32 protein-coding genes and 1 pseudogene (1 of these 33 running past the window's edge) are annotated in these 57,671 nt (G+C 34.2%); 11 read left to right on the top strand and 22 right to left on the bottom strand.

Annotated features, from left to right (window positions below; genetic code table 11):
• Window positions 1–501, top strand: partial view of a GntR family transcriptional regulator gene (locus tag BUE22_RS23305; RefSeq protein ID WP_073398352.1) — the final stretch only. The gene continues 540 nt to the left of window position 1, outside the view; only the last 501 of its 1,041 coding nucleotides appear in the window; its start codon lies beyond the left edge, outside the window; the stop codon is at window positions 499–501.
• 196 nt (window positions 502–697) lie between these two features.
• Here the strand turns inward: BUE22_RS23305 and BUE22_RS23300 are convergent, their stop codons facing one another.
• On the bottom strand, window positions 698–2,068 hold the full coding sequence (locus tag BUE22_RS23300; RefSeq protein ID WP_073398351.1) for a glycoside hydrolase family 28 protein: 1,371 nt from the start codon (window positions 2,066–2,068) through the stop codon (window positions 698–700).
• A 267-nt stretch (window positions 2,069–2,335) separates the two neighbouring features.
• On the opposite strand from BUE22_RS23300, the gene BUE22_RS23295 reads away from it, so the two are divergent.
• On the top strand, window positions 2,336–3,667 hold the full coding sequence (locus tag BUE22_RS23295; RefSeq protein WP_243396854.1) for a rhamnogalacturonan acetylesterase: 1,332 nt from the start codon (window positions 2,336–2,338) through the stop codon (window positions 3,665–3,667).
• A 21-nt stretch (window positions 3,668–3,688) separates the two neighbouring features.
• Window positions 3,689–6,547, top strand: coding sequence for a glycoside hydrolase family 2 protein (locus BUE22_RS23290; protein ID WP_073398350.1), 2,859 nt, complete (start codon window positions 3,689–3,691; stop codon window positions 6,545–6,547).
• Window positions 6,548–6,827: 280 nt separating this feature from the next.
• Here the strand turns inward: BUE22_RS23290 and BUE22_RS23285 are convergent, their stop codons facing one another.
• The 4 genes from BUE22_RS23285 to BUE22_RS23270 form a co-directional block, all read right to left on the bottom strand.
• A complete protein-coding gene (locus BUE22_RS23285; protein WP_073398349.1) occupies window positions 6,828–8,156 on the bottom strand; it encodes a glycoside hydrolase family 88/105 protein in 1,329 nt (442 codons plus the stop codon).
• A 141-nt stretch (window positions 8,157–8,297) separates the two neighbouring features.
• Window positions 8,298–8,627 carry an L-rhamnose mutarotase gene (gene rhaM, locus BUE22_RS23280; RefSeq protein WP_073398348.1) on the bottom strand — a complete coding sequence of 110 codons (330 nt, stop codon included), beginning with the start codon at window positions 8,625–8,627 and terminating at the stop codon, window positions 8,298–8,300.
• A 272-nt stretch (window positions 8,628–8,899) separates the two neighbouring features.
• Window positions 8,900–10,843 (bottom strand): RagB/SusD family nutrient uptake outer membrane protein, encoded by a 1,944-nt coding sequence (locus BUE22_RS23275; RefSeq protein WP_073398347.1) that lies wholly within the window; start codon window positions 10,841–10,843, stop codon window positions 8,900–8,902.
• 19 nt (window positions 10,844–10,862) lie between these two features.
• The gene (locus BUE22_RS23270) at window positions 10,863–14,000 is read right to left on the bottom strand and encodes a SusC/RagA family TonB-linked outer membrane protein (protein WP_073398346.1); all 3,138 of its coding nucleotides are present in this window, start codon (window positions 13,998–14,000) and stop codon (window positions 10,863–10,865) included.
• Window positions 14,001–14,420: 420 nt separating this feature from the next.
• On the opposite strand from BUE22_RS23270, the gene BUE22_RS23265 reads away from it, so the two are divergent.
• Window positions 14,421–15,377 (top strand): glycoside hydrolase family 43 protein, encoded by a 957-nt coding sequence (locus tag BUE22_RS23265; protein WP_084540322.1) that lies wholly within the window; start codon window positions 14,421–14,423, stop codon window positions 15,375–15,377.
• A 47-nt stretch (window positions 15,378–15,424) separates the two neighbouring features.
• Here the strand turns inward: BUE22_RS23265 and BUE22_RS23260 are convergent, their stop codons facing one another.
• From BUE22_RS23260 to BUE22_RS23250, 3 genes are all read right to left on the bottom strand, one after another.
• Window positions 15,425–17,275 (bottom strand): rhamnogalacturonan lyase, encoded by a 1,851-nt coding sequence (locus tag BUE22_RS23260; RefSeq protein ID WP_073398345.1) that lies wholly within the window; start codon window positions 17,273–17,275, stop codon window positions 15,425–15,427.
• 239 nt (window positions 17,276–17,514) lie between these two features.
• Window positions 17,515–19,638 carry a hypothetical protein gene (locus BUE22_RS23255; protein ID WP_073398344.1) on the bottom strand — a complete coding sequence of 708 codons (2,124 nt, stop codon included), beginning with the start codon at window positions 19,636–19,638 and terminating at the stop codon, window positions 17,515–17,517.
• Between the two features lie 260 nt (window positions 19,639–19,898).
• Complete coding sequence (locus tag BUE22_RS23250; protein ID WP_073398343.1) at window positions 19,899–23,318, bottom strand: DUF4450 domain-containing protein; 3,420 nt, start codon at window positions 23,316–23,318, stop codon at window positions 19,899–19,901.
• A 413-nt stretch (window positions 23,319–23,731) separates the two neighbouring features.
• On the opposite strand from BUE22_RS23250, the gene BUE22_RS23240 reads away from it, so the two are divergent.
• The gene (locus BUE22_RS23240; protein ID WP_073398342.1) at window positions 23,732–25,210 is read left to right on the top strand and encodes a rhamnogalacturonan acetylesterase; all 1,479 of its coding nucleotides are present in this window, start codon (window positions 23,732–23,734) and stop codon (window positions 25,208–25,210) included.
• Between the two features lie 114 nt (window positions 25,211–25,324).
• On the opposite strand, the gene BUE22_RS23235 is transcribed toward BUE22_RS23240, so the two are convergent.
• The 7 genes from BUE22_RS23235 to BUE22_RS23205 form a co-directional block, all read right to left on the bottom strand.
• The gene (locus tag BUE22_RS23235; protein ID WP_042566514.1) at window positions 25,325–25,501 is read right to left on the bottom strand and encodes a histone H1; all 177 of its coding nucleotides are present in this window, start codon (window positions 25,499–25,501) and stop codon (window positions 25,325–25,327) included.
• A gap of 287 nt (window positions 25,502–25,788) precedes the next feature.
• Complete coding sequence (locus tag BUE22_RS23230) at window positions 25,789–27,117, bottom strand: rhamnogalacturonidase (protein WP_073398341.1); 1,329 nt, start codon at window positions 27,115–27,117, stop codon at window positions 25,789–25,791.
• A 38-nt stretch (window positions 27,118–27,155) separates the two neighbouring features.
• Window positions 27,156–28,439 carry a DUF4861 domain-containing protein gene (locus BUE22_RS23225; protein WP_073398340.1) on the bottom strand — a complete coding sequence of 428 codons (1,284 nt, stop codon included), beginning with the start codon at window positions 28,437–28,439 and terminating at the stop codon, window positions 27,156–27,158.
• A gap of 46 nt (window positions 28,440–28,485) precedes the next feature.
• On the bottom strand, window positions 28,486–29,556 hold the full coding sequence (locus BUE22_RS23220; protein ID WP_073398339.1) for a glycoside hydrolase family protein: 1,071 nt from the start codon (window positions 29,554–29,556) through the stop codon (window positions 28,486–28,488).
• A gap of 285 nt (window positions 29,557–29,841) precedes the next feature.
• A complete protein-coding gene (locus tag BUE22_RS23215; RefSeq protein ID WP_073398353.1) occupies window positions 29,842–31,377 on the bottom strand; it encodes a sialate O-acetylesterase in 1,536 nt (511 codons plus the stop codon).
• Window positions 31,378–31,546: 169 nt separating this feature from the next.
• Window positions 31,547–33,082 (bottom strand): RagB/SusD family nutrient uptake outer membrane protein, encoded by a 1,536-nt coding sequence (locus tag BUE22_RS23210; protein WP_073398338.1) that lies wholly within the window; start codon window positions 33,080–33,082, stop codon window positions 31,547–31,549.
• Between the two features lie 6 nt (window positions 33,083–33,088).
• A complete protein-coding gene (locus BUE22_RS23205; RefSeq protein WP_073398337.1) occupies window positions 33,089–36,232 on the bottom strand; it encodes a SusC/RagA family TonB-linked outer membrane protein in 3,144 nt (1,047 codons plus the stop codon).
• 359 nt (window positions 36,233–36,591) lie between these two features.
• Between BUE22_RS23205 and BUE22_RS23200 the strand changes: the two genes are divergently transcribed.
• Together BUE22_RS23200 and BUE22_RS23195 are read left to right on the top strand one after the other, a co-directional pair.
• Window positions 36,592–39,396 carry a glycosyl hydrolase gene (locus tag BUE22_RS23200; RefSeq protein ID WP_073398336.1) on the top strand — a complete coding sequence of 935 codons (2,805 nt, stop codon included), beginning with the start codon at window positions 36,592–36,594 and terminating at the stop codon, window positions 39,394–39,396.
• 11 nt (window positions 39,397–39,407) lie between these two features.
• Window positions 39,408–40,532 (top strand): glycoside hydrolase family 88/105 protein, encoded by a 1,125-nt coding sequence (locus BUE22_RS23195; protein WP_073398335.1) that lies wholly within the window; start codon window positions 39,408–39,410, stop codon window positions 40,530–40,532.
• A gap of 103 nt (window positions 40,533–40,635) precedes the next feature.
• Here BUE22_RS23195 and BUE22_RS23190 read toward each other — a convergent pair whose 3' ends face one another.
• A complete protein-coding gene (locus tag BUE22_RS23190) occupies window positions 40,636–41,091 on the bottom strand; it encodes a hypothetical protein (RefSeq protein WP_073398334.1) in 456 nt (151 codons plus the stop codon).
• A 94-nt stretch (window positions 41,092–41,185) separates the two neighbouring features.
• Window positions 41,186–41,728 (bottom strand): hypothetical protein, encoded by a 543-nt coding sequence (locus BUE22_RS23185; RefSeq protein ID WP_073398333.1) that lies wholly within the window; start codon window positions 41,726–41,728, stop codon window positions 41,186–41,188.
• 423 nt (window positions 41,729–42,151) lie between these two features.
• On the opposite strand from BUE22_RS23185, the gene BUE22_RS23180 reads away from it, so the two are divergent.
• The 4 genes from BUE22_RS23180 (at window position 42,152) to BUE22_RS23165 (ending at window position 47,001) form a co-directional block, all read left to right on the top strand.
• Window positions 42,152–43,243 (top strand): sensor histidine kinase, encoded by a 1,092-nt coding sequence (locus tag BUE22_RS23180; RefSeq protein WP_073398332.1) that lies wholly within the window; start codon window positions 42,152–42,154, stop codon window positions 43,241–43,243.
• Between the two features lie 5 nt (window positions 43,244–43,248).
• The gene (locus BUE22_RS23175; RefSeq protein ID WP_073398331.1) at window positions 43,249–44,565 is read left to right on the top strand and encodes a sigma-54-dependent transcriptional regulator; all 1,317 of its coding nucleotides are present in this window, start codon (window positions 43,249–43,251) and stop codon (window positions 44,563–44,565) included.
• A gap of 403 nt (window positions 44,566–44,968) precedes the next feature.
• Window positions 44,969–45,949: a helix-turn-helix domain-containing protein gene (locus BUE22_RS23170; RefSeq protein ID WP_073398330.1), complete on the top strand. Its 981-nt coding sequence runs from the start codon at window positions 44,969–44,971 to the stop codon at window positions 45,947–45,949.
• A gap of 59 nt (window positions 45,950–46,008) precedes the next feature.
• Complete coding sequence (locus BUE22_RS23165; RefSeq protein ID WP_073398329.1) at window positions 46,009–47,001, top strand: helix-turn-helix domain-containing protein; 993 nt, start codon at window positions 46,009–46,011, stop codon at window positions 46,999–47,001.
• Window positions 47,002–47,171: 170 nt separating this feature from the next.
• Here the strand turns inward: BUE22_RS23165 and BUE22_RS23160 are convergent, their stop codons facing one another.
• From BUE22_RS23160 to BUE22_RS23785, 5 genes and pseudogenes are all read right to left on the bottom strand, one after another.
• Window positions 47,172–49,067, bottom strand: a complete 1,896-nt coding sequence (locus BUE22_RS23160; RefSeq protein WP_159438497.1) for an OmpA family protein — start codon at window positions 49,065–49,067, stop codon at window positions 47,172–47,174.
• A 107-nt stretch (window positions 49,068–49,174) separates the two neighbouring features.
• A complete protein-coding gene (locus tag BUE22_RS23155) occupies window positions 49,175–50,089 on the bottom strand; it encodes a PorP/SprF family type IX secretion system membrane protein (protein ID WP_073398327.1) in 915 nt (304 codons plus the stop codon).
• A 26-nt stretch (window positions 50,090–50,115) separates the two neighbouring features.
• Window positions 50,116–51,420, bottom strand: a complete 1,305-nt coding sequence (locus tag BUE22_RS23150; protein WP_073398326.1) for a T9SS type B sorting domain-containing protein — start codon at window positions 51,418–51,420, stop codon at window positions 50,116–50,118.
• A gap of 407 nt (window positions 51,421–51,827) precedes the next feature.
• A complete protein-coding gene (locus BUE22_RS23145) occupies window positions 51,828–55,898 on the bottom strand; it encodes a beta strand repeat-containing protein (RefSeq protein WP_073398325.1) in 4,071 nt (1,356 codons plus the stop codon).
• A 597-nt stretch (window positions 55,899–56,495) separates the two neighbouring features.
• A pseudogene (locus BUE22_RS23785) lies at window positions 56,496–57,671 on the bottom strand (hypothetical protein); the annotation flags it as partial.

Genomic DNA, 57,671 nt, shown 5'->3' with positions numbered 1-57,671 from the left:
ATAAAACTGACAACGGAAGGCGAAATTATCAAAATTTATCAGGATTTTGAAAATGATATTTACAATGCCTTAAAAGAAGGTCTTGCCAAAATAACTAAATATAAAAAATTAATCCTGGTCTATCCCGAAAAAGCCGTTTATCCTTATCCGCGCAGAATTTTGCACGGTTTCAAAAAGTTTTGTGTCGAACACGAAATCAATTTTGAAATCCTAAGCGAGGTTTATGACGATATGGTGCTTAAAAAAGGCGATCTTTTTATTACTATTGAAGAATCTGATCTTGTTAACCTTATGAAACAAATTCGCGATGAAGAATATGTTTTAGGAAAAGATATTGGCGTAATCTCTTATAATGATACTCCACTAAAAGAACTCTTGGGAATCACCGTAATGTCTACCGATTTTAATGTTATGGGCGAAACTGCAGCCCGAATGATTTTAAATAAAGAAAAAGGTTCGGTGAAGGTGCCGTTTAATTTTATTGACAGGAATTCGATTTAATGAATCAATAAAATTCAAAAATATTTCATCATAATATTGTAAACATAGCCAACGGTTTCAACCGTTGGCTCGCAATATATTCATACAATGTGTATTCCGATTACATGATTGAAATCGTTGAAAAACAATGCATTTTACAATACGTCTCCCACGGTTGAAACCGTGGGCTATGTGTATAAAATACGATATGATAGAATTAATCTTTCCTCACAAAATTCACCACATTTTCATGAATATCCTTTTCTCCTGAAACATTATCAGCTTTAATATTTTTAAGAAAAACATTCTCAACCGGAAGTTCTTTTTGCCCTAAAATTCTTGAAATAAACTTTACGTTTGTTGCTTTAATATTTTCCAGATAAACGTTTTTTATTGGCGTTAATTTTCGCTCGAGCGTTGGCACTAAATTTCTCCATTGATACATCACATCAGTTTCAATTCCCAGAATTCCTTCGTCGATTTTACCGCATGTAATGTTACTCATATAAATATTGTTGACATATCCGCCGCGGCGTTCATTGGTTTTAATGAAAAGAAGATGATTCAGTTTTGCGCCATCCACGACAGTACAATTATCGATGAAAACATTTTCTATTCCGCCCGAAAGTTCGCTTCCAATGGCCACCAATTGATGTCCGTTTTTAACGATACAATTTCGCATGACAACGTTTTTTGAAGGCGTATTCAATCGCCAGGCATCCTGATTGCTTCCAGATTTTATTGCAATTGCATCATCACCCTGATCAAAAACACAATTTTCAATTAATACATTCTGACTCATTTCAGGATCAACACCGTCATTGTTATGTCCGTGTGCGTAAACTTTTAGATTTCTCAGGACAACATCTTTAGATAAAAAAGGATGAATCGTCCAGAACGGACTATTGGTAATCGTAACACCATCCATTACAATATTCTCACAGCGATTGAACTGAATAAACTGAGGTCGAAAATGCGCCGAATCATTTACCATTTGGCGTTCTTTCAACGGTTTATTGTAAGAAGCCAAATAATACAATCGTTTTAAACTTTCCATGTGTCCTTTTGGTCGTTTAAACCATTCTTTCCAGATATCCATTTTTGCCTTTAATTCGCCTTCTCCCGTAATGGCAATATTTTTACATTGGTATGCATAAACCAACGGCGAATAATTATAGCATTCATAACCTTCCCAAGTCGAGGAAACGGCGGGTAAATAATCATTTGGATCTTCTGAGAAAAGTAAAACCGCTCCTTTCTTCAAATGAAGGTTAACATTGCTCTTAAAATGGATTTTTTTCGTAATCCATTCGCCTTCAGGAATCACAACAATTCCGCCTCCCGCTTTATTGGCTTTTGTGATCGCTTTATTTATGGCTTCCGATATTTTGTCCTTATTTCCTTTTATAGCTCCGAAATCTACAATCGAATATTCCTTGCAATTACTAAAATCGGGAATTTTGATTGACGGCATTTCAAAAGGTGCTTTTACAACGACTTCTTTTAACGTTACACCAGATTGATTTTTCTTAAATGATAAAAAAATAAGAGAAACTAAAAGAGCAAAAACAAACACTATTTTCTTCATGATAAGTAGTTTTAATGGATTCATTTAAAAATCTTCAACGAAATCAAAAACGTATTAATCTAGTAAAGTAAGAAAATACCAAAAATAAAACCATCCTGCACTATCCTTCTATAATCAATAAAAAATCTATTATTTTTTCAAACAAATGATTTTATTTTAACACATTTAATAATTACTATATTCCCAATTTAACATCATAGTACAGGATACTTTATCAAAAATGAACGATTAGATTTGAATAACAAACCCATTAAAATTTTACAAAAAGTGGCAAAAATCACAACCTTATTTCTTTGTTTTTTTTCCTGGACTTTTGTCTTTGCTGTGTCTTCGAATAGCTATTTGAATGATACTATTAAAAACAGAAAATCTGTATGGTTTGATTTTGGAACTTCTGTAAAAAACTCAAAAGGAACCATAATCAATACTGCTTTGGTTTACGATCCAAATGTGGGCTATGGCTTTGATTTTAATACGGCTTCAAACATCAAAATGGATCCCAATTCTTTTTCAACAAAAAAACCAACTTACTTTTCTGTGAAACTTCCCGAAGGAAATTATCAGGTGGAAGTTGTTATGGGAAATTCAGAAAAAGAGTCAAACATCACCATAAAAACAGAATCCCGAAGATTAATGCTCAATCAACTTGCTATTCAAAAAGGAAAGTCAGTCACAAAGATTTTTAATGTTAATATCAGAACTCCCAAAATAGATGAAAACCAAAACATTACATTAAAAGATCGCGAGAAAGACATTTTTGATTGGGATGATAAACTCACGCTTGAATTTTTGGGCGAAGTTTCGATTCAAAGCATCAAAATTACTTTAAAAGATAATTTGACAGTTGTTTATCTCGCCGGAGATTCTACGGTTACCGATCAGGATGTTGAGCCGTGGGCATCTTGGGGACAATTTGTTACTAATTATTTTGACACAAATATTGTTATCGCAAATTATGCATATTCAGGTTCTTCTTTAAGTTCTTTTAAAAATTCAAATCGTCTAAAAAAGATCCTTTTACAAATAAAAAAAGGCGATTATTTGTTTGTGGAATTTGGTCATAACGACGAAAAAATAAAAGGCGCAGGAAATGGTGCGTGGGAATCTTATTCTGATTTATTGACTGAATTTGTTCACGCTGCAAAAGAGAAAGATGCGATTCCGGTTTTGGTAACACCTACACAACGTCGGTTTTTTAATGAAAATGGAACTTTAAAAGAAACGCATGGTGATTTTCCTGCTGCGATGCGTGCTGTGGCCCAAAAAAATAATGTTGCGCTTATTGATATTACAAAATTAACGACTGAACTTTACGAAACCTGGGGCGATGAAGTTTCCAGAAAAGCTTTTGTGCAATACCCAGCCAATACTTTTCCCGGACAGGAAAAAGCGTTGGATGACAATACACATTTTAATAGTTTTGGAGCAAACGAAATTGCGCTTTGCATTATTAAAGGAATTCGCGAACTAGATATTCCTTTGAAAAAAAATATCAAAAAAGAAATTTCAAATTACAATCCTAAGAAACCAAATTACATTTCAAGCTGGACTTTACCAATGAGTAACCGCTTTGAAATCACTAAACCAGATGGTAATTAACTATCAAATAATAAAACTATTATGCTGCTAAAAAATACATTTCAAAATATTGTTCTTGCTGCGTTTTCGCTTGTTTTAAGTCAAACCTCAATCGCTCAGCAAACGGATAAAATTTACCTTTCGGGAAAAGATTTTGAACATCCTGTACAATGGGATTTTTATTGTACGGGCGGAAATAACAGCCAGAAATGGTCTAAAATAAATGTTCCGTCGCAATGGGAATTAGAAGGTTTTGGCGAATACACATATGGTCGCTGGTACAAAGAACTGAACCAAAAAGAACCAAGTAAAGAAGAAGGTTTGTACAAATATGAATTTGAAGTTCCTGCAGATTATAAAGATAAAGATGTTGTAATTGCCTTTGGTGGTGCGATGACGGATACAGAAGTAAAAATCAACGGAAAACTGGCCGGAGCAATTCATCAGGGCGGATTTTATGAATTTAAATATGATATTTCGTCTTTATTGAAATTTGGCTCTAAAAATATTTTAGAAGTTCATGTTTGGAAACATTCAGCAAATAAATCAGTTAACGCGGCAGAACGTCGTGCAGATTGGTGGCTTTTTGGTGGAATTTATCGTCCGGTTTGGCTGGAGGTTTCGCCTAAAACTCATATTGAACATATTGCGGTTAATCCAAAAATGGACGGTTCAATTACGGTTGATCTGAATTTGAAAAACATTCCGAAAAACACGGTTTTGAAAGCGACGCTAAAAGGTTTCAATGGAGAAAATTTCGAAACTTTTACTTTTCCGCTTAAAGCGAAAACTATAAGAGAATCTATATCTGCAAAATGGAAAAACATTAAACCGTGGAATCCGGAAAATCCTAATTTATATGATTTACAACTTGTTTTAAAACAAAACCAAACCGTGCTTCATCAATATAATAAACGCATTGGTTTTAGAACTTTAGAATTTAAAAAACAAGACGGGATTTATGTAAACGAAACAAAAATAATAATGAAAGGAATTAACCGTCATTCGTTTTGGCCGGAAGGCGGAAGAAGTACAAGCAAGCGAATCAGCGAATTAGACGGGAAATTATTAAAGGATATGAATATGAATGCGGTTCGTGGGCATTATCCTCCAGACGAGCATTTTCTGGAAGTTTGTGATTCTCTTGGTCTTTTTGTTTTGAATGAATTAGCGGGCTGGCAAAATTCTTATGATACAGAAACGGGAACCAAATTAGTGACGGAAATGGTGACACGAGATGTCAATCATCCGTCGGTAATTATTTGGGATAATGGTAATGAAGGCGGCTGGAATTATAATGTTGATAAAGTTTTTGCAGAAAATGATCCGCAGAAAAGAATTGTGATTCATCCGTGGGCTGATTTTAATGGTTGGGACACGCACCACTACCCGACTTATTTAACCGGAATGCATCGTTTTAATGCTGGCGAAAATGTATTTTTTCCAACGGAATTTATGCACGGAACTTACGACAACGGTCACGGAGCGGCTCTGGAAGATTTCTGGAATCGGTATAAAGAAAGTCCGCTTTTTGCCGGAGGATTTATGTGGGCGATGCTCGACGAAGCCGTAAAACGCTCTGACTGGACTGGAGATGTAAAATTTGATTCGAAAGGTTCGCTTGCTGCGGATGGAATTTTGGGACCTCATCGTGAAAGAGAAGGAAGTTATTATACCGTAAAAGAAGTCTGGGCTCCTATTCAGTTTCTGCCAAAACAGGTTACAGAAGATTTTGACGGTTCGTTTTTAATTTCTAATGATTATCTTTTTAGCAATTTGAATTCCTGTAAAATGGAATTTAAGGTTCTAAAATCAGAAACCAATGTTCTTTATACCAATGGAAATTCAACTGCAATTAGTTCAGGAAAAATTGAAATTCCAAGTATTGATCCGGGTGAAACGCGTAAAATTCAATTTGCTGTTCCCAAGAATTTTGCTGATGGTGATATTTTATCAATCTCAGCTTTTGATCAATTCAATAAAGAAATTTATACCTGGACATGGCCCATTCATAAAGCAAAATATTACGCTACTAAATTTTTAATTATTGAAAATACAAAAGCCAAAGCAACAGCCACTAAAACAGGAAATGAAATCATTTTAAAAGGGAATAATGTAACAATAACTTTGGATGCTTTGACGGGAGAAATCTCTTCTATAAAAAATAAAACTTCAATAATTCCGCTTACAAATGGCCCGCGACCAATTGGAATGAAAGCTAAACTAAAAGATATTCAGGTTTCGCAAGAAGGTGAAAAAGCTATTTGTACTGTAAATTATTCTGGCGGTTTATCTTCCATAAAATGGATTATGGAACCTGACGGAAGATTCAAAATGGAATTAATTGCTTTGAAAAATGCGTCTGGAGGTGAAGGTTTTGACGGTGCTTTTTTTGAAGATAAAATCAGCGCGTTTGGAATCACGTTTAGTTTTCCGGAAAAAGAAGTTACAGGCATTAAATGGTTTGGAAGAGGCCCTTATCACGTTTGGAAAAACCGAATTAAAGGAACAACGTACGGCATTTGGGAGAAAGCCTATAACAATACAATAACGGGCGAAAGTTTCGAGAATTTGGTTTATCCTGAATTTAAGGGGTATCATGCTAATGTTCTGGCCGCTAATTTAAAAGCAGGAACCTCATCGTTTAAAGTTTTTAGCGAATCTGATAATTTATTCCTGAGGTTATTTACACCTGATTTGCCTAAAAATGGTTTTCAGGGAAGTTATCCGCAGCCGCCATTTCCAGATGGTGATATTTCGTTTATGTATGAAATTCCTGCGATGCGGGATTTTAAACCTCTAGAACAACAAGGACCACAAAGTCAGCCAACTAATATTCGTATTAAAAGCGGCGATGATGGCATTAAAATGAATTTGTGGTTTGATTTTAGGGGAGAATAAAATTGTTTCAGGTTTTCTTTGTTTCAGGTTTCAGGTTGCTGTAGTTTGTCATTTCGAGGAACGAGAAATCACACTAGAAGCTCCGCAATTATAATCGCCAATCTTTGTAGAGTTACGCATGTGATTTCTCGTTCCTCGAAATGACAAATAATACGCTTAATCATTAACTTAAAAATAAAACTTTGCGCCTTTGCGTCTCTGCGAGAGAATTTATGTGTAAACTTTAGTTTATAGACAAAAGTTTAAACTTGAAACCTGAAACAAAGAAAACATGAAACTTCTATCCTTTCACCTGTATTGAACTATCATTAATCTCAAACTGGGTGTTTTTCAAAAGCAAAATCATTTCGGCTCCGGCCAATAAAACGGGACCGTAGCCATGCGCGGCATATAAATTTACGGGCCGATAGTAATAAAATGCTGGATCAAAACCCATTCCGGTTCCTACGCAGGTTCCTTCAACCTGACCTTTTGCATTTACTTTTGAGGCAACTGCATTCCACGCTAAAACAACGGCGGGTGTGTAAGCCAGTTTGTCGACATAACCACGGTTTATGGCTCTGGCAATAGCGTAAGTGTATATGGCTGTCGCCGAAGTTTCTAAGTAGGTATCATTTCTATCTAATAATTGATGCCAAAAACCGGTTCCGTCCTGATATTGCAATAAACCTGCAATGTGTTTTTGAAGCTGTGCTAAAACCTGCGGATATCCGGGATGATTTTTTGGTAAAACTTCTAATAATTCTACCATTGTCATCACCGCCCAGCCATTGGCTCTGGCCCAATGAAACTCAGGATGAACCTGCATAGATTCTACCCAGCCGTGCATATAAATTCCTTTTTGAGAATTGAACATTCTTTGAGAAAACTGATTGACCTGCTTTACGGCATCGTCATAATATTTTACATCGCCTGTATAACTGCCCATTTGCGCAAGCGCGGGCACACTCATAAACATATCATCTAACCAAAGTGTGTTGTCCTGCGGACGGTTTCTGGCGAGTGTTCCGTCTTTTAAGCGAAATTCTTTTTCGCTTATGTATTGAATAAAATTATTTATTACAGGATCTACATTGGCATTAATTCCTGCTTTTTTGGCTTTTATAAATGCAGCACACAAAGCGCCCGCATCGTCTAAAGCTCTTGGATTTAAAACGGTATGTACGGGAGAATCTTTTAGATTTTCGGTTTTATAATTTTCTGCGACATCTGCAATGAGTTTTATACGCTTATTTGTATAATCTGAATATTGTTTGTTTCCGGTTGCTTCGGCTGCTAAAAGCATTCCTGCATAGGTTACACCCCATTCGTAACTTGTTAACCGAAATGCTCCTGGGGCAAATTTGATTTTTCCCTTTACTTTTTTAAAATCTTTTATTTCTGAATTATCATTAGCATTTATAACTTTTGAAGCTGTATTTTCTTCGAGAAAAACATAAACTCTATTCAATACATTTTCGATATTGTTTTTTTCAGGAATTACATACGGCGTTACATAATCGGGCTGCATTAAATGCAATGGCGTAGTTACGTCGTTTGTTTGGGCATTTATAGAAAAACATATTCCGAAAGTGAAAAATGTTATTATTTTGGCTGGTTTATACTTCATAATTGTAGTTGGTTAAAAACCTGAGTTCGATTATTAATAAATTGACTTCTAGTTTCATTTTTTTTGATTATCCTGCACGGTTTTTTTTCAACCTTGTAGGAGTTGCAACATTATATATAAAAACCTTTTTTTAATGATCATTTAATCTAAATGAAAAACTTCTTTTAATGAAATGGCAACCGGCGAATTATCCGGGTTGGTTTCCATAATATCAGCCATATAGGCCCACCACGTTTTTACTATTGGATGATTGGGCAAATACTTCTGATCAAAGTCGGGACTAATTTTCTGGACTGCAAAAAGTATCAGGGTTTCTTCATCTAAAAAAATACTATAATCCTGAATTCCCGTTTCTGAAAGTAGTTTTACCAATTCCGGCCAAATTTCGTCATGCCTTTTTTTATATTCAGCTTCAAAACCAGGCTTTAATTTCATTTTAAAAGCATTTCGAATTGTTGCGTTGTTTTGCATATTCTAATGTATTGTGAAGTTATTAAAACAAACACGAATTTCACTAATTTGCACAAATCTGGATGGTTATCTTAATTTGTTCAATTAATTTCACAAACTAGTAATTCGTGATAATTCGTGAAATTCGTGTTTGAATAGTATTAATTAGAAATCAACACTAATTTCATTAATTAGCACAAATCTGGATGGTAACTTTGCTTGTGAAATTATTTCACGAACCATAATTCGTGACAATTCGTGAAATTCGTGTTTGAAATTTGTGTTCAATAAATCTAGTATCCAGGATTCTGCATGGCATCTTTTTCTGAGGCGGTCAACGGTCTTCCATTTGCATAAACTCCATCAAGGAAAGTTTGCGGAATAGGACGCAGATGATGGAAATCCTGAATATTTGGATTCGCTTCAATATTGTAGGCTTTTGCTCTGGCTATCAAAGTTTTGGTTCTGCTTAAATCTTCCCAACGATGAAATTCTCCACAAAGTTCTCTGGTGCGTTCGTTTAAGATTAAACACAGCATTCGGTCATAATCACCTGCATATCCTAATTTTGAAATTACCGCCTGATCTTCTAAAGGCAAAGCCCCAATACTGGTAATTGCCAAACTTGTTGCAGCTGTTGATACAGGAATGTTATTTGACTCATAATAGGAATTTTCAGGAACAAAAGAAATCGGAATTCCTGCCTGACCTGTCGTTGTATAGGCTGCAGAACCATCTGTGTAAGCAGCACGATTTTCTCCCGCTTTGTATTGGGCACGAGTTCTTACGGCGTTGATATAAGGTAACGCATCCGAAAATGTAGCGCCGCCTATTTGTGCCAAACGTATTTTTGCCTCTGCTGCCTGCAAATAGGTTTCTGCAGAACGCGCTAAAATAATATCACGCGAGCCTTTTGTATTACTCAAATCAATTCTGTTTCCATCTAAATGTTTGCTTAAAGACGGAAATCTTACATCGGCCATCAAACCAATATTGTCTGCGGCATAGGCTACATAAACACTCGGAACTGTTTTTCCGGTTTTTACATCAACTATGGCATCTGTATTTTTAGTTTTTGCGAAACGGGTATCACCTGCATTATTAACGATATACATGATTCCTAAATCACCGTTATTATAATAATTTCCGGATTTGTTGTTGATAATGCTTTTGGTCTGGAAACTTTTCCAGAAACGGGAATCGTTAACATGATCATAAACATCATATACAAAATAAGTTGGCGCTAAACGGCTAAAAGGTCTTCCTCCAGCAAGATTACGTCGCATTTGCGGAAGCTGATCATAAGTTGAAAGAAAATGCAAATGTTGCTGATTTCCTCCTGTCGTTAATGTACTGGCATTAAATTGGGCTGATAAAATTAACTCCGGAAGTTTTTCATTTGCTCCATCTGCAACAGTATAATTCCATAACTCCATAAAATTTGAAGCCAATGGATGATGTGCAATTACTTCATCTGATAAAGTTACCACTTGCTGTAAATCTGTAAGTTTTGTGGCCGAATTCCAGGTATCATTTATTTCACTCGCACGTGTTAAATAGGCTTTTGCCAAATAATGTGCTGCGGCATCTTTTGTAATTTTTGCCGGGGCGCCTGCATTACTCAATAAATTATAAGCTTGAGTAAAATCTGCAATTACCTGTTCTAAAACTTGTTGCGGGGTTGCTCTGGTAAATTCTAATTCAACTGTAGAACTTGTGGTTAATTTTAAAGGAACACCTCCATATTGATTCACTAATTTTAAATAATTAAAAGCTCTTAAAAAATAGCCTTCACCTAAAGCTGTTTTTTTAATCGCATCGTTGGTTGATGCAATTGCTGTTGCTGATTCTATTAGTTGATTGGCATTCCCGATTCCGATATATAAATTATCCCAATTGGTATTGGCGGCAACTGTATTGGCATTAGAAACGGTTACAAATGCCTTAAATCCTGAAGAATACGAATTCCAGATCCAATTGGATGGATCTCCTCCCGCATGAAATTCATCTGTTCCTGATTCTGTTGCCGTAAGCGGAATTTCTGTTGCAAATTCTGCAGCAAATACCTGATAATAAGTTCCAATTGCCAAAGCCTGAATTCCGGATTCGGTTTTATAATATTCCTGAGTATAAGCTGTAGTTAATTCTTCGTCAAGAAAATCTTTGTTGCATGAACTGCTTAAAAGTAAAACAGTAACAAGCATCAAACTGATATATTGTTTTTTATAATTTTTCATAATGATTTTTTTAGTTTAATTAGAATTCTACATTTAAACCTAAAGTCACACCTCTGTTTGAAGCTGTTGTCTGCGTATCCAGATCTGTCCATTTAACTTTGGAGAAAATCATTCCCGGATTTGTCGCCTGACAGTATAATTTCATTTTAGAAATTCCTAGTTTTTGTATTAAATCTTTATCAAAATGATAGCCTAACGAGATGTTTCGCATTTTTAAGAATGCTCCGTTTCGATATCCTAAAACAGGAAAATAAGGATCTCCTGTTCCGGCAGAATAAATTGGTTTTTGATACTCGGCATTTGTATTATTATCTGTGTAATAATTAATGGCTCGCTGACTTCCTTTTGCACCTTCGTTTTCTCCTAAAGTATCATACAAATAGCCCATTCGACCGTAAACAAAGAAAGATAATTCGACATTTTTGTATACGAAAGTATTGGTTAAACCCACAATATATTTTGGATCTTTTGAACCGATAATAACACGGTCATTATTAGCATCAATTTTATAATCTCCATTTTGATCCACAGGTCTGGCATTTCCAAATGAAAAAATATTCGAACCTGCTGCAGTATTAAATTTTGCCATTTCTACTGCATCTTCGGGTTTCCATATTCCGTTTGAAGCAAAACCGTAAATTACATTTTGCGATTCTCCAATAAATAAATTGTTGTTGATATCATCAAATTTTCCATTTTGAAGCGATACAATTTTACTTTGCTGATACGATCCGCTAAAATTAGAACTCCACTCAAAATCTTTTAAAGTTACGTTTACAGTATTCAACGTAAGTTCGACTCCGTTTCCTTCTGTTTCACCAACATTTTGATACGTGTCTTTTACACCAAGAGTGGTAGGAACGCTACTTTTTAATAACAAATCTGTGGTTTTGCTAGTGTAATAATCTAAAGCACCTGAAATTCTGTTATTAAACATAGAAAAATCAATTCCGTAATTAAACTGCGAAGTCTGCTCCCAGCCCAATTGCAAATTTCCAAAAGAAGTATTATTTGTAACACCGGATCCGTTTGGATAAACGATCCCTATTAAAGGCGGCTGAGTAGCATAAGCAGGAACTGCAGCATTACCGGTAACACCATACCCTACTCTCATTTTTAATTGGTTAAGCCAGCTTACATTTTCCAGAAATTTTTCTTTGTTGATCACCCACGCTACAGAAGCACTCGGAAAAAAGGCCCATCTTTTGTCTGGAGCTAATTGAGAAGCCCCGTCAAAACGACCAGAAGCCGTAAGTAAATATTTGTCGTCATAACCGTAATTTACTCTTCCCATGTAGGATAACAAACCTGTATCGGTTAAACCGGAAGAATAACCTGCAAGCGTAACATTAGCAGGATTTAAGGCATTCCATTTGTTGGCAGGATTTTTTATATCATTCGCAGACATTGAACTTTGTTCATTGTGATATTCTGTCTGGCTCATTAACAAAGTAGCTCCGAAGTTATGATTTCCTACTGCTTTATTGTAAAAAATCAGATTGTCCAGCGTGTACGAAATTGATCTTTCATTGTATAAAGAAGCAAAACTTGTTCCGGAACGAATGGCCGATTTTCCATCTAAATAAACACCATCACGATAAGACGTAATATCGGGACCAAAATTAATTCGGTATTTTAAACCATCCAGTTTAGACGAAAAAGCACCAAAATCCAACTGTGCATATAAACTACCAAAAGCACGTAATGAAACACGCTGATCCTGAGAATATTTATCTTCATCAACAGGAGTTCTTATTGTAGAATCTCCTCCGGGATTATCAATTCGTACTCCGTTATTGTCATACGGCACCGCGTATGGAAGATTTGTACGGGCTGTAGCATAAATTCCAGTAGTAGTTGTAACGGCAGTTCTACCCACATTTGATTGTCCGTATTCATTAACGCCATAACTTGTGTTAAGACTTACTCCCATCTGGAACCATTTTGTTGGTGTAATGTCAACACTTGCTGTACCACTATAACGCACGTAGCCTTGCCCTTTTAGTGTTCCGGTATTGTTGAGATATCCAAAAGAACCGTAGGCTTTCATTTTTTCTGTTCCTCCGCTTACGCCAATGGTATGCTGTTGTGTAATTCCGGTTCGGGTTACAAATTTTGTCCAGTCTGTAGTTCCTACTTTTGAGCCATCCCATGTTGCGGTTAAATTTCCGTCGCTATCTCTCCATCCTTTTTCAATATTGGCCCACGCAGAAGGATCGGCGGAAGCCAGAAAAATTAATTTGTCATTTTCAATTGTTGGTGCATCTCCTTTTGGAAAAGCACCGGGATTGGAATAATACCTTCCCCAACGGCGAAATTCGATATATTCTGCCGAATTCATCATGGGTGCATTTTCATGAATGGTTTCGAACATAATCGATGTATCATAATTTAAAGTAAATCTTCCGTTTTTACCTTTTTTTGTCGTTACAATAATAACTCCGTTTGCACCACGTGAACCATAAATAGCTGTGGCAGAAGCATCTTTTAAAACATCAATCGTTTCAATATCCGTAGGGTTCAAAAAATCGATTCCACCAGAATTCGGATCCACACTAATTTTCCCTGTGCTTGAATCGGTAATTAATCTTGAATTTAACGGAATTCCATCTACCACATAAAGCGGGGCATTGGATGCTGAAATAGAACGTGCGCCACGAATAGTAACCGTTCCAACCGTACCCGGACGCTCATTTGTCGTAATATCTACTCCGGCTGCTTTTCCTTGCATTGCCTGTACCGCATTTACAACGGGCCTTGAAGCGATTTCCTCAGCGCCTACGCTTACAATCGAGCCTGTAAGATCTTTTTTCTTTTTTACACCATAACCAACGACAACAACTTCTTCGAGAGAATTATCCTCTTCTTTAAGGACAACATTGTAAACATTTGAATTTCCAACAGTGATTTCCTGTTTTTTAAAACCAATAAAACTGTAAACAAGAACAGCACCCGATGCAACACTGATGGAATAACTTCCGTCCATATCTGTACTTACACCATTCGGGGTTCCTTTAATGAGGACATTAACACCTGGAACGGGTAATCCGGTTCCGTCTGTAATTGTACCTTTAACTACTTTGTTCTGTGCAAAAGCTGATGCATGAAGGAGTGCAATCAAAGCTATCACCAACAGAAAACTTAATTTGTTTTTCATAAAAGTTAATTTGGTTAATTAATAGTTAGCTACTCAAATTTATCCAGAAGTAATTTTCTTACCATCCTGTAGTATCCTGTTAGTTTTCAATGCATTACAACACATTATTAAGATTTTTTTAACCAAAATAATCGTCAACTACTTGATTTTCAATAAACAAGAAATAAAAACAAACCCAAATAGTAATATCAAAACAAAATGAGATTTTAATTATAGATATCATATTTTTATTTGTAAAAAATTATCAAATAAAAATACGATCGTGTAAATTGATGGTTATTTTATATTTGTGAAAATTTACACAACAAAACACATAATAATGATTCAAATTTTAAACAAAAATGATTTTGCAGGATGGGATTTTTATGCATTAATTATACTTTTACTAATGAAGAAAAATACCTTTGAAAATCATTTTTTATGAAGAAATCAAGCGCATTAAAAAATCTAAAAACCGTATTGTTTTTTATTTGTTTTTGGATGGCAATTCCGGTGGAATCTCAGCATAAAACTCCAGACGGATATATATTTACTTATTTTAAAGGAAATGGAGAAGATGGTCTACATTTGGCTTATAGCGATGATGGTTACAAATGGATTGCTTTAAAAAACGACACATCATTTTTAACTCCCGAAGTAGGGAAAGACAAACTGATGCGTGATCCCTGTGTGATTAAAGGTGGCGATGGCTTATATCATATGGTCTGGACGGTGAGCTGGACTGATAAAGGCATTGGTTATGCTTCTTCTAAAGATTTGATTCATTGGTCAAAACAAGAGTTTATTCCCGTAATGGCATATGAAGAAAAAACCCGAAATACTTGGGCGCCCGAAATTACTTATGACGAAAAATCAAAAACATACATGATTTATTGGGCTTCGACAATTGATGGAAAATTTCCCGAAACAAAATCAGAAGAAGAAAAAGGATACAATCATCGTATTTATTATACAACAACCAAAGATTTTAAAAAATTTGCAAAAACAAAATTGCTTTACGAACCCGGATTTAATGTAATAGATGCTACGATTGTAAAACAAGATCAGGAATTTGTGATGTTTTTAAAAGATGAAACCCGAAATCCGGTGCAGAAGAATATCAAAATTGCCCGAAGTAAAAACCTAACAGGACCTTACAGCAAAGCAAGTGAGCCTATTACAGGAAATTATTGGGCAGAAGGACCAACAGCAATTAAAATTAATAACAACTGGATTGTTTATTTTGACAAGTATACTTTGAAGAAATACGGCGCAGTAAAAGAAACCTCAAATGGCTGGGAAGATATTTCGGAACAAATTAGTTTTCCCGAAGGAACACGCCACGGAACTGTTATTAAAGTTTCTGCCGATGAAATTAATACTTTGAAAAAACAGTAAATAATAATTTAAAAAAGCGTTCCGATTTAAAACGGAACGCTTTTCTTTTATTTCTTAACAGGCATTAAAACAATATTAGGTTTTGGTGCGGGTTTCATGTCTTTTCCCATATAAAAACTCGTATGCGGCGGCTGATTGTAACCCACATTTTGCCAGGCAACGCTCAACCTATATTGTGGATCATGCATTAAAGTATATTGCCTGATTTCGGTTGGAATTGTGGTGGAGTAAATTCGTAATTCTTTATTGTCTTCAGATCTTAGAATCAGTTCTTCCCGCCAATCGCCCAAAATATCTGCAGAAAGCGCCGGAGTCGATTTTGTCCCGTTATTTGAAGCTGCGCCCGTTGCTGTAAACAATCTCCCAGCATTATACTTATCAATATAATTAGAGTTGAGCAATTCTCTAGAAGTATCTCCATCCCAATAAATTAAAAAATTCGTTGATGTTGGTGCTTTTCCAATCGGCTTGCCTTTTATATCATGCAAATCAGGAGATCCAGACCACCAGCATTGCGCTCCTTTTCGGGTTGGATCAATATTATCGGCAACGCCACGGCCAACATCTTCGTTTGGAGAATCTGTAAATAAAACTTTGCCATCTGCAGCAGCAAACAAAGTAACTCCCGGACCTGTTGTTCCGTTTTCAATTTCATGAATTCCAAATGCTTCCAAACCCGGAATATCAGGATCAAGATCAGAAACATGCAACGCATCACCGTGTCTAAAACCAGTTGTGTACAAACCTTTTCCATCGTCATCCACGCACATTGCGCCGTAGATAATTTCATCTTTTCCGTCGTTATCAACATCAGCAACCGTAAGTCCGTGATTTCCCATTCCGGAATACGGATTCTCGGCATCTTTACTATCAAAAACCCATCTCGAAGTGAGTTTGTTATTTTTAAAATCCCAGGCTGCCAAAACCGTTCTTCCGTAATAACCTCTACACATCACAACGCTCGGATGAATGCCGTCTAAATAAGCAACACAAGCCGTAAAACGATCTATTCTGTTGCCTTTTGTATCATTTCCTCCGCTGCCGCCTCTTCCGCCCCAGCCTGCGAGATCACCTCTTTCTGCAATGTAATCAACCGTTGTAACCAGCTTTCCGTTTCTTCCATTAAAAACCGAAAGATATTCAGGGCCTTTTAGAATTTTACCATAAGTTGGCGATTTTTCATCCCGATCAACCCAATCTTTTGATGCATCGCCTACTACATTATTTGCACTGTCTGTTGTTCCGTCGGCAGTTTTGCAAACCAATTCAGAAATCCCGTCACCATCCAAGTCATACACCATAAACTGTGTATAATGTGCGCCTTCGCGGATGTTCTTTCCTAAATTAATTTGCCATAAAAATTTCCCATCCAAAGTATACGCCTGAAATATAGGCGGATCTGTAATTCCGGTATGCGAGTTATCATGCGCTTTTCCCGTCATGTGTACAATCAAATCGTAACGTCCGTCGCCATCTAAATCTCCCACCGAAAGATCATTTGGGATATAACCTTCAACGGGTTTTAGCACAATCGACAAATACTCTTTATCCGGACTTTCGGCAGGAATTGTAAAACTTCCTTTTGCATCCGTTTCTTTTCCTTTTAAAACCGTTTTTACAAACCAGGTATTTTCTTCCTTAGGATTTGCTTTCGTATCAATAAAATTTGTCGCTCCAAGAATTGGTTTTTCATTCAGTTTGATTGCTTTTTTTATTCCGCTTTTACGGTATAAATTAAAAGCCAAATCATCAGGATCTGTTCCTAAAACACGCCATCCTATAAAAAACTGATTGTTGTTTTTTACTGCGATAACGCCGCGGTTAAGGTTTTCCATTTGTTTTTGTGCAAATAGTGAACCTGATAAAAACAAGAAGGTTAGTAAAAGTTTATTTTTCATAATTAGTTTTTTTTTGTTGGATTGTAATGGCACGCGGATGACGCGGGTTTAGGCAGATTGTCGCTGATTTTTTTTATTTTTTTTCGCTGTATTGTCATTTCGACAGAGGAGAAATCACATAACGTAACCACACAGTTCGTCGCTCTCTGGATGCGATTTCTCGTTCCTCGAAATGACAAAACAATAAAAAATCCGCGTTAACCCGTTTAAACCCGCGTCATCCGTGTGCCATTTCTCACTCAAAACATTTTCTTAAATCCTTCACTCTTCACTTTCCAGGTTCCATCTTTCGGGAAACCGGGATTTTCTTCAGTCGATCCGTCCCAACCGGCGCACATCATGGCGACTGCGGTTAATAATCCGCCGTTTCCGGGAAGGTATAATGTTAGTCTTTCTGCCTGATAATTATGTCCGTTTTTTAAATACGTATTTGTTGTTACGTTCATAAAAAGGGCATCAATCGCTTTTTCCGGCATTTGCAAACGTGCTGCAGACATAGCTGTCATCGGGAAATCCCATCCCCAGGTTTTGTCCCATGACCAGGTTTTCCAAACCAGATCAAACGTATTTTTCATGATTTTTTTATCTAAAAGAGATGTTTCAGGAAGCATTCCGAAAGTTCCCAATACAGATGGATGATCGGTTTTAAATTCTGGATTTGTGTATGAATCTGTCGCACTTTCCGTAGCCAGATAAACCTGATCTGAAACGGGTAATTTTGATAATTTAGCCAAAACGGTTTCCCATTTTTCAGGTACTTTCTGATTTAGTTTTTTCTTCCATTCGATTGCTGTTTTTAACGCCCAATTCCAATATGCTAATTCATAAGTTGGGTTAAAAGTTTCCATCGCCTTAAAGCGTTCTTGAGCAGGAATTACACCCGGTCCCAAAACATATCGATCATTTTTAGCATCATAATTAGCAAACGAAGCCATAAAATCTGCCGTAGCAAAAACGCGTTCGCTATACAAATTCAAGGTTTTATTTGTTGGATTTGCTCTGTATATTAATTCGGCATAAGTAATAAAATGGGGCTGTTGCCAAATCAAAAATGAACCTACAGACGATGGACTTTCATTTCCATCAGGATCGGTCATTTTTTGCCATCTTGCACCTTCAAAACCTTGTCTTTTGGCTATGTTTTTTGCTTTATCAAAAACCTTTTGATACCATGGCAGGCTTTTTTCTAATAGTTCCGGTCTGTTCCAAAGTGCAAAATGAACGCCATGCCACCAATGCATTTCTAAATGCGGTTTTCCGTACCAACTGTTATAGGTTAATCCTGTTTCCTGTGGTGGAACTTTTCCTGTACATTGCACTTTGGTAAGATATTGAGATAGAATAACCCGTCTTTCTAATTCATTAGCACGCTTATCTGTACTTCCTGAAAAATCTACAGCTGCACCACTTTTCCAGAATTTTTCCCAGCCTTTTATACTGCTATTTTCAATTTCTGCGAAAGAAGAATTTGCTGCTTTTTTTTCTGCTAAAGCAAAAAGACAGCTCAATTCTAAAACATTCGTATTCGAAGCTTCAACAACAAAATAATGATCTGAGTTTTTTTTAATTTGCACATTTCCTTTCCACATCAAATTTACATGATAAGAAATACTGTCCATTATGTGCGTTACAACAGCTTCATTTTTAGACTTTTCTACAAGAGTACTTTTATAATCTTGTTTTCCTTCCCATTGTGTTCCCATATCTGCCCAATCTCCGGTTGGAAACGGAATTCTTAAGCTAATTTTCAAGCGTTTTAGCTGCAATAAATCTGATTTTACTTTTACGCCAATTGCATCTTTTTCCTGATGAGAAGCTGTTAAAACCGTTACCGGAATGCCTTCTACTTCAAAATAACTTTCGATTTCTCCAGACCATAAATTCAGTTTTTGAACAATTGATTTTATGTCTTCCGGTTTTGCTGTGGTCCCGTCTTTTTTGGTGATTTCAAAACCTAAATTTCCTAATTGCAGTAAATGCGGATTTTGACGAAACCAATTCACCGCTTCGACTCTTCTCGCCGGTTCTTTTATTTGAACGGTATATGAAATGTCTCTTCCGTATTGTTTGTAATCTCTTAAAGTCTCTGAAAACTTATAACCTTTTGTGTTTTTATAACTGTCCCAACCCCATTCTGACTGCGTTCCTAACGGGATTCCGTTTTCATATTTTTTTGGAAAAGTCTGCAAGCCTGTAGCGTCTACAGTAAAAGCAAAAGCACCATTACCTACAGTTAACGAAGCCAAAGTATCGATAGCGGTAATTTGCACGTTATGTCTTGTTACTACTGCTTTTCTGTCTATTTTTTGTGCAAACATCGAAACGGAAAATAGAAATAAAGTAATTAATTGATATTTTTTCATTTGAATATAGGGTTAGTTTTGATAGTTTCAGGTTCTGATTTGCGGCAGCTTTGTCAAAGTTTTAAACTTTGACAAAGCTTTGACATGCATTATCTAATTAATAATTTATATATCGTCCCTCTGGGACTTTAATTCCTATGGGTAAAATGTTTCTATAAATATATTGCTCCTCTTGAGCTTTTTTTATCACTATCTAAGCTTTGTCAAAGTTAGCCACGCATTATCTAATTATCTCATTGACACATTCTCTAATTAAAAAATTATCTAATTAAAGTAACACTCATCAAACCAATCACAACATCATTTGCGATAGTTCTCAAAGTCAAACTTTTTAATGTTTTATTTTTATCCAAAGGCAAATCCAAAATTGTTCCTGCGCCTCCCTCAACTCCATAATTTGAGAAACCTTTTATGGTTTTAAAAGCTGCAAAATCTCTTGTAATTTCTCCTGTTTTTAAATAAACTCTTGGCGGTTTTGGCGCATCAGTTGTAAACGCAAGTCCGTCAATAAAATAATCCTGTTCAATTGGCCACCAGTTTTCAGGATTTTTTAATTCTAAAACATCCGAAGTTCCATCCGTATAATTTATTTTTATTTCACCATTTACAATTCGGCTTTGCATTGGGTTTGTAGTTCCGGCCATCATAAAATAAGTATGAGAAGCTTTTCCGTCAAGCGGAATATCAATACTTTCCGGAAAATTATCCCACATCGAAGTGAAGATTATATTTTTTTGATTTTCATCAGAAGGCGTTTGAAACGGAATCCCGTTTGGAGTTGTAATTTTTCCGTTTGCCTTTGCTTTTTCGCGCAATCCTTTGTCATCAATTTTTACCGAAACGTTTGGATAACACCAATTTCCAATTCCTTGTTTTGGTAATTGTAATGTTACCGTTTTCGGTCTTGGCGAAAGATATTCGTAATTAAAAATATCGGTTACTTTTGAATTGAAAAAGGATGAAAGAGAAATTGTTTCTGCACGTACCGATTTATCCAAAGGTTTATCCCAATCTGTGACTTTTTCATTTGATTGTTCTTTTGCTTTTATGTTTAAGTGTATCGGTTCCCACCAAAAGAATTCTCCCTGTTTCAATTTTACAAAAAACATCTTATTTCCCTCTCCGTTTACAGTCGCATGAAGCATTTTTTCTTTATTCGAAATTTCTCCCAAAACAGATTGCGGATCATAAACAGAAAGGATTTGAGATTTAAAAACCAGCATATCCAGATTTTCTCCTGAAGTATAAAATGGTTTTGGATGCATTTTTTCGATAGTTCCTCCGCGCCAGTTAACAACCACATCATAAGTTTTAGCATACGGTGTTTCTATGATGATTTTAGGATTTTCTATTGTTTGAGGAGCAGCTCTGTAACTGGCTATTTTACCATTTACAGTAATACCCTGAATGTTTTCGAAAGGAGCGTTTACAACCAAACACAAATTCATTTGTGTTCCTAAACGATTCTCAATATGATACGTTTCTTTTTTATTTTCTCTTTTGAAAGAAAAAGTAATATCCGGAATTTCTAAAGAAGCTTCGTTCCATTTTGAAGAAAAACCGGGTTTAATAGTTAAAACGCCTTTTAGAGCATCAGGCTGAATTCCGTAAAGTCCTTCGACTAAAGTTCGCGACGCCATACCAATTGGATCTGCAAAATCACGATATAATTCTCCACGTATTGCGTCCTGATACAACAATTGCTCAAAACCTCCGGGTGATGCGCCCAAATACATACTTTCGATCAAAACACTTTCCCACATTTTGTAAGCTTCTTCACTTTTTCCGCCTTGCCAAAAAGCCAATGAAGTATGCAATTGCTCGGCAAGAGCCACGTTATTAATCGACCAGGTATAAGGCTGCCAATTGGTTGTACTTATTACGTACAAATCTTTTTTATCCAATCCTTCTACTGAAATTGGAATATGCGGAATTTGTTTATCGACATAATTCAGCATTTGATAACTTTCAAAAGGATTTGATAATTCTGAATCGATCGTATGATAAATGCTCCAGATTCCGGGAACATCGTGTAATAATCTATTTCCGAGAGCATCTTTATATTCGGCAAAAATTCCTTTTTTGGGAATCCAAAGTTGATCGTTTGTGGCTTTTAAAATTTTGTCGGCTTCATTAGAAAATGGCTTTGTATCTGCGTTTACAATTTTGGCAACCTCAGCAACAGTTTTATTTGCATAATAATTATATGCCGAAGAATGAATCACGCCTCCACCGCTGTATTGCAGTGCATCGCTCGCCCAAATAGTTGCATATGCATCATAAAGTCCGTCATTATCAGCATCAAAATTTCGCTTTTCCCAGTTTAAATGCCTTTGAATTGTGGGCCACATTTCTTTCATAAAAGCAACGTCGCCCGTCCATTTAAAATGGCGCAACATCTGATCTATGAATACCAGATTCATATCATAATGATGCGCCAAAGTATTTTTATTTGGATTACGGCTAATATAACCGCTGCTAAACATCGAGGTTCCGATTTCTTCTTTTTGACGTGCGAGATTTTTTTCTTCATCAAAAACAACCGGACCACTTTCTGGCGATAAAACCTGCGAGTTGCTGTAGCTTGTAAAATGTGTTTTTGCCCTGTCATGCCATCCCAAAGGATCTGCAGTATAAGCACCACGCCAGGCATTTAGGTACATTCGCCATGCAATGGCACCATGAAGATATGCAGGACTTTCCCAAATTCCGTCGGCTGCAATTGAAAGCGCTGAACCTAGTGTATTAATATATGGATCAGGAGTTTCGACTTTAACTCTATTTGCTAAAGTCTGTGTTTCCTTAACTGATTTTTCGTAAAGTTCTGCTATTGTTTTTTGGGTAAAATTATCTTTTGAATCTTCTGATAAAAATAAAAAATATTGTGCTTTTTCATCAACTGAGTTTCTTTTTCCTGTAATAGCGGGCAATGATTCTGCAGTAGAATTAAACAATTCCAAGGGAGAATTTTGACTGTTCGCATTGGCTAAATGCATTTGAGATTCAGGAAAAAATCCGTTTATATTTTTATTATTTCCTGTTTTTTGTTTGTTGCTTTCTGAACCATATTCCAACAAAAATGACTCTTTTTTTAAAGTGTATTTATTGTTGGTGCAATATTCTGGTTTTAAATAAAAAACAGATTCAGGATCTGCGCCAATATCTCCATCACGACTGAACTTTTTACCTGTTGCGCCACCAAATGCCCAGATTAAATTGGTATTTTTTGATACGTTTTTACCGTAGACTTTTACAACAAAACCTTCTTTTTCTTTTAAAGCAACGACATCAATAAACAATTTTCCGGATCCTAAAACCGGATCCTGAATTTGATATTGCATTATTCCTAAAACATATCTTGTTTCAATTTTTGAAGCTTCTGTAATCCATTTATTCTCTTTTCCGTTTACTAAGCCAAACTTTAAATTCCCACCCATTCCGGGCATATACATAGCAAATTCCGGCAAATCCCCTGTTTCTACTCTAAATCCTGTATTTGAGCCATAAAGTGCTCTATTGAATTTTCGCGTACCATTTTTAAGCACAAAACTATTTCCGTCCGGAACATAGTGTATTTTTCGGGACGTTAGTTTTTCCTGACTAAAAGATAGCGTTGAACATAATAAAAATATGCAAATCAAAATTGGAGTGTAATGTATTTTAGTAATGGTAAGCTTCATGCACGATTGGGTGTTACTTATAATTAATCATCAACTAAATCCTAAATATTTGACAATTCAATTGCAATTTCTTTGTTTTTTTATGTTTTACCATCCTGTACCTACCTGATTTTTACAATTTAATAATTTATAATTCGATAATATTTTAACATCATAGCACAGGATAGTATATAAAAATGGAATAGTTAGTTTTGAAATAGTTTCAGGTTTCAGGTTTCAGGTTTCAGGTTTCAGGTTTCAGGTTTCAGGTTTCAGGTTTCAGGTTTCAGGTTTCAGGTTTCAGGTTTCAGGTTTCAGGTTTCAGGTTTCAGGTTTCAGGTTTCAGGTTTACTTAGCTTTTTCAAAGTTTTTAAACTTTGAAAAAGCCAGAGCTTCACATTATCTAATTATCTAATTGACAAATTATCTCATTCATGAAATCAATTAAAATTTTTTCTGTCCTTTCTCTCGCTTTGTTACTTTTCAGTTTCTCAGAAGATCAAAACTCCAAACCAACTGTTTTTATGGTCGGCGATTCTACAGTAAAAAACGGCAAGGGCGACGGAACTGGCGGGCTTTGGGGCTGGGGAGATTATATTGGTCAGTTTTTAGACACTACAAAAGTTAGCGTAGAAAACCATGCCTTGGGCGGAACAAGCAGCAGAACTTTTCAGGATAAAGGTTTATGGACACCGGTTTTAGACAAATTAAAAAAAGGCGATTATGTTTTGATTCAGTTTGGACATAATGACGACGGACCAATAAATGATAGTCTTCGCGCACGCGGAACGATTAAAGGCATTGGAAATGAAACGCAGGAAATTGATAATATCCTGACCAAAAAACACGAAACCGTGCATACTTACGGCTGGTATATTCAGAAAATAGTTAGCGAAGCAAAATCAAAAGGGGCGATTCCGATAATTTGTTCGCCAATTCCAAGAAACGATTGGAAAAACGGTAAAGTTCCACGCAACAATAATTCATACGGATTATGGGCAAAACAAATTGCTGAAAAAGAAAAAGTCACTTTTATTGATTTGAATAATAAAATGGCTTTGGAAATGGAAAAAATGGGTGAAGTAAAAGTAACGGGAACTTATTTCTACAAAAAAGATCATACGCATACCTCGGCAAAAGGTGCTGTACTTTCGGCTTCTATTATTATTAATGGATTAAGGGAAAGTAAAAATTCCCTGAAAAATTATATTTTGAAAGATCCAAAAATTGTTTTTCCTCCAAAGAAAAAAGTATTCTTAATTGGAGATTCTACCATGGCAAATAATAACGATGAAAATGCTGTAGGCTGGGGCGTCACTTTTCCTACATTTTGCGATACCACCAGAATTGAAGTTATTAATAAAGCACGAGGCGGAAGAAGCACAAGAACTTTTGATCACGAAGGCCTTTGGAATGAGGTTAAAAACCAATTACAGCCCGGAAATTTTATCTTAATTCAGTTTGGTCATAATGATGTGGGAGCTGTTGATAAGGAAAAATTCAGAGGTTCTTTAAAAGGAAATGGAAATGAAACTCAGGAAGTTGTTCTGCCGGACGGATCAAAAGAAATTGTTCATACTTTTGGCTGGTACATGGAGAAATTTATTCGCGAAGCCAAAGAAAAAGGTGCGGTTGTAATTGTATTAAGTCAAACTCCAAGAAACGAATGGCCCAACGATAAAGTTGAAAGACGAACAGAAACTTATGGAAAATGGTCAAAAGAAGCAGCTGATAAGGAAGGTGTTCTTTATATCGATTTAAATGAAATTGTAGCATTAAAATACGAAGCTTTAGGTAAAGAAAAAGTAAAAGATTTTTTTCCAAAAGATCATACGCACACTGGTTTTGAAGGTGCCAAATTAAATGCCCAAACCGTTGCAGAAAGCATTAAAAAGTTAGGTTATGAATTATGAGTTATGAATTATTTTATCACTAAACTAAAAACTCATAACTAATAACTCATAATTAAAAAAGAAAACCTCGTTTAATTGCTTAAACGAGGTTTTATCTTTTTAGTTCAAAAAAGATTATTTTTTTGATTCTTCGATAGAAACTTTTCTGAATTCTTTTAAAAGTTTTTCAATTTCTAAAGTTGCTTTACGAGCTCTAGGTCCAGCAGCTTTAACTCCTTTTTCAGTTAATGATTCAGCCTCTGCTTTGAATGTGTCGATTTCGGCGTTGATTTTTACTAATAGATCTTTCATGCTTATACTTGTTAAATTAAGGCGCAAAAATAAAAGTTTGCTTGAAAGATAACGCAACTTTAGTGTTAAAATTATCACTCATTTTATCCCGAAAGTTAATATTTGATTAACTGATCTTCTTCATCATTCATTATCAATCCATTACGAAAATAACTTTTTTTAAGAAAATTTCATCTTATCGCTTAGTAATCACCGTATAATGGCAATTTTCAGACATTTTTTATAGTACAAATTATGCTCAAAAGTCAATACAACGGTAAACTCTTACAACTATCTGCTTCTGCAAACTAATCGACCAATTGTTTGTTTACATAGACGTTTTTAAATATTACACCGCTTATTAAACTTTTGTCGATACTTGTTTTAACGGTTTCAATGTTTAAGTTTTCGAAGGTAAAATTGGATAAGCGAACATTTGGATCATTTTCAACTCCGTAAAAAGTCTCACATTTTAAGTCTATATTTTTTAAGGTGATATTATCTCCGTAAGAAAGCGGAATATCTTTTCGCCCTTTTAAATCAAAAAATTGTTTCCAGGCAAAAACGGCCAAACCTGTTTTTGCTTCTCCTTTAATATCTTCAACTCTTATGTACTCATAGCGCTGTGGTGTATCCGGACGCATTTTAAGCCATAACATTCTTGATGCGCCGTCTATTTTACAATTGCGCATAATTACATTTCTGTTGTGAATTGATTCGCTTCCGTTTGTTAAAGAAGAATGACAAAATCCGAAATTGCAGTCTTCTATGATAATATTTGCATTTGGTCCGTTGTTTTTATCCTGATCTGCATACGGTCCTTTTCCACCTTTTAAGGCAATCGCATCATCATTAACCGACAGATAACAGCCTTTTACTAAAAAATTAGTGCAAATATCAATGTCGATCGCATCGGTACTTGGTGCTTTTACGCCAACATGCGGTGAAAATATATACAAATCGAGCATTTTTACATTATTACATTTGTAAAAATGGTTTGTCCAAAAACCCGAATTTATCAATTTTACATCTTGTAATTGTACATTGTTTGAATTCCATACAAAAACTAATCTTGGTCTTGAAACTTCAAGATTGGTGCATTTTGGGTTTTCTTTTCGTCTTTGCCAGAATGCTTCCCAATATTTTTTTCCGTTTCCGTTGATGGTTCCTTTTCCAGAAATAGAGAAATTATCAACTCCGTAAGCGTTTACCAAAGCTGGAAAATAATCCAGATTTTGCCCTTCCATTCTCGATGGCATTATCGGAAAATCAGCAATATTATCTGAACCTTTTAAAACTCCGCCTTCTAAAACATACAAAGCTGTTTTTGGTTTAAAAAACAATGCTCCGCTTAAATAAACTCCTTTAGGAATTACAATTACACCTCCGCCATTTGCAGCTGCTTTGTCAATTACTTTTTGAATTGCTGTGGTTTGAATTTTGGTACTGTCTTTACCTACGCCAAAATCTGTTATGGCGTATTGCTTGCCTAAATCTTTTAGCTGCAGCTTGGTATAATCTTTAAACCAATTTGAAATTGGTGATCCGTCCGGGAATTTATCGTTTGCGTAATTTTGGGATAATGACACTTGCGTAAAAGCGAAAATGCCAATTATAGAGATTAGTATTTTTTTCATTTTTTGGTTTGGTATTAGTAGTTAGTTGTTTTTTTTGGTTATTTCACCTCAACTTTAATTTTTGCTGACAATTGTTTCGCTAAATCCGTAACATAGCTGGTAAAATAAGCTGAATCTTTAAAGTTTTTATCTGCACTTAATTCCCATGCGGCGATTGGGTAATAACTAATTTGCTGATTATTTTTTACGTTTAATTTTATTAGATAAGAATCTGTTAATTGTCCGCTTTTTGGTGCTTCGATGTATCCTTTATAAACATCTTTCGGAATAATTACGGCTGTTCCTAAAATCCATTGGCGATCATAGGTTAGTTTATCGTGCTGTATAAAACACACAAAATCTCCTGAATCAATTACTTGCAATGGGTTTTTATTGTTTAAGTTAGAAAGCGTTATAAGCAACGTTTCGTTTCCTTTTAAACCATTTAAAGAAACAGTGTTTTTATAACCATACATTCCTGGCCAGATCGAAGAAGTTTCTTGTGCGTCATAATTATTTCCGTCTATTTTCCAATTGTGGTAATTATAGCTTAAAAGGGAGTTTACCGGACCTTCGCTCACGATTTTGAAAGTCGTTTTTTCGATATTGTTTACAGTGTCATTGGCGATAATTCCGAGTCTGTTGATTTTATCCTCTTTTAATAATGCAAAACCACCTAATCCTGCCGAATTTCCAACGGGAAAAATATCTCTTCCCCAATCGTACATAACGTGATAATTGTCTTCAACGGCGCCTTTGCTGTTTATACCAACATCTTCCGGGGTTATTCCCGGCAATTTTTTCCCGAAAACGTCTTTAGAATTTCTTCCGTCTAAATAATGCCTAAAGCCTACTTTGTCGTTTTCCCAGGTTGGTCCGTCGGTTTGGTATTTTTGATATCCTAATTTTTTATGTATCTGATTTGCCATCAAAACTTCTTGTGTATCTGGATGAACCGGCATGTCTTTTCCTTCCCTTTTTCCAAAACGAACACTTGTTTTTACAGGAAATTTAGGATCTGTTTTCGACCATTTTAGTTCTAGGGTTTTGCTTTCGTTTGGAGCAAAATCAGCAACTAAAAATAATTCATCCCATTTTCCGTCTCCATCCAGATCATTTACCTGCGCCGGAATTGTATCTTTTTTATAAATCAAAATTGGATATTGGCTTGCCGCATCTTCAATAGAAAGCTGATTTCTTTTAATTGAAACTGCCTTTTGGAACAATGCCATTTTTGAAGAATTCTTTAAAACAATTTTGTTTCCTGCTGTTTTTTGCTGTGCGTTAGAGCTTGCAAAAACCAATGCCGTAAATGCTATTGGGAAATATAATTTAGTTTTCATTATTTATTTGTTTATGCTGTTTGTTTATCATAACAATTTAATCATTTTATACTATTCTAAAAATAAAAGCCGAAGCTGTTTCGTATTTCCCTCCCTGAGAAGCAGTAAACAAATAGGTTGCTTTTCCGTTTTGAAACAATAATTGCGGACGTTCTACACGGCCATATCGGTTTAAATATTTGGGTGCTTCGGGCTGTTTTATATATTTATCCAATGGTTGATAGGCTATTGAAGGATCGCTCCAGTGTATGCCATCGTCAGAATCCATATAAAGTCCGTGATCGATGCCGAAAACGCCCATATCTCTAGCCAACATTTTAAATTTCTTATTTTCGTACCATACAAAAGCATCTTCGCATTGCTGGTTATTTCCTAGTTTAGAAAAATCAATTAGCGGATTGTTTTCATATTTAATATAAGGACCTTCAAGGGTTTTTGAAATCGCCAACCCGTATTTTCTATTTCCTTTGATTTCAAATTTTGGATGCACATAATTTTCTGTATCCAATGATTTATAATACAGCCAATATTCGCCGTTTGGATGTTTTAAAAAGGATGGGTTTGTGGTTAAAAGATCGTCCCATTCTCCTTTTTCTCCCGGTAACAATAAAGGTTTATCGGGTCTTTTCCAAGGGCCATAAAGTGAATCTGAAGTTGCTAAACCAATGCGTTTGGTATCCATTTTTCCGTTAGAATTTCCCATAAAAAACAAGGCATATTTTCCGTCTACAAAATGGATACTTGGATTATGGCAGGTTGTGGCGTCCCAAAATCCTTCTCCTCGCGGTGCCAAAATGGTACTTATATATTCGTATGGCCCTTCGGGTTTATCGGCAACGGCATGTGCAATTTCTGAACTATTGATCCAGCCACTCATTCCTTTTGATTTTTTCCACCTCGAAAAAAACACATGGATTTTTCCATCCGGACCTTCAATCGGACTGTTGCACCAAACATAATAATCTTCAAATTCGAGTGCGCGTCCTACTGGTCGAAGCCTTTTTTCAAAATCTGAAAGTTTTGGATCTTCCGAAAAAATATTGCTTCTGACGGGAAATGGCAAACATAAAGCCATTAACGCGAGGGAATTTCCGATTATAAATTTTCTTCTGTTCATTTTTAGATTTTAGACTTTAGATTTTAGATTCATTACTATGGTATATGTATTTTGTTATCCCAAGGAACGCAATCAAAATCGCCAATCTTTGTCGAGTTGCGCGTGTGATCCCTCGTTCCTCGGGATGACAAACTTTGTGGTTACTTTGTCAAGCTTTGTCAAAGTTTAAAACTTTGACAAAGCTTATACAGATCTTTTTTCCACATCGCTATGTTTATTTAAAACAAGTGAAACGTCTTTTTACGTTTCTATTGACTATGTTTCTATGTGTTTAAATAATTACACTCAAAGTTTCTTCTCAACTTTATCAACCCAATCATCTGTTCTGAAAGGCGATGCGGGCAGGTTTTCATTATTGAATAAATTGGGTTCGGGAACTGCTTTCCATGCAAAACGAACGGCTGCTGGATTTTTTACTTTTAATGAAGAAACTATGATTGTTTTACCATCAATTTTAGCGTCGGCGGGATAAAAAACCTGATCTTCTCCGGCAATTTCAAATTCTTTTAGCCTTTCTCCTTCTTTCTTCAAACCTGAATCAGCATAATCAAAAAACAATTGTACTTTTTGTTTCTTGATTTTCATATTATTATAAATGGGTCCTGAATACACTAATTTGTTTTCGTTATAGGTTTTGGCTCTTGCCCATAAAGCAAGGCGATGCCCAACAGTTTGTTTGTCTATTGGGTGAATGTTGTTTGCGTCGCCAACATCTGTGGTAACAGCCATTCCGCTATTTGGTATCGTTTTTAAGGAAAATAATTGCGCTTCGCGAATGTCGGGAGTTTGTCCTTTGTGAGGTGTTATTTGTACATAATAAAAAGGGAAATCTCCTTGTTTCCAATCGTCTCGCCAGTTTTTTACCATTGCCGGAAAAAGTGTTCGGTATAAATTTGCCTGACCGGAATTGCTTTCGCCCTGATACCAGATTACGCCTTTCATCGTATAATTTATGAGTGGATATAACATTGCATTATAAAGCACATAAGAAGTTTTATTGGCTTCTTTTTTTGGCTTTTTTAATTCCAGTTTTGGAGCATTTGCAGCGCTTGCTATTTGTTGGTTTATGGAAGCTAAATAATAGGCTTCGAGTTTTTCCTGATACAATTTTTCATTTTTAGCATCTTGCTGTAAAATTGGCAAAAAGGAAATGTCTTTTTCCAACACATTTTGAGACGTCCAGGCTTCTGCTTTTGTTCCTCCCCATGAAGTGGAAATTAATCCGATTGGTACGTTTAGTTTTTGATACAATTCTCTTCCGAAAAAATAAGCCACGGCAGAAAATGTATTGATGCTTTCGGGCGAACATTGTTTCCATGAACCAATTACATCATCAAGCGGTTTTGGTGAGGCATTGGTTAAAACCGTAAATAACCTGATATTGGGAAATGAGGCATTTTTAACTTCTTCCTGATAATTTTTAACTCCGGTTTTCCAGGTTCCTTCTTCTTTTCCCACAGGAAAATACATATTTGATTGTCCGGAGCAAATCCAGACTTCGCCAATTAAAATATTGTTTAGTACAATTTTATTATTTGCGTTTATAGTAATTGTATAACCTTTTTCGCTTGCGTTTGGTATGTCAACCGTAACTTTCCAATTTCCATCCGTATTTGCTGTAGTTTCTATAACCGCATCTGACCATCCTAACTGAATGTTTATTTTTTCGTTTGGAGACGCCCATCCCCATAAATTAACTTTTGCATTTTGCTGCAAAACCATATTATCACTTACTAAAGCAGGTAGTTTGACCTGAGCTGTAAGAGAGAATTTTGCGCTAAAAATCAATAAAAATAAAAGAAACTTTTTTAAGTAAATCATCGGCATTGCGTTATTAAATCCTGAACTTTAAATTTAAAATAATTAAACACAAAAAGCATCCTGTGCTTTCCTGTTTATTTAGCATTAGAAAAATGCAAAAAAGCTGTCAAAAGAGACAGCTTTTTTCAAAAAAAACAAAATATAAAAAAAAATTGGGGGCAAAGTTTTTTTAGTCGTAACCAATATTCTGATCATACAGTCCCGGAACAGCAAGTATTTCAGACAACGGAATTGGATAAATCAACGCATTATTATCTATTGTTCTTATTTTTCCATCTGTATCTTCAACTGCTTTCCAGGCATTCATTATTTCTACTGCTTTACCAGATCTGATTAAATCAAACCATCTGTTTCCTTCAGAGAAAAATTCTTTTCTTCTTTCTGCAAACAATTCATCTAAGGTAATATTGGCAGCATTTGCCGTTACTCCTGCTCTTGTTCTAACCTGATTTACAATGGCATCAACATCGGCCTGGGAGCCTCCGCCTCCATGGAGCGTACATTCGGCCATCATCATTAATACATCTGTGTAGCGAATTACCATAAAATCTACGCCCCAGTCTTCACGACCGTTTCCGTATCTTGCGGGATCAATATATTTTTTGAAAACCGGTAGTGTATAACTTCCTTTGTATGTTCCTGAAGCTACTGTATAACTTGTAGCTATACCGAAAGCTTTTCTTTTATCGGTTGCTGCAAACATGTTTAAGAACTCGGTAGAAATTTCTTTGGCTTCCAATGATCCCTGTGCTGATAAATTGAAAGAAGCAAAATAAGGTTCATAGCCTAGTTCGACCATAAAATTACCTCCTACACTAAGCGGCAAACTTTGTGTGTACGGAATAGTCAAAACATTTTCTTTGTTTGCATTTCCTTCTACTTTAAAAATAGCATCATAATCTGCTCCAAACACGTATACGCCACTTGTTTTTATATCATTTAATTGTTGATACGCTTTATCCCATTCGTTTAAGCCAAGTGTAGCACCATCAATTCCGTAAGTCGGGCTTGAGCGTGTCATGTAAACAAGGCCTAATAATGCTTTTGCTCCGTATTTAGAAACTCTTCCGTAGTTTGCGGCATCGTATGACGGAGGAAGATCAGGAATAGCCTGTTCAAGATCTGAGATTATAAAATCATACACTTCTGTAACCGGAGTTCTTGGTATTTTAGCAGCTTCGGGAGCTGTCATTGTTCTTTCGATTAAAGGAACACGTCCAAACCATCTGATTAAATCAAAATAACAAAATGCTCTTAGAAAACGGGCTTCGGCAGCCATTGCTGTTTTATCTGCAGGATTTGTAAAAATCTGATCTCCTTTTTCTGCAATTTTTTCAAGCAACTGATTTGCTTTATTTATCGCATTATAATTACTTGTATACGCTTCTTTTATGTATGAATTAGAGCTAATGTTTGTATAAAAACTATTAATTCCTTCCCACTCCCTTGATGCGGTTGTGGTTGCATACAAATTATCGGATCTGGTTTCGCTTAAATTCAATACCCTGTTGGCATAACCATAAGTTCCGGCACCATGAAAAGCTACAGAATAAGTGGCGTTTCTGGCCTGTACGAAATCGCCCGGAGTAGCATAAAAATTCTCTATTGTTCCTTGAGACAAAGGCAACTGAGTCAATTCATCATTGCAAGAGGTAAAGGCAAATAATGCCAAAGCACTTGCAGCTAAATAAATATATTTTTTCATTTTCTTTTAATTAAAATTAATGTTAAGACCTAAAACAAGTGACTTTGCAAGAGGTGCTCCTCCATAATCTACCGGTACAGAAAAATCACTATTTGAACTTGCAGATGTATTTACGGCTTCCGGGTTGAAACCAACTTTGTACTTGTTCCAGTTGAACCAGTTTTCTCCGGTGATATAAAGCCTTGCATTGTCGATTCTGCTAAAACTTTTTACAGCTTCTCTTAAGTTAAAGCCTATTGAAATACTTCTGATACTTACATAATCTGATTTATACATCCAGTCAGAGTTTGCCTGATATCCAAATGAAGTTCTCCAGTTTCCTCTTACGGCCGGGTCAACGTCTAGAGAATTTTCTACAGATCCCATTCCGGTACGGTCAATTGCTCTTCCTGTCAATCCATAAACTGATCCTCCATTTTGTCCTTGTACCAAAATATTTAAATCAACATCTTTATATTTAAAAGTATTGGTGATTCCCCAAGTGTATTTTGGTGTTGGATTACCTAAATCTACACGATCTTCTGAGTTGATTTTTTTATCTCCGTTCTGGTCAATATATCTCGGATCTCCAAGAACTAGTTTGTTTCCTCCAATTGTAGTTCCGCCTCCATCAATATCAGCCTGTGTTACTACACCATTTTGCTGTAATCCGAAAATGGTATACATTGGTTTGCCAACTTCTAATTTTATAAACGGAACTCCTCCATCAAACGAATTACTGATTTCAATTTTAGACTGATCAGGACCTAAAGCCAGGACTTTATTTTCGTTATGACTTATATTTGCAGAAGTTCTCCATTCGAAATTATTTGTTTTTACGTTTAAAGAGTTTATCTCAAATTCCCATCCCTGATTTTGTACTTCTCCAACATTGGTTAAATAACTTGTAAATCCGGTTGCTCCAACGATTGGAACTCTTAAAAGTAATTCGCTGTTGTTTTTTCTATATACTTCGAAAGTTCCTGAAAGTCTGTTTTTTATAAATCCGAAATCTATACCTGCATCAACACTTCGTGATTCTTCCCAGTGTAAAGAAGGGTTAGCAATAGATGATGCACCCTGCCCGATTGCAGCTGCTCCTCCAATTGAATAATTATAGGAGGCAAGTGTGGCATATGAAGCATAACTTCCAATATTATTACTTCCGTTGATACCTGTACTGGCTCTCAATTTCAAATCACTAAGCCAATCAACATCTTTCAAAAATTCTTCTTGTTTTACTCTCCAGCCCAATGAAAGAGAAGGAAATACTCCCCATTGTCTGTCTGATCCAAATTTTGAAGAACCATCACGTCTGATACTGGCAGAAATCAGGTATTTTTCTTTGTAGTTGTATTGTAATCTGGCAAAATAAGAAAGTAATGTACTTTTTTCTGCATTTGTAGAACCTAATGATCCCGTTGGCAAGGTTTCTACAGTAGAACTGTTGTAAAGTGCTCCTGATGACAAAGTAGATCTCATGATTTCATACGAGCTGAAAGACTGTCCTAAAAGCAAATTAAAATTATGATTTCCAATAGACTGATCGTAGTTTAAAGTATTTTCATTTACTAAATTTTGTCTTCTGTACGTATTGTATGCTCCTCTAATACTTGCCTGAACATCGTTTGGTGTATAACTTTCGTTGGTATTATCTGAGTTGTCAAAATTGATTGTGCTTTTAAACGTAAAACCTTTTGCAAATTGATAACTGGCATAAGTAGAAATCAAGGTTCTGTACATAGAGTTTTTTCCTGTTCTTGCCAACGCATTTAGCATGTTGGTTGTACTGCTTCCCCACGCATATCTTGTGGTGTATTTTTCTCCGTCAGCATTTGATGCACTTTCAAAAACAGGAGTTGCAGTAAGAGCCTTAAATAATGTATTGTCTTTACCTTCAACACCCGGATCATTTTTTACAGAATATGAAGGTGCTATATTGATTCCCATTTTAAAAGAATCAGACAACTTTACATCAACGTTTGCTCTGGCAGAAAATAAAGTATAATCAGTACCTACGATATATCCGGTATTTTTTTGATAATTGGCAGATACGTAATAATTTACGGCTTCTGTCGCTCCCGAAACAGACAATTGATAGTTGCTAAATTCTCCTGTGCGGAAAACTTTATCCTGCCAATCGATATAATCTAACCCAGGATGTCCCGGCATATCCCATCTGTCATCATACAAATATGTGAAGTATCTTGAATTTGCAGTTGTAAGCGGGGCGGTTGGGTTTACTGCATTATAAGCCGCAATACGCTGCGCCGTGTTTTGACTCGCTGATGCACCTGCAATACCAGAACCAATCCATTGTGAATCGATCATGGTTTTGGCTCTGCCAATCCATTCTTCTGACGATAACATATCTACTCTGTTGGCTTCTTTATTAACCCCTCCGTAAGTGTTAAACGTAAATTTTGGTTTTCCTATTTTACCTCTTTTTGTGGTAATTAATACAACTCCGTTTGAGGCTCTTGATCCATAGATTGCTGCTGCCGCGGCATCTTTTAATACTTCGATCGAAGCCACATCATTTGGGTTCATATTATCGAGCGGACTACCACTTGAAAAACCTCCGTTGCTGTTTGATCCTTCGGTATAAATTGGAAATCCATCTACTACATACAACGGTTCGTTTCCTGCCGTGATAGAACCTGCTCCACGAATTTCGATACTAAAAGGCTGTCCCGGTAAACCTGTAGTTTGCTTAACACGAACTCCGGCTACCTGCCCTACTAATCCCTGATCTATTCTGGAAATAGGCCTTTCGGTAAAATTCTCTGTTTTAATACCTGAAATTGCTCCGGTTGTTAATTTTTTCTTTTGAGTTCCGTATCCAATAACTACAACTTCATTTAAATTTGAACTTTCAGTATCTAAAACAATGTTGTAAGTATTTGAAGTTCCAATTTTTACTTCTTTGGTTACAAAACCTATGAAAGAGAAAACAAGCGTTTCTCCTTCTGAAACCTTAACACTGTATTTTCCATCAAAATCAGTACTGGCCGCTCTTTTTGTACCTTTTACAAATACATTGGCTCCCGGTACCGAGAGTTTGGACGGATCTGTAACTGTTCCTGTAACCACTTTTTCTTGCGCATAACCCACAGAATGGAATAATCCAAACAGGGCTATAATCAGCAATAGATTAAAATTATTTTTCATAAAAAGTTTAATTTGGTTAATTAATTAGTTTAACCAAATTTATTTAGAAGGGAATCGCACAGCATCCTGTAGTATCCTGCTAACTATCAATATCTTATATTTTTATTTGTATTTTATTTAACAAAAAAGCAATATAAGTAACTGATTTACAATGCGAAAAATATAAATATCATATTAAAAATTTTATGCATTTATTTTTTTTAAATCCATATTGAAATTCATATAAATATAAATTATGATAAAAATATTAGCCAATTTTAAGATTATTTCATATTTCAAACAGGACGCTACAGGATGGCAATTTCAAGAAGGACTTTTACTTTTACTTTATTGGATAATCATCTTTTGAATCTTAAATAATGAGACTAATCAAAACCTATTTCTTTGTATTCTTTTGCATTGTATTGACTTGTCATTCTTTTGCACAGAAAAAATCTGAATCTCCATGGCCAAATTCTACCAATATCAATCAGCCGTGGGCACGTTGGTGGTGGATGGGAAGTGCGGTTGATAAGCCAAATTTGAAGAAAAGTCTTTTAGATTTTCATAATGCCGGAATTGGTGGTGTAGAAATAACTCCCATTTATGGCGTAAAAGGAGAAGAAAATAATTTTATAGATTATCTGTCTCCAAAATGGTTAGAAATGCTGGATTATACCATTCACATTTCAGATAGTCTGCACATGCAGGTAGATATGGTTTTAGGAACCGGCTGGCCTTATGGCGGATCTCATGTTACACTGCAAAATGCCGCAACTAAACTAATTATCGAAAAATATCAGCTTAAAAAAAATGAAACTATTGACAAGAATATAGTACTCGAAAACACAAAAGAAAAAGTACCTCCCGAGCTTTTATATGTTGTCGCTTATGGAAATGACGGAAGTTATGTAAACTTAACAGATCTGTTAAAAGATAAAAATTCAAAAGTAAACGACAAAGGAATTGAAGGAAATCCTGTTTCGCTGCAGAATCCGCTAAAACCAAATAAATTAAAATGGAAAGCTGTTAAAACAGATTATACGATATATGCTGTTTTTAGCGGAAAAACCGGTCAACAGGTTAAAAGAGCGGCTCCTGGAGGAAGCGGCTATACTTTAGATCATTATTCTGAGGAAGCATTGAATGCTTACGTTGTTCCGTTTAATAGTGCTTTTAAAGGTCGCGAAGGAAAAATAAGAGCTATTTTTAATGATAGTTATGAAGTGTACGGAACTGATTTTACTCCGAAATTCTTTGAGGAATTTAAAACTTTAAGGGGCTATGATTTAAAACAACAAATGCCTCTTTTATTAAATGAAACCGATAACGAAATTGGTAACCGAATAAGAAGTGATTACAAACAAACGATTGCCGATTTATTACTCAATAAATTTGACAAACCATGGACAGCATGGGCAAATTCCAAAAACTTTAAAACAAAACTTCAGGCGCACGGTTCTCCCGGAAACCTGATCGATTTGTACGCTTCGGCAGATATTCCGGAATGTGAAACTTTTGGTTCTATGCCTTTTGATATTCCGGGTTTTAGACGTGAGAAAGAAGACATCCGTGAGGGTGATGCTGATCCGGTTATGCTAAAATTCTCCTCTTCGGCAGCACATATTTCAGGGAAAAATCTGGTTTCTTCTGAGACTTTTACATGGTTGAGAGAACATTTCAAAACAGCTCTATCTCAATGTAAACCTGAAGTTGAAGACTTGATGTTAAATGGTGTAAATCATGTTTTTTTACATGGATCAACTTATTCCCCTACAAGAGCTGCGTGGCCAGGATGGCAATTTTATGCTTCGGTAAATTTTAATGCCAACAATAGTATTTGGGAAGATGCTCCTACTCTTTTTTCTTATATTTCTAATTGTCAATCGTTATTGCAACAGGGAAAACCAGATAACGAAATTTTGCTTTACTGGCCCATTTTTGATGTTTGGGACCAATATCAAAAAGGTAACTTATTTTTTCAATTTAAAATACATTCGTTATCAGAATGGTTACACGGAACATCTTTTTATGATACTACAAAAAGCCTTCTGAAAAAAGGATATGGAGTTGATTTTATATCGGATAACTTTATTACTGAAGCAAAGGTTATTGATGGAAAGATCAGTTTGCCGGGTGGAACTTTTAAGTCATTAATTATTCCGTCCTGTAAAAAAATGCCGCTTGCCACTTTGCAAAAATTAATAGCCTTAAAAAAACAAGGTGCAATTATTATTTTTGAAGGATTACCAGAATCTGTTCCCGGATTTAATGATTATAAAAAACAGGAACAAGAACTTCAAAATCTTTTAAAAAAGAATAATGAATTTGTAAAACCGGTTTCGGATATTTTTATTGCTTTAGAAAATGCAAAAATACAGCCGGAAACACTTGTAAATTCTGGTTTAAAATTCATCAGAAGAGATGTTAATAGTGAAAAAATATATTATTTGGTAAACCATACTCCTAAAACAGTTGATGAATTTATTCCGTTACAAATTGGAAATAAAGAAGTTATTATTCTGGATCCATTAACGAAAGAAGCCGGAAATGCAATTGTAAAAAAATCTGGTTCGAATACTTTAGTAAAAATTAAAATTGAACCGGGACAATCTTATTTTTTAAAAACAGAAAATACGGCTTCTCAAAAAAAATGGAATTATTATGAACCTGTAACTGAAGCTATTTCTTTAAAAGGAAACTGGAAAATTAACTTTGATAAAGGCGGACCAAAATTACCCCCAGGCGCAACAATTTCAACTCTGGAATCCTGGACTAAATTAAGTCCGGAAGCTGAAGCTTTTTCAGGATCTGCGACTTACTCTTTGGAATTTGAAAATCCGAATAATAAAATAGAAAACTGGAATTTGAATTTGGGCGATGTGCGCGAAAGTGCAAAAGTCTGGATTAATGATGAATTTATTGGAACTGCATGGTCTGTTCCTTACAAACTGAATATCAAAAATTTAAAATCCGGAAAAAATATTTTAAAAATACAAGTCACTAATCTTTCTGCCAACATGATCAGGGATAAAGAATTAAAAGGCGAAGAATGGAAGATTTTTTACGAAATAAATATGGTTGATAAAGATTATAAAAAATTTGACGCCACAAAATGGAATCCAATGCCTTCGGGGTTGTTGGGGCCGATCACGATTACGCCATTAAAACTACAAACTAATTAACCGAATATAAGATGAGAAAATTACTTTTATGCTTTACGATATGCTTTTTGTACACCAATATAATAAGTGCGCAACAGCCATTTGATAAAAAATTAGTACTAAAACAAATGATTTTGGCGAATGATTATTTTATGCAAAAATGGCCTGAAACCGGTAAAACTATCATTACCAACAAAGAACGCCCAAGTAACATCTGGACACGCGGTGTTTATTATGAAGGATTAATGGCATTGCATGAAATTTTCCCTAAAGATGCTTATTATGATTATGCTTATTCGTGGGCTGAATTTCATAAATGGGGATTCAATGGCGGAAACACGACGCGTAATGCTGATAATTATTGTGCTGCTCAAACCTATATCGATTTATACAATTTAGAACCTGATTCTAAAAAATTAAAAAATACAATTGCAAATACAAATATGCTTTTGAACACTCCACAATTAGACGATTGGTCGTGGATTGATGCGATACAAATGGGAATGCCTGTTTTTGCCAAAATGGGTGTTTTAGAAAAAGACAATCGCTATTTCGAAAAAATGTATCAAATGTATATGTACACCCGAAATAATCATGGCGATCACGGTTTGTTTAATGTAAAAGATGGTTTGTGGTGGCGTGATGCCGATTTTGATCCCCCATATAAAGAACCAAACGGCGAAGATTGTTATTGGAGCCGCGGAAATGGCTGGGTAATTGCAGCTTTAGCAAAAGTATTAACCATAATTCCTGAAAACGCACCACACAGAGAACAATACGTAAAAGATTTAAAATTGATGGCTGCAGCATTGATTCCTATTCAAAGACCTGATGGATTCTGGAATGTAAGTTTGCATGATCCAACAAATTACGGGGGCAAAGAATTATCAGGAACAGCATTATTTGTTTATGGAATAACTTATGGCATTAACAACGGAATTTTGAAAAAGGAAACTTATTTACCTATTATTCAAAAAGCATGGAATGCCATGACTACGGAAGGTTTACAGCCTAATGGATTTTTAGCCTATTTACAATCCACAGGAAAAGAACCAAAAGATGGTCAGCCGGTAACTAATGATAAAATTCCGGATTTTGAAGATTATGGATTGGGTTGTTTTTTACTCGCCGGTTCAGAAATTTATAAAATGAAATAAAAAAGTTTCATTAATTCAAAAAGCCCATTCCTTTCGGTTTGGGCATTTTTTTAGTCTTACAACTTTAGTTGCTTTTGCTTATTATTTAAGAGTAGGTAATAAATTAACCGGCATTCGCTATTACTAATTTTTTAATCGAAGTATAAGATTGATTTTTCTGTGCATAAAAATTAGAAAAACCAGATTCAGACACTTGTTGTTTAAAACCTAATGTGCTTTTAAAACTAGATTTTAAATCGTTCATGATTTCATTTCTGGTCTTTGAACCGTCTAATAGAAGCAAATCATTAAAATCTTCTAAGAAAATTAAATCTGTGTATAATTTTTTATTAAAAATACATACTAAGATATTGATTCCTTTTTTGTAAAATTTAAAAAATTCAATCAATTCAAACTTATTGTAGATGACAAGAACTATCCTGTCGAAATTTATTATTTGATCTTCTGTATGGTCTAAGGAAGTACTATCAGTAAATTCAAACTCATTACTAAATTTTCGCTTAAACATTTTCATGAAAACTTTTTTGTTGTCACATACTAAAATATTCTTCTTTCCCATCTTTATATTTTTTATTATTCTTCAATAATAAAACTGAATTAATAAGGTCTTCCGGTTTGGTTATTTAGTTTCAAATAAAATAAATAAGCAATTATTACATTTTTGTAATCTCAATTACATTACGTTCTACAAATGCAATTAATTCATTTATATTTCTGCCGTTATTAAATTTATTCGAAATGGATATGATATGATGATCATCATCTTTTACATATAAAAAGAAAAAATCTTTGGTCAGAACAGCTCTTTCTATCTGGCTCCATTTATGTGCAAAAGCTCCTAAGGGTGAGTGAACATAAATGAATGAATTGGTAAAATTTAATTTATACTTTCCTAAAACAGTAGTGTAATCCGTTATTTTTTTAGTTATCCTAAAAATGGTTTTACAGATTGCATTTACAAAAGAATAGCGAAACATTAAGAACAATATAATGACAACAAGATTTCTTAATTCCCATATTATAAGATCTTCATCTTTACTAAGATTAAAAAAATCTAAAAAGATTAAAAAGATCAGAATTAATGCAAAAAAAATGGTAACTCTTTCTTTATATAAATCTTTGTAATACATTTTGTTTAACTTCTGTATTTCAGCAACATTCAATTCAAACTCTAATGAAAATTTGGAAGTATTCATATTCTTTTAAACCGCTATTTAATTTAGGTATCTTTTGTTTTTGTTTTGATCTTTTCAATAATTTTTAAATTACTAAAAGACTAAGACAAAATTACTCTTAACATAAAGTTGATATTCACCGCAAAAGCTTTTAGAATAGTAAAATAGGACTTTTGAATAAGTAAAGTATGTGCTTTAAAAAATAGTTTGAAACAAATTAGAAGTAAATAAAACTCAAGAAATCTTCCTTTTTTTCCTACACCACCATATAACTCAAAAAACAATCTTAATAAGGTATATAAATATCAGAATAAGGCTAAAAATTAAAACTTATTTATTTTATTTTCAAATAGTTAAATAAATTCTAAATTTAGAATACAGAGAAGATTATTTAAGTAATTTTGGACTTTATTTAAAAACAGAATACAGACTACTTCCTACAAAATGAAATTTGCTACCGCTGAGGAAAAACTTAAAGAGAGAGTAAAAGAACTTACTTGCCTTTATGAGATTTCAAAAATAATATCAAAGACAAATTCTGATCAAGAAGAATTTTTTAAAAAAATAATTGTAAGTACAAAAAAAGCATGGAGATATAGTGAAGATGCTATTGTAGAAATTCAGATTCGGGATAAACACTATATAACAGCAGCACTTTCATCGGAAACTGTTTATCAAAGTAGTTACTTATATATAGATAGTGTCAATATTGGTTTTATAAAAGTACATTATCCAAAAAATAAGTACATGCAAAATCATCTTTTAGAAGATGAACAAAAACTGCTGGATACTATTTCTTTTGAAGTTGCCAACCACATTGAAAAAATCAAAAAATTAGAAAGAGAAGATTTACTTAGGAGAAGTGCAGAAAGAATAGATCGATTAGCAATTCTTGGTGAAATAACCGCTGGAATTGCCCACGAGCTTAATACGCCTCTTGGAAATATACTTGGATTTTCTGAGCTCATCAAGGATAATAATACAAATCCAGAAATTGACTCTGATATCTCTATAATAATAAATTCCGTTTTATATTCTCGCGAGATTGTAAAAAAATTACTTTTTTTCTCGTGCGAGATGCCACATCAATTACAATTAGTTGAAATAAAACCTATTATACATTTCGTTCTTTCATCTCTGAATCAAAATTTTCAAAAAAAAGAAATTAAAAGTGATGTCGTTTTTAAAAATGAGAAAATCGCTGTAAAAGTCGATTCGGTACAACTAACACAGGTTCTCTTCAACTTACTAATCAACGCTATATACGCTTCCCCACAAAAAAGCTCCATTAGAATTGTCGTTAAAAGTGATCATAAAAATGTGATCATAAAAATTGAAGACCAGGGCCCGGGAGTACCCGAGGATATCAAGCATAAAATCTTTGAACCTTTTTTTACCACCAAGCCATTAAATGATGGTAACGGACTCGGTCTTAGCGTTGTTCATGGCATCATAAAAAAACATAAAGGTGAAATAACAATAGAAGACAACCAGCCTACCGGCGCAATCTTTACAATAAAAATACCGCTAAATTAATTATAATGAATCTTAAAAAAGAGAACGTTCTTATTGTCGATGACAATTATGATATGCTTAATCTACTTCAACGTCATTTAAAATCATTCGATTATTACACTTACAAAGCTTCGTCTGTAAATGAAGCATTAGATGTACTAAAACACAATACAATAGATTTATTAATTACAGATCTTAATATTCCTGACATAAATGGCATTGAGTTATTAAAATACGCAGAAGAGCATTATCCTCTACTGCCCAAATTAATCATAACCGGACTACCATCTATAGAAAATGTCGTGAGAGCCATAAAATCCGGTGCATTGGATTATTTAATAAAACCATTTACAGCGGAAGAATTGCAAAAAGCAATACAAAACTCTTCTCAAAAAAGAAAACCGATTGTAGAAAACATACACGATAAAGCTGAAAACAATTATGCAGGGATAACTGGATGTTCGAAAAAATTTAAAAATTTAGTAGAAATAATAAAACGCGTAGAAAACAACAAAGTTAGTGTTCTTATAGAGGGCGAAAGTGGCACAGGGAAAGAACTAATTGCAAAAGCAATTCACTTTAAAGGAGCTTTTTCTAACATGCCGTTTATATCTGTAAACTGTTCAGGAATTCCGGAAAATTTAATAGAATCTGAATTGTTTGGTTATGTAAAAGGTGCCTTTACAGGAGCCGGTGAGTCCAGAATTGGCTTTTTTCAGGCCGCTTCTGGCGGAACTATTTTTCTGGACGAAATTGGCACAGCATCATTAGCATTACAAACTAGACTTTTAAGAGTATTACAAGAAAAAGAAATCACAAAAGTTGGATCCAGAACTCCAGAAAAATTAGATGTTAGAATTATAGCCGCAACAAATGACGATTTATTTCAAATGGTCCAAAAAGGCACATTTAGAGAAGATTTATATTATCGCTTAAATGTTATTAATATAAAGACAGAACCCTTAAGAGAACGAAAAGAAGACATAATACACTTATTAAACAATTTTATCAAAAAGTACTCTGCTGAATTAAACAAACCAGGAATCACAATTAATTCAAAAGTTACAGAAATCTTACTTCGATACTCCTGGCCCGGAAATGTTAGAGAACTCGAAAACGTCATACAAAACATGATCGTAATGAGCGATGACACTATAGAATTACAGCATATTCCGGAGCATCTGAAATATCATATTCCTGAACAAAAAGGGACTCTTAAATCATTAAAAGAATATGAAAAAGAGCAGATCATAAAAGTATTAGCGGCCGTAAATAATAATAAAACTAAAGCAGCTCAAATTTTACAAATAGATCGCAAAACACTTAACCAAAAAATAATGTAAGCAGGGTAATATTTCCCTGTTTGGTACGAAATTCCCAGCTTAAAAAACAAAAAAAATATTTTCTAAATTTTCTACAAAAGTGACTAGTAACTTGTTATAGTTTTAATAAAGTTTCAGGCATATCTTTTGTATAAAGTAAATGTATGAAACAATTACATTTAAAAAAATCACATAAAGTTTATATTAGAATAATATAAGACATAATTAATAGGATATAGGAGACAAAATTTAAATTATTAATCGACAGTATTGCTCACAAAATTTAGAATGTAAAAATTGGTATTATTAGAAAAGAAAAAACATTCTTTTTTATTAACAAACAAACTTATACAACTACAAATCAAATTATTACACAATAATAAAATAAAATAAATTAACTTTATATACTTAAAATTCAAATACCATGAAAAAAATTGAACATTACTATGGTGCAGATTTAAATTGGGTTGAAAATTTTGCAGAACAATTTGGCGGTAAAATAGACGGTAATTTTATTATAGTACCAGAAGAATTTCAAACAGGCACAAGATATTTTTTTGATTGTGGAGATGGTATTATAGCGTATTATCTTAATGTAAAATATAATAAAAATTTAAATCTGATTCAAAAAAACACAAATAGTGATTTTATTGGGTTTTATTATAATTTAACTGATGGTGAAGCAACATTATCGGGTCATAATTTCATGAAAAACGTAGGAAGATGGCAATATAACTTATCTGTAATTGATGGTTCTCTTGAATCTAATTACTTTGTAAAATCCGGAAGCAGTACCTATGCTTTATGTATTTTTATAAAAAAAAACAGTATAAAAGAATTTGCCGAAAAAAATAATATTATACTTCCGGACGTCCGAAAAATAATAGATCCAACAAAAAATACTGTTGTAAGATTTGACAGAATTAGTAGTGAGAGCTATCATCTATTAAATGACTTGCGAAAACTTCCTGTAGGCGGACCAATATTTAATCTGAATCTGGTTGGTACTGTACACATGTTAATTTCTAATTACTTAAAAAAAATATCCCGTAACAGAGTTATTATCCAAACTGTTAATCAAACAGATCTAAATAATATAATAGCTATACAAATGTTTCTAATTGAAAATATTGAAGAACATTTCCCGAGCATTTCTGTAATAGCAGGCAAAGCAAATATGTCAGAATCAAAATTTAAGAATTTATTTAAAAAAATTACAGGCTGTACCCCTAATACATTTTTCATGGAAAATAAACTACTATTGGCCAAAGAGTTACTTGAAAAAAAGCAATTATCAATATCGCAAGTTTCTGACAAATTAAATTTTACCAATAACTCCTATTTTGCCTCAAAATTTAAAGAACATTTTGAAATGTCTCCAAAAACATTTGTCAAACAACTGTAGGTAGCGCTTAAATGATTTAAAAACAAGTTTTTATTTTTTACATAAAAAACTATTTGTACATGAAAAAAATTACTCATTTTTATAGTTTAACGCCAGAATGGCAATACCAGTTAGCCGAAGAAATGGGGGCTAAACTTATTGACAACAAAATAATTGAAATTCCTGAAGCATTAGGCAATGGGCATACTTATTTTGCCCAAATTACCCCTGAAATTTCAACTCTCTTTATTGATTTTACATTAACGTCTCCTCTTAAAATAACCAGATTACATTCTAATAACGAGCTGTATATTTTTCATTATGATTTAAGTGAGCACATAAATCTGATAAAGATTAACAATGCAGATTATGAAATTGGTTCTTTTGACAAACTTGATTTAGCTATAATTGATAATCAACTGGAGAGTTCTTTCAAGCCTGCAGTTAATGAAAGAGCATTTGCTATACGTTTACTTGTTGATAAAAAATTATTAGCTGATTTTATAGAAAAATATTCGAGTAAAAACAAATCAAAACATGCGGATAAAGATGATACGAAAACTTTTTATCATTATGGAAACATTGACAGTAACAGCATATTGCTAATCCAGTCTATTAAGAACAAATCTGTATATGATATATCATTTGATTCTCTTCTTAAAGGTATTTCTCTAAAATTGCTAGGAAACTTTTTTAATAAATTTTATGATTCGCAAACAGAAAAAAATGAAATAACAGAAATTGAAAATGAAGCAGTTAACAGAACAAGAGACTATCTCGTTAACAACCTATACGGACCATTTCCTTCTTTAACATTTTTATCAGCAATGGCAGGTATGTCTGAATCTAAATATAAAAAAATGTTCAAAAAATGTTTTAATAACACACCTAATAATTTTTTTATTACAGAAAAAATGCACCTCGCCAAAGAACTATTGGAAAGTGGTGAATTTCATAGTTTAACGGATGTTGTTTACGAATTGAATTATAGTAAGCTAAGCTATTTTTCATCAAAATATTATGAGCTTTTTAAACGTAAACCTTCTGAAGATTTAATTAAGAAGAGACATTAGCAATTTATTATTTTTTCTCTTTAGATATTGTCCATACAATTTTATTAATTATTTAAAATAAAAAACAGGATGTTCAAAAAGAACATCCTGTTTTTTATTATCTATTATTCACCTTTATAGTGAATTCAAATTCTTTAGAGATAATTTTTTAGAATAGTATCTCATTTTCTCTATTTACTCACTGATAGTATAAATTCTGAACGTCTGTTAAGTTCATGTTCTTTTTCAGTACATTTTACCCCATTAGCACATTTGTTAATCAAACGTGTTTCTCCAAATCCATGTCCACTAATACGTTCCGCACTTATTCCATTAGCTACTATATAATCTACTGTAGCTTGGGCTCTATTCTCTGATAGTTTCATATTGAACTCATCTCTACCTCTGCTATCCGTATGTGAATTTACAGTTATCGTAATTCTAGGGCGGGCAATCATTAGCGCCACAATCTTATCCAATTCAGCTTTTGATGATTGTCTGATTTTATATCCACTATAATCAAAATAAATAGGCTGCAATTTAAGTTTGTCAGTAAGATTATCTCCTTCTTCAAGTACTACTTTTTGATTATTAACCATTACTTCCATTTCCTTAATCATATTTTGCGAGAATTCCCTTTTCTCTAATGGCTTTAATGGAGAGATATTTTTTGTTACTTCAACCAATCCCTCTTTTTTATAAATCAAATTATAATTTACAAAAGGATCCAATGGCACAGAATATTTACCATTTTTATCTGTATACCAGGTACCTATTTTTTCTTTTGAAGAATTATAAGCCTCAATAGCAACACCTTCTATCGGAAGCCCATCTGTGTCATCTTTTAATACACCGAACACAGTTGGTTTAATATTAAAATTAAAATCAACCTGTTTGTTCTCTATAAAACTATAGATATCATCATTTCCACTTCTATTAGAAGAAAAATACCCTCTTCTGTTGTCGGTCTGAATTGTGTAAGCAAAATCATCTGCAATTGTATTTACGCCATCTCCTAAATTAACAACATGATATAAACCTGTCTCATCTTTAATTGCTGCATATACATCTAAACCACCTAAGCCGGGATGCCCATCTGAAGAAAAATACAAAATACCTGAAGCATCAATGAAGGGATACGTTTCTTTACCTAATGTATTGATCTCATCTCCTAATTTTCTTACATCATTACTAATCAAGCCATTTTTTATACTTACTACATATAAATCTGAATTACCAAATTTATTATTTCGATCTGAAGCAAAATAAAGTTCATCTTCATTAGGACTTAATGCAGGATGTGCTGATGAAAAGCCATCACTATTAATCGGATATGCCAACTCTTTTATGTTTTTCCACTCTCCTTTTACATTTTCAGCTGTGTAGATTTTTAAATATGTCGCTCCATTTTTATCAGCTCCAATTTTGCCGTCAAGATAATTGTTTCTTGTAAAATACATTGTTTTACCATCTTTAGTTATAGCAGGAGTACTTTGATGGTATTTTGTATTTACATCTCCTTTTAATAGAACAGGATTTTGCAATCCGCCATCAGTAGTAATGTCAGCTGTATATAATTTTAAAAATGATTTTTCATTCCAACTATGTTTACGTTTTATAACTATACCCGTATCTCTTGCCGAAGTAAAAATTACTTTATTCTTATCATAAACTGCAGCACCAAAATCTGAAAATGGTGAATTGATTTCTACCGGTTTTAATGTATAACGACCTGATTGTTTTTGGATCGCCTCCAATAGTTTTCCCTCATTCCAGTTTTCACTTAAATCTTTTGTACCTGATTTTGCGTAATATTTTTTCATTATCGCTTCAGATTCTTTATATTTTTTGCTGTTATTTAAAGCTTGTGCATATCTAAAGTAATATTCAGGGCTAACCTCATTTGTTGAGCTTATCATTTTAGAATAACATGTGGCAGCTTCAGCATAGCTTCCATTATAATAATAACAATCCCCGAGTTTCGTGTATGCATCTATTGTATTATTTCCTTTGTCAACAATATCTTTGTACAACTTTGCAGCCTCTACAAAAGCAAATTTATTATATGCTGCATCTGCTTTCTCCATTTTTTTATCCTGAGCCTGTATACTACTTATATGCATTATACAAACCATAAAGAAAACAAAAGTAATTTGTAATTTTTTATAAATCATCATGTTTGTTTTAGTCGTTATTAGAAGAATCTTGGTGTAACTAATCTCGCTTTCGATTTGCTTAAGAAATCAAATCTTAAAAATAATTCGTGAGATCCGGAGTTATATCTTCCCAAGTTTGTAGTTTCATAATCATAGGCATATCCTATTTGTATAGCATCCGAAACCTGGAAACCAGCCATGCCACTTACACTTGCATTTAAACGATATGCAGCACCAAGTGTTAACTTATTACTGATCAGGAAATTTGCTGATAAATCGACTGCTACAGGAGCACCTTGAACAACTTTAGCTAAAACTGCCGGTTTAAATTTTAAATTTGGATTCAAATCAAAAACATATCCTCCTATGAAATAAAGATGTGATTTCGTTGAATAAACAGATTCTGCTACATCATCAAAAAAGTCTGTTTTTAACAATTTAGGAACTGCTGCTCCAACATACCAATTATGGCTGTGTACATAAATCCCTGCACCAACATTTGGTGAAAATTTAGATGTTTTTCCGGTCATATAAATATCCGGATTTTCAATATTTAATTTTGAATAATCAACTTCAAAATTGTCAAAACCACCTGATATACCAAATGATACCCTTACATTATCATTAGCATCAATAGTATAAGCGTAACTTACCATCGCACCAGTATTTTTTGTTGGTCCAATCTCATCATTTACAATGTTTAAACCAATACCATTACCATGATATCCTAACGGACTTTGTATAGAGAAGTTCATTGTTTTTGGAGCACCTTCTAAACCAACCCATTGAGTTCTATATAATCCCATTGCACTAATTACCTCCCTTGACCCCGTATATCCAGGGTTAAAAGACATTGTGTTGTACATATATTGCGTATACTGTGATTCTTGCTGCGCCGAAGCTCCAAAAACACCCAGCAGCAATAGTGTTGCTACGTAAAATATTTTTTTCATTAGTTCTAATTTCTTTTATAATTGTCTTAATTATTATTTATATATAAGTAACCTGATTTCTGAATACCTTTTACACCATTGTTATACTTTAAGATGTAAAAATATGTTCCGGTAGGAAGTTTATCTCCTCTTTTTACCGTTACACGTCCATCAGAATATCCTCCAAACATGATATCACTTTCATTATATGATTTTGCATCATAAACTTTAACTCCCCAACGGTTATAAATTTCAACTGTGTTATCAGGATATTTGGCAATTCCTTTAATATGGAACGTATCATTAATTCCGTCGCCATTTGGTGATACCGCATTGTACACAATTAAATCATCCGGTTCCGGTTTTACTTTTTTAACAATAGCCATAGTAAAAATTCCATATCCGCCTACCTGAGCAGTTAATAATTTTGAAAAGTTCTCCGTAGAAGCCGGATCACTTACTTCTCCTCCATCATTTATCCATTTAGATAATGATGCATCCCAACGTACGATTGCCAATTGGGTATCAGGGTTTTCATTAAAAAAAGCAGACGGGGTAGTATCTGAATTAAGAGTAAGACTTAAAACAATGTTTTCTTCTCCATTATCTTGGGTTATTTTCCAATATTCAGCATCATTTATCGTTACAATTGTTTCATCTTTACTTGAATGAGGATATAAGTCATTAGAGTTTTGAAAAAAGTATTGTGTTGTGTATGCATTTTGCACAGAAGAACCTGCTGCATGATAAGACGGTCTAAAATAAAGCTCGTCACCCACAGGGAATTGAAATGCTACATCGCCTTTTTTCTCTACCATACCATCAACAAAACTTTGATTTCCAACATTTGAATGCGAAGCATTTTCATTAAAAATCATTTTACCATTAAACTCAGCAGCATTAATAATTCCATTTTTGAAATCTGTATTATCACCAACCGCAATTGTGGTTTTCAGTTGAAATGGAACCAGCGATGTTAGATTGTTAAAAATAATATTCTGAAAATTCGCTATCTTCGAACCCACAATAAGTTGTTCCTGACTACCTGCAAAAAAAGTTTTTCCTAAACTCGAATTACTATAGGATACAGTACCGTTATTAGCCCAATTATTAAAAATATACACTTCTCCATCATTAATAAAGTTTCCAGATGACTCATTGTCATAATCCATATAAACTGACAACAAAGCATTTTTACTTACTTTTACATCACCTGTATTAACAAACTGAGCTTCTACTTCCTGACATGTAAACAAACCCAACATTAAACCTATAATGCAAACTGGACGTTTGCAATTTCCTAAAACAAAAAACGGTTTCTTTCCTGCTTTATATAAGTAATTATTTTTCATACATATTATTTTAATTTTTTATACAAATTGCACTTTAAATCACAATGCGAAATTAAGCCAATAACAAAATTTACTTACCCCTTAAAAGTTATTGATGTATCATAATAAGGTGAATTAATCTATCTTTTTTCAACAAAAAAAACAGAAAACCATATTGATAAACAGGTTTCTATTTTTATTTTATTCACTATTAATCTGACATAACTTTAAGCTTTTATTTCAAAAAGATATTTTTAATTTTAGAATCATTTACTGTCCATAATAAAGAAGAGGAAGCTTACACTTCCTCTTCTTTTACCAAAACATTAAAAAATTCAAAAAATTTATAATTCAAAAATACATCAGCAATAATTATAGTTACCGTACCGGTCATTAAATTATGACCGGTTTAATAACTTAAAAATAAATTACATTGTATATGTGATTACGTACCAATTTTCTCCATCTGACTGTAATGTCATTTTTATACTTCCATTAGTTACACCTCCAAACATACTCGCTGTCATGTATGGATACGAAGCCGCGTCTGAATATACAACATCAGTATTAAAATTCACTTTTACAGGAACCTGAATGTCAGGATTTGTATTAGGTATAATTACATTATACTGATTGATAACCAATAGTCTTCCTGTATTTGTTTTTGCATCAGGAAGAGTAATAGTAATGTCCTGTGTTAGTTTGCGCGCAATAATTGTATAATCGTCGTTTCCTACTGTATAATCAGCACTTATTACTTTGATTCCCATAACATTATTTTTAGCTGCTGCTTTCCATCCTACGACTCCTTCTGCAGTTGTTGTTATTACATCTCCTACAACTGTTGAAGGAACAACATTTACTGTAGCTGCAGTGAATGTAGAACCTGTACCGCTTACTGCTAATACAGTATCAGGTGTTGAAGTTGTAATATCTGCAAGGTTTATTGTTGTTGACTGTTCGCCTTCTCCATTATAAACCAATGTTTTTGCTGTAGTATTATGAACTAAAGTTGTAACAGTTTCCTTGCTATCAACAATTTTTGTAAGTTCATTTACAACATCAGTATTATTGAAAATTGTTGAAGCATTAGAAATAACATCTGAAACTACATTTATATCAGATGGAGCTCCTGCTTCATTTACATAAGTATAAGAACCTGATCCGTTATTGGTAAGCGTTGTAACTGTCTCACTTCCTTTGATAACATCAGCAATGTTCACCACCTGAGTATTCCCGGCAACATCAACATAACTAAACTGTTTTGTCTCTGAATTATAGGTTACACTTCCGACAGTCTGCTCTGAAATTTCCTTGATGAAATTTGTAACTTCTGCATTATTGAAAATTGTTGAAGCATTGGCAACAACATCACCTACTACATTGATGTCAACTTCAACTCCTTTTTCGTTTGTATAAGTATACAAACCTTCTCCTTTATTCTCAAGAGTAGTTAACGTTTCGTCTGTCTTGATTACATTAGTAAGCTCTGTCTTGAATTCTGAATTATTGATAATTGTTGAAGCATTGGCAACAACATCTCCAACCACATCAATATTAACCTCAGTTCCTTCCTCATTTTTATAGGTATACAATCCCTCTCCTTTATTCTCAAGAGTTGTAACTGTCTCACTTCCTTTGATAACATCAGCAATGTTCACCACCTGAGTATTCCCGGCAACATCAACATAACTAAACTGCTTTGTTTCTGAATTATAGGTTACACTTCCGGCTGTCTGCTCTGAAATTTCCTTAATGAAATTCGTAACTTCTGCATTATTGAAAATTGTTGAAGCATTACCAATAACATCACCTACTACATTGATGTCAACTTCAACTCCTTTTTCATTTGTATAAGTATACAAACCTTCTCCTTTATTCTCAAGAGTAGTTAACGTTTCGTCTGTCTTGATTACATTAGTAAGCTCTGTCTTGAATTCTGAATTATTGATAATTGTTGAAGCATTGGCAACAACATCTCCAACCACATCAATATTAACCTCAGTTCCTTCCTCATTTTTATAGGTATACAATCCTTCTCCCTTATTCTCAAGAGTTGTAACTGTCTCACTTCCTTTGATAACATCAGCAATGTTAACTACCTGAGTGTTTCCGGCAACATCTACATAACTAAACTGTTTTGTTTCTGAATTGTAGGTTACACTTCCGGCTGTCTGCTCTGAAATTTCCTTGATGAAATTCGTAACTTCTGCATTATTGAAAATTGTTGATGCATTGGCAACAACATCACCTACTACATTGATGTCAACTTCAACTCCTTTTTCATTTGTATAAGTATACAAACCTTCTCCTTTATTCTCAAGAGTAGTTAACGTTTCGTCTGTCTTGATTACATTAGTAAGCTCTGTCTTGAATTCTGAATTATTGATAATTGTTGAAGCATTGGCAACAACATCTCCAACCACATCAATATTAACCTCAGTTCCTTCCTCATTTTTATAAGTATACAATCCCTCTCCTTTATTTTCAAGAGTTGTAACTGTCTCACTTCCTTTGATAACATCAGAGATGTTCACCACCTGAGTATTCCCGGCAACATCAACATAACTAAACTGTTTTGTTTCTGAATTATAGGTTACACTTCCAGCTGTCTGCTCTGAAATTTCCTTAATGAAATTCGTAACTTCTGCATTATTGAAAATTGTTGAAGCATTACCAATAACATCACCTAAAACATCAATAGTAACAGCAGTACCTTTCTCATTTGTATAAACATACACACCTTCTCCTTTGCTCTCAAGGGTAGTTAACGTCTCATCTGTCTTGATTACATTAGTAAGCTCTGTCTTGAATTCTGAATTATTGATAATTGTTGAAGCATTGGCAACAACATCTCCAACCACATCAATATTAACCTCAGTTCCTTCCTCATTTTTATAGGTATACAATCCCTCTCCTTTATTCTCAAGGGTTGTAACTGTCTCACTTCCTTTGATAACATCAGAGATGTTCACCACCTGAGTATTCCCGGCAACATCAACATAACTAAACTGTTTTGTTTCTGAATTATAGGTTACACTTCCGGCTGTCTGCTCTGAAATTTCCTTGATGAAATTCGTAACTTCTGCATTATTGAAAATTGTTGAAGCATTACCAATAACATCACCAACAACATTAATATCAACTTCAACTCCTTTTTCATTTGTATAAGTATACAAACCTGATCCTTTATTCTCAAGAGTAGTTAACGTTTCGTCTGTCTTGATTACATTAGTAAGCTCTGTCTTGAATTCTGAATTATTAATAATTGTTGAAGCATTGGCAATAACATCTCCAACTACATTAATATTAACTTCAGTTCCTTCCTCATTTTTATAGGTATACAATCCCTCTCCTTTATTTTCAAGAGTTGTAACTGTCTCACTTCCTTTGATAACATCGGCAATGTTCACCACCTGAGTATTCCCGGCAACATCAACATAACTAAACTGCTTTGTTTCTGAATTATAGGTTACACTTCCAGCTGTCTGTTCTGAAATTTCCTTGATGAAATTCGTAACTTCTGCATTATTGAAAATTGTTGAAGCATTGGCAACAACATCACCTACTACATTAATATCAACTTCAACTCCTTTTTCATTTGTATAAGTATACAAACCTGATCCTTTATTCTCAAGAGTAGTTAACGTTTCGTCTGTCTTGATTACATTAGTAAGCTCTGTCTTGAATTCTGAATTATTAATAATTGTTGAAGCATTGGCAATAACATCTCCAACTACATTAATATTAACCTCAGTTCCTTCCTCATTTTTATAGGTATACAATCCCTCTCCTTTATTTTCAAGAGTTGTAACTGTCTCACTTCCTTTGATAACATCGGCAATGTTCACCACCTGAGTATTCCCGGCAACATCAACATAACTAAACTGCTTTGTTTCTGAATTATAGGTTACACTTCCAGCTGTCTGTTCTGAAATTTCCTTGATGAAATTCGTAACTTCCGCATTATTGAAAATTGTTGAAGCATTGGCAACAACATCACCTACTACATTAATAGTAACAGCATCACCTTTCTCATTTGTATAAACATAAACACCTTCTCCTTTGTTTTCAAGCGTAGTTAAGGTTTCGTTTGCTTTAATCATCTTACTGATATCAACTAACTGAGTATTTCCAGCAGCATCTGTATAACTGAACACATTTGTAGTTGGATTGTAAGTTACACTTCCGGCAGCTCCTGAAGATTCACCTGAGATAAGTATTCTATTCCATTTGTTATCAAACCAGTAATAGTACCCGGGTTTAATATCTGAGATTGCATTTGTATTAAAAACCAACAAACTTTCTACATTGCCTTTACCAATAGTAGTAGCATCTGTAGAGCTAGTTAGTTTTACTCTTGGTATCAACATACCTTTATCTGTAGCAAACACCTCTAATTGAGCTGAAGGACTAGGGTCCAATTTTCCTATACCTACCTGTGAGTAAGCTGAAAAACCTCCTAAGACAAAAAGTAAAGGGAGTAATCTATTCTTCATATTATTTAATCTTTAATGGGTTATTATTTTTTTATACTATTTGATAGAAAAAAAATACTTTGCGAAAATTTCATAAAATCATAAACTAATATCAAACAACGTGTTACATCAATAATCCGTTACTTAAACTTATAATCAATAAATTTTACTGTTATCTTCTTATTGCTTTTTATAATTCAATTCCATCGTATTTCCAAAAACTTACTAGCTATCAAACCATTAAGTTTCAGAGTGCAAAGTTCTCGGTAAATGAATCTTATTTATACCCGTAAAAGTTTTTACTCTTACATATTAAGGCACAAGTACATCTATTGAAATAGAAAAACTTTTGAAGCACTATTGGAAATGAAGAAGATCTTTAAATTGCTTAAACACTTCAAATACTATTTATTGGTCTAAATATTTCTCTTTAGATAATTTTCACAAAACTCAAATTTGAGTTTTTAGAGGATTGTATGCATAAATCAACTATAAAAAATCAGGAGTCGATGAAATAAAATATATCAGAAAAAGCTTAAGCATATTTAATATGATTAAATGCAAGAAGCCCGATCACTACCATGATCGGGCTTCCAAAAAAAAAACAATATTATATGATTACATTGTATATGTGATCACATACCAAAATCTTCCATCTGATTGTAAAGTAACTTTCATACTTCCTGCAGTTGCACCTTGAAATAAGCTGGCCGCTAAATATGAATATTTATTTGCACTTGAATAATGTAGCTCATGATTAAAGTTTACCATTAAAGCAGTTTCTCCATCTGCTTTTACCATATCAAATTGGTTTATTACCAACATTCTTCCTTTACACAAGGTCGGGTCTGGAAGATTAATTGTGATATCACTAGTCATTCCCTCAGCGATAATTGTGTAATCTCCAGGAAGTACTGTATAATCAGCTTTAATTACTTCAATTGCCATAACACTAGGCGCTTTCCATGCTACTACTCCTGCTGCAGTAGTAGTTAATACATCTCCCACAACTGTTGAAGGAACAATATTAACTGTAGCTGCAGTGAATGTAGAACCTGTACCGCTTACTGCCAAAACAGTAGAAGGTGTTGTAGTTGTAATATCTGCAAGGTTTATTGTTGTTGACTGTTCGCCTTCTCCATTATAAACCAATGTTTTTGCTGTAGTATTATGTACTAACGTTGTGATAGTTTCCTTGCTATCAACAATTTTTGTAAGTTCATTTACAACATCAGTATTATTGAAAATTGTTGAAGCATTAGAAATAACATCTGAAACTACATTTATATCAGATGGAGCTCCTGCTTCATTTACATAAGTATAAGAACCTGATCCGTTATTGGTAAGCGTTGTAACTGTCTCACTTCCTTTGATAACATCGGCAATGTTCACCACTTGAGTGTTTCCGGCAACATCAACATAACTAAACTGTTTTGTTTCTGAGTTATACGTTACACTTCCGGCTGTCTGGTCTGAAATTTCCTTGATAAAATTTGTAACTTCTGGATTATTGAAAATTGTTGATGCATTAGCTACAACATCTCCAACTACATCAATAGTAACAGCATCACCTTTCTCATTTGTATAAACATAAACACCTTCTCCTTTGCTGTCAAGGGTAGTTAACGTTTCATCTGTCTTAATTATCTCAGTAATCCCTGTCTTGAAATCTGAATTATTGATAATTGTTGAAGCATTAGCAACAACATCTCCAACCACATCAATATTAACCTCAGTTCCTTCCTCATTTTTATAGGTATACAATCCCTCTCCTTTATTCTCAAGAGTTGTAAC

Source organism: Flavobacterium pectinovorum (assembly GCF_900142715.1).
GTDB lineage: Bacteria > Bacteroidota > Bacteroidia > Flavobacteriales > Flavobacteriaceae > Flavobacterium > Flavobacterium pectinovorum.
Note: the sequence above shows the minus strand (reverse complement) of the source record. Positions and strands in the feature narration are given on the sequence as shown.

What these genes read in the sequence shown, in the direction of transcription:
- BUE22_RS23300 (WP_073398351.1), bottom strand. Translation starts at nt 2,068, where the DNA reads ATGAAGAAAATAGTGTTTGTTTTTGCTCTTTTAGTTTCTCTTATTTTT.
- BUE22_RS23290 (WP_073398350.1), top strand. Translation starts at nt 3,689, where the DNA reads ATGCTGCTAAAAAATACATTTCAAAATATTGTTCTTGCTGCGTTTTCG.
- BUE22_RS23285 (WP_073398349.1), bottom strand. Translation starts at nt 8,156, where the DNA reads ATGAAGTATAAACCAGCCAAAATAATAACATTTTTCACTTTCGGAATA.
- rhaM (WP_073398348.1), bottom strand. Translation starts at nt 8,627, where the DNA reads ATGCAAAACAACGCAACAATTCGAAATGCTTTTAAAATGAAATTAAAG.
- BUE22_RS23275 (WP_073398347.1), bottom strand. Translation starts at nt 10,843, where the DNA reads ATGAAAAATTATAAAAAACAATATATCAGTTTGATGCTTGTTACTGTT.
- BUE22_RS23270 (WP_073398346.1), bottom strand. Translation starts at nt 14,000, where the DNA reads ATGAAAAACAAATTAAGTTTTCTGTTGGTGATAGCTTTGATTGCACTC.
- BUE22_RS23265 (WP_084540322.1), top strand. Translation starts at nt 14,421, where the DNA reads ATGAAGAAATCAAGCGCATTAAAAAATCTAAAAACCGTATTGTTTTTT.
- BUE22_RS23260 (WP_073398345.1), bottom strand. Translation starts at nt 17,275, where the DNA reads ATGAAAAATAAACTTTTACTAACCTTCTTGTTTTTATCAGGTTCACTA.
- BUE22_RS23255 (WP_073398344.1), bottom strand. Translation starts at nt 19,638, where the DNA reads ATGAAAAAATATCAATTAATTACTTTATTTCTATTTTCCGTTTCGATG.
- BUE22_RS23250 (WP_073398343.1), bottom strand. Translation starts at nt 23,318, where the DNA reads ATGAAGCTTACCATTACTAAAATACATTACACTCCAATTTTGATTTGC.
- BUE22_RS23240 (WP_073398342.1), top strand. Translation starts at nt 23,732, where the DNA reads ATGAAATCAATTAAAATTTTTTCTGTCCTTTCTCTCGCTTTGTTACTT.
- BUE22_RS23235 (WP_042566514.1), bottom strand. Translation starts at nt 25,501, where the DNA reads ATGAAAGATCTATTAGTAAAAATCAACGCCGAAATCGACACATTCAAA.
- BUE22_RS23230 (WP_073398341.1), bottom strand. Translation starts at nt 27,117, where the DNA reads ATGAAAAAAATACTAATCTCTATAATTGGCATTTTCGCTTTTACGCAA.
- BUE22_RS23225 (WP_073398340.1), bottom strand. Translation starts at nt 28,439, where the DNA reads ATGAAAACTAAATTATATTTCCCAATAGCATTTACGGCATTGGTTTTT.
- BUE22_RS23220 (WP_073398339.1), bottom strand. Translation starts at nt 29,556, where the DNA reads ATGAACAGAAGAAAATTTATAATCGGAAATTCCCTCGCGTTAATGGCT.
- BUE22_RS23215 (WP_073398353.1), bottom strand. Translation starts at nt 31,377, where the DNA reads ATGATTTACTTAAAAAAGTTTCTTTTATTTTTATTGATTTTTAGCGCA.
- BUE22_RS23210 (WP_073398338.1), bottom strand. Translation starts at nt 33,082, where the DNA reads ATGAAAAAATATATTTATTTAGCTGCAAGTGCTTTGGCATTATTTGCC.
- BUE22_RS23205 (WP_073398337.1), bottom strand. Translation starts at nt 36,232, where the DNA reads ATGAAAAATAATTTTAATCTATTGCTGATTATAGCCCTGTTTGGATTA.
- BUE22_RS23200 (WP_073398336.1), top strand. Translation starts at nt 36,592, where the DNA reads ATGAGACTAATCAAAACCTATTTCTTTGTATTCTTTTGCATTGTATTG.
- BUE22_RS23195 (WP_073398335.1), top strand. Translation starts at nt 39,408, where the DNA reads ATGAGAAAATTACTTTTATGCTTTACGATATGCTTTTTGTACACCAAT.
- BUE22_RS23190 (WP_073398334.1), bottom strand. Translation starts at nt 41,091, where the DNA reads ATGGGAAAGAAGAATATTTTAGTATGTGACAACAAAAAAGTTTTCATG.
- BUE22_RS23185 (WP_073398333.1), bottom strand. Translation starts at nt 41,728, where the DNA reads ATGAATACTTCCAAATTTTCATTAGAGTTTGAATTGAATGTTGCTGAA.
- BUE22_RS23180 (WP_073398332.1), top strand. Translation starts at nt 42,152, where the DNA reads ATGAAATTTGCTACCGCTGAGGAAAAACTTAAAGAGAGAGTAAAAGAA.
- BUE22_RS23175 (WP_073398331.1), top strand. Translation starts at nt 43,249, where the DNA reads ATGAATCTTAAAAAAGAGAACGTTCTTATTGTCGATGACAATTATGAT.
- BUE22_RS23170 (WP_073398330.1), top strand. Translation starts at nt 44,969, where the DNA reads ATGAAAAAAATTGAACATTACTATGGTGCAGATTTAAATTGGGTTGAA.
- BUE22_RS23165 (WP_073398329.1), top strand. Translation starts at nt 46,009, where the DNA reads ATGAAAAAAATTACTCATTTTTATAGTTTAACGCCAGAATGGCAATAC.
- BUE22_RS23160 (WP_159438497.1), bottom strand. Translation starts at nt 49,067, where the DNA reads ATGGAGAAAGCAGATGCAGCATATAATAAATTTGCTTTTGTAGAGGCT.
- BUE22_RS23155 (WP_073398327.1), bottom strand. Translation starts at nt 50,089, where the DNA reads ATGAAAAAAATATTTTACGTAGCAACACTATTGCTGCTGGGTGTTTTT.
- BUE22_RS23150 (WP_073398326.1), bottom strand. Translation starts at nt 51,420, where the DNA reads ATGAAAAATAATTACTTATATAAAGCAGGAAAGAAACCGTTTTTTGTT.
- BUE22_RS23145 (WP_073398325.1), bottom strand. Translation starts at nt 55,898, where the DNA reads ATGAAGAATAGATTACTCCCTTTACTTTTTGTCTTAGGAGGTTTTTCA.